The organism is Pasteurella dagmatis, assembly GCF_900186835.1.
Lineage (GTDB): Bacteria > Pseudomonadota > Gammaproteobacteria > Enterobacterales > Pasteurellaceae > Pasteurella > Pasteurella dagmatis.
Window position 1 is genome coordinate 402,643 of record NZ_LT906448.1, and the last position, 57,671, is coordinate 460,313.

Here is a 57,671-nt window from a genome sequence, read left to right on the forward strand (position 1 = left end):
TTCCTTTATGACACTAACGTAGGTGCGGGGTTACCAGTAATTGAAAACTTGCAGAACTTGTTAGCAGCAGGGGATGAAGTTGTAAAATTTAATGGTATTTTATCTGGCTCACTTTCCTTTATTTTCGGTGAGTTGGAGAATGGGTATTCTTTATCAGAAGCGACTGCACTTGCACGTGAAAAAGGCTTTACAGAGCCAGACCCTCGTGATGATTTATCTGGTCAAGATGTAGCCCGCAAATTATTAATTCTAGCACGTGAAACAGGCTTGCAATTAGAATTATCTGATGTTGATGTGGAAAGTGTCTTGCCCAAGGGGTTTTCAGAAGGTAAAAGCGTAGCAGAATTTATGGCAATGCTTCCAGAGTTAGACGCTACATTTGCAGAACGGGTGGCAAAAGCAAAAGCTGAAGGCAAAGTATTACGTTATGTTGGTCAACTTGAAAATGGTCAGTGCAAAGTTTCAATTGTAGAAGTGGACGAAGATAATCCGCTTTATAAAGTGAAAAATGGTGAAAATGCGTTAGCGTTCTATACTCGTTATTATCAGCCTGCACCATTACTTTTACGTGGATACGGTGCGGGTAATGCAGTCACAGCAGCCGGTATTTTTGCCGATATTTTAAGAACATTACAAAACTAATCGGTTATTAATCAAATGGAAAATAAGATACTTAGAATTTATGCACCTGCATCTAGTGCAAATTTAAGTGTGGGCTTTGATACATTGGGGGCAGCAGTGTCCCCAATTGATGGCTCATTGCTAGGTGATGTGGTGCAAGTTGAATCTATTCCAAGTGGATTCGAGCTAGAAAGTGCGGGTTATTTTGTGCGTAAATTGCCAAAAGAACCACAAAAAAACATTGTTTATCAGGCATATGTTTTATTTAGCGAGCGTTTAAAATTACGTGGTACGCAAGTGAGTCCATTGCGTTTAACCTTAGAAAAAAATATGCCGATTGGTTCTGGGTTAGGATCAAGTGCTTGCTCTATCGTGGCGGCATTGGTAGCGTTAAATCAATTCCATCAAGAACCATTTTCGAAAATGGAACTGTTAGAAATGATGGGCGAATTAGAAGGGCGTATTTCGGGGTCAATTCACTATGATAACGTAGCGCCTTGCTATTTAGGCGGTGTGCAATTAATGGTGCAATCTTTAGGTAATATTTGTCAAACGCTACCATTTTTTGATGAATGGTATTGGGTGTTGGCTTACCCGGGGATTGAGGTGTCAACTGCAGAAGCGCGTGCTATTTTACCGAAAAGCTATACTCGCCAAGATGTGATTGCGCAAGCGCGCCATTTAGGTAGTTTTGTCCATGCTTGCCATACTAAACAAGCTCAATTGACAGCGCTAATGATGAAAGATCTGATAGCAGAGCCTTATCGTGAGGCATTATTACCAAATTTTGCAGATGTTAAACAAGCTACTCGTGATTTGGGGGCACTTGCGACTGGTATTTCAGGCTCTGGTCCGACTATGTTTGCTATTGCGCCTGATTTAGCGATAGCAATGAAATTATCGACCTATTTAGAAAATCATTACTTGCAAAACAATGAAGGCTTTGTGCATATTTGTAAAGTGGATAACCAAGGTGCGAGAGCGCTTGATTAATTGAATAACGGAAAACAATATGAATTTATACAACATTAAACACCCTGAAGAACAAGTCAATTTTGCACAAGCAGTTCGCCAAGGTTTGGGTAAAAACCAAGGCTTATTTTTCCCTGAAAAAATACCGCACTTTGATGATATTGACAGCTTACTTGCATTGCCATTAGTTGAGCGTAGCCAAAAAATTCTTGGCGCATTAATTGGGGAAGAAATTGCTGAAAATCAATTAGCACAAATGGTGAAAAGTGCCTTTACGTTCCCAGCTCCAGTTGTAAAAGTAGAAGAGGGTGTTTATGCACTTGAGTTGTTCCACGGCCCAACGTTAGCCTTTAAAGATTTCGGTGGTCGTTTTATGGCGCAAGCATTAGCGACTGTACGTGGTGACGGTAAAATCACGATCCTAACCGCAACCTCTGGTGACACAGGTGCAGCGGTTGCACACGCATTTTATGGCTTAGAAAATATCGATGTGGTGATTTTATACCCACAAGGTAAAATCAGTCCATTACAAGAAAAATTATTCTGTACACTAGGTGGCAATATTCGCACTGTGGCAATTAAAGGGGATTTTGATGATTGCCAAGCTTTAGTAAAACAAGCTTTTGATGATGCAGAATTACGTCAAACCATTGGTTTGAACTCCGCAAATTCAATTAATATCAGCCGTCTGTTAGCACAAGTTTGTTATTACTTTGAAGCTGTTGCTCAGTTGCCGAAAGAAGTACGTGATAATGTTGTTGTCTCTGTGCCAAGTGGTAACTTTGGTAACTTAACTGCCGGTTTAATTGCAAAATCACTGGGTTTACCAATTAAGCGTTTTGTGGCTTCGACTAATGTCAATGATACTGTACCTCGCTATTTACTTAGTGGTGTTTGGCAACCAAATGACACTGTTGCGACTTTATCTAATGCAATGGATGTGAGCCGTCCAAATAACTGGCCACGTGTTGAAGAATTATTTAAGCGTAATGGTTGGATGTTATCAGACTTACATTCAGATGCAGTCAATGATAGTGATACAGAAGAAACTTTAAAACAAATGCACGAAAAAGGGTATTTATGTGAGCCACATGGTGCGGTTGCTTATCGTGTATTAAAACAAGATCTTCAAGCGGGCGAAACAGGTTTATTCCTGTGCACTGCACACCCTGCTAAATTTAAAGAAAGTGTGGAACGCATTTTGGATCTTGAATTAGATCTGCCTGAAGCGTTAGCAAAACACGCTGTATTGCCATTACTTTCTGATGTGATGGAAAATGATTTTGCGCAGTTACGTCAATATTTATTAGCAAAATAGACGTTTTAAAAGGTGGCTGAACGTATAAAAGCGCGGTCAATTTTCATAAAAAATCCTCATAAGCGAACTTATGAGGATTTTTATTTTGAACGAAATGAAAAAATCTAACTTATTTTTGTGAAAATTTTTTCACTTTAAATCAGTTGATTATTCAAGCTCACCGCAGAAGCGATAGCCTTCACCATGTATTGTGGTGATGATTTCAGGGCTGTCTGGATGGTCTTCAAAATGTTTGCGAATACGACGGATAGTCACGTCTACTGTACGATCTTGTGGTTTTAGCTCACGTCCAGTCATTTTTTTTAGCAATTCTTCACGAGTTTGAATTTTACCTGGATTTTCACAAAAATGTAACATCGCACGGAATTCACTACGAGGAAGTTTATATTCTTCACCTTCAGGGTTGATTAACGTACGGCTATTTAAGTCAAGTATCCAACCATTGAATCGGTATTCTTCCACATTTTCTTTAGTTTCTTTTGTATTTTCTTGCATTGTACGCTGCAGTAAGTTACGAGCGCGTATTGTCAATTCTCGTGGGTTAAATGGTTTAGTAATGTAATCATCCGCACCGATTTCTAAACCTAAAATTTTATCGACTTCGTTATCTCTTCCCGTTAAGAACATCAAGGCTGTATTAGTTGTTTCTCGTAATTCACGAGCTAGCATAAGGCCATTTTTACCTGGTAAGTTGATGTCCATAATCACTAAATTAATTACTTTGTTTGATAAGATGCGGTGCATTTGCGCGCCATCAGCAGCTTCAAATACTTCATACCCTTCTGCCTCAAAAATACTTTTTAGTGTATTTCTTGTAATAGCTTCATCCTCAACAATTAAAATCTGTGGCGTTACCATCTTATATATCCTATTACGTAGAAGTTTAAAAATCTGCTTTGTTGTAAAACAAAATTAACTGCAGTATTGTATAATTGCAACATAATTGTAACAATAGGAAATATGAATTTTGTTACATTAGATTTGCCTTTAATGATTTAGATCATAAAAAAATCCCCCAATGGAGTGAGTTCATTGAGGGAAAACTGAGCGAATGCTCATTTTACTTACATACAAAAAATCTGGGATATTAACGTTTCTTTTTTCCACCTTGACGGGCTTTGAAACGCGGGTTTTCTTTGCAAATCACGTAAACAACACCGTGGCGACGAACAACTTTGCATCCGGGGTGACGTGTTTTGGCACTTTTCAAGGAAGATAGCACCTGCATTATGGACCTCTTATTTTGATTTTAAAGCGCCAAATTTACCATAACGATTAACGAAATCACTTGCACGACCTTCGTTAGCGATTTGGCGAGTTTTGCCAGTATAGAATGGATGTGATGCAGATGAGGTATCACACATAAATACAGGATATTCTTTACCATCTTCCCATTTCATTGTGTTTGTGGTTCTTGCACAAGAGCGGATTAAGAAGCCTTGTTTTGCATTTGAGTCATAAAAAAGCACAGTACGGTAGTTCTCTGGATGAATACCTTTTTTCATATTTTGAAATCCTCTTATTTTTTAATGAAAAATAATTCAATGGCGCACATACTACACCAAATAAAAATAATTATCAAAACTTATTTTTATTTAAAAAATAAGTTTTGGAGGATCAAGTAAAGATTTTGCTTGCTTAAGAAGATGAGATAATGAAAAATCAGTATTTCAAATCAAAATGTTAGTTAATCGTTAAATGATATTTTTATGAAAAAAATAATTTTAGTTTTTCTACTTTTATTCACTACGTTGATAGTAAATGCAGGTATTTTTAGTAAAAAGCCCACCTTTTTAAAGGCAGATCAAGCTTTTCAATTTTCGGATGTCCAAAAAGCGGGGAGCGTTTCATTACATTGGGATATTGCGGATGGTTATTATCTTTATAAAAAGTCTTTTGAGGTAAAAAGTATTGACTCTGATGTTGGAGAGATTGTTTTTCCTCCTGCGGAAAAATATCACGATGAGTTTTTCGGTGAAGTTGATATTTATCGTCAACAACTTGTATTAGCGGTTCCTGTAAAGTCAGTGAAAGAAAATGCAATATTGGAAGTCACTTACCAAGGATGCACTGTCGGTTTTTGTTATCCACCAGAAACTAAAATAGTGAGTTTATTAGAACCTACATTATTATCTTCTGAACAAAGCTCGCAAGCAGACAGTAAACAAATTCTTTCAGAAAGCATTGAAACTTCGCAAAAAAAGACCGCACTTTCACTACCTGTAGCAGAACAAGATCGTTTGGCAGAAGAACTTTTTAAAAGTAAATATTCAGTATTTTGGTTTTTTTTATTGGGGTTAGGCTTGGCTTTTACACCTTGTGTATTACCAATGTTACCATTGCTTTCTGCAATTGTAATTGGTGGGCAAATAAGACCAAATAGCTTACGTGCACTAACGTTGAGTTTTGTTTACGTACAAGGGATGGCATTAACTTATACTTTGCTTGGTTTGATTGTAGCTGCAATTGGTTTACCCTTCCAAGTAGTGTTACAAAGTCCTTATGTATTGTTGACTCTGTCAATGATTTTTGTGCTATTAGCTTTATCAATGTTCGGTTTCTTTACCTTACAGCTACCAACTAGTCTACAAACTAAATTAATGCAATATAGTCAACAGCAAAAAAGCGGTGCATTTAGTGGCGTTTTTGTTATGGGAATGATTGCAGGGCTAGTCGCTTCGCCTTGTACTTCAGCACCACTTTCTGGCGCATTACTTTATGTTGCTCAAAGCGGTGATGTCTTGACAGGAGCTATCACATTATATTTATTGGCATTAGGTATGGGAGTACCATTAATTTTGATTACGGTATTTGGTAATAAGATTTTACCGAAATCAGGAAATTGGATGCTACACGTTAAGCATACTTTTGGTTTTGTTTTGCTCGCATTACCAGTCTTTTTAGTTTCTCGTGTTTTCCCAAATGTAGAAAATCACTTATGGTTTATACTAGCTATTGGTTTCTGTTTGTGGATCTTTTTCCACCTAAGAAATTATAAATGGGCATGGATAGCTGTTTTTATGATGTTAGTTTTTAGCACATTTTTTCCAAACGTTATTGGAATAGGATTTTTGAGTGGAAATGCTATCGAACAATTAGGGCATACTCAACGTATTGAATTTAAAAAAATAAAAACATATGAAGAATTACAACAAGTTTTACGAACTAATCATAAAAGCCTAGCTATGCTAGATTTATATGCCGATTGGTGCGTGGCTTGTAAAGAATTTGAAAAATATACATTTCATGCACCAGAAGTTGTACCTACGTTTAATGATGTGTTGTTATTGCAAATTGATATGACGAAAAATACATCAGAAAATAAAATGTTATTAGATAAACTTAATATATTAGGATTACCCACAATTTTATTTTTTAATAGTCAGGGCGGTGAGATACCTCATTCACGTATTACAGGTTTTATGGATGCAAGTATATTTAATGAACACTTGAAGCAGCTAAAGAAGATTATTAACTCTGAGTAGAATATTTTTTTCTTTCTTAATAGTTTTTTTCTTTTTTGTGTATTGTTATTATAGCGCCAGTTTTCGGCGAGAGCATATCGCTGAAAATTCTGATTATCTTAGATTTAATTATATTTATTAAGGAAAATACATGATTTCATTAGAAAAATATCGTCCACAAGTATTAGGTTTATTACGTATTATTGCTGCTTATATGTTCTTATTACATGGGACAGATAAAGTGTTTGGCGTACCAGCAGTTTTTGGCGCACAACCTTTATTTTCATTATTTGGTATTGGGGGAGTTATTGAAATTATTGGTGGTGTATTAATGATTTTAGGTCTGTTCACTCGCCCTGTTGCTTTTATTCTTTCAGGTCAAATGGCAGTAGCTTATTTTTATGTTCACGCTTCAGTTTCTAATGTTTTATTACCAATTTTAAACCAAGGTGAATTGGCGGCACTGTATTCATTAGTATTTTTATACTTTGTTGTTGCAGGTCCAGGTGCATTTGCATTAGATAATAAAATTAATAGAAAATAATTGTCTTACTTTTTGTTAGAAACCGCCTTTATAGGCGGTTTTTTTATAAATATTCTAACTCACCGAATAATAATCACTTCCTATTAATTTTTTTGACACAAGCGCAAACGTTTGCGTTATAATGCTAGCCTTTATTTTACTATTCATTTTAACTTTTAATTTTAAGGATTTTCCAATGCAAGTTAATCGTCCTATTCGTCAGGCATTACTGAGTGTTTCAGATAAAACTGGTATCGTTGAGTTTGCACAAGGTTTGGTACAGCGAGGTGTAAAGTTACTTTCAACAGGCGGCACAGCAAAATTATTAAATGATAATGGTTTATCTGTAACTGAAGTATCAGATTATACTGGTTTTCCAGAAATGATGGATGGACGTGTGAAAACATTACATCCAAAAGTGCATGGTGGTATTTTAGGGCGTCGTGGTACAGATGATGCAGTGATGAATCAACATGGTATCGATGGGATCGATATGGTTGTGGTGAATTTATATCCGTTTGCAGCGACAGTAGCAAAGCCAAATTGCACTTTAGAAGATGCAGTTGAGAATATTGATATTGGTGGACCAACAATGGTGCGTTCTGCTGCTAAGAACCATAAAGATGTGGCGATTGTGGTCAATAATAAGGATTTTGATGCTATTCTCACTGAAATGGATCAACACCAAAATAGCTTAACTTTAGAAACACGATTTAATCTAGCGATTAAGGCCTTCGAACATACGGCGCAATATGACGCTATGATTGCTAACTACTTCGGACAAAAAGTACCACCGTATCAAGGTGCTGCTGAAGAAGATTTAACCCAAGAATGTGGTCAATTCCCTCGTACTTTAAACCTGAATTTTACCCGTAAACAAATAATGCGCTATGGCGAAAATAGCCATCAGCAAGCTGCTTTCTATGTAGAAAATGAATTAAAAGAAGCTAGCGTTTCTACCGCTGTTCAACTGCAAGGTAAAGCTCTTTCTTATAATAACATTGCTGATACGGATGCAGCGTTGGAATGTGTGAAAGAATTCCTAGAGCCAGCTTGTGTGATTGTGAAACACGCAAACCCTTGCGGTGTAGCATTAGGTGAAAGCATTTTAGAAGCCTATGATCGTGCTTATCAAACTGATCCTACTTCTGCATTTGGTGGTATTATCGCCTTTAACCGAGAGCTTGATGCACAAACTGCTCAAGCAATTATTGAGCGTCAATTCGTGGAAGTGATTATTGCTCCAAAGGTTGCGGAAGATGCACAACAAATCCTTGCGACTAAGAAAAATGTGCGTGTGTTAGCTTGTGGTGAGTGGGAAGAAGAGCCTCTTGCTCGCTTAGATTTCAAACGAGTCAATGGTGGCTTATTAGTGCAAGAAGCGGATTTAGGCCACATTGATATTGAAGATTTAGAGTTTGTGACGGAACGTAAACCAACGGTAGAAGAGATGTTCGATTTATTGTTCTGTTGGAAAGTGGCGAAATATGTGAAGTCTAATGCGATTGTTTATGCGAAAAATAAACAGACTATCGGTATTGGTGCAGGGCAGATGAGTCGAGTTTATTCTGCGAAAATTGCAGCAATTAAAGCAGAAGATGAAGGCTTACAAGTGGCTGGTTGTGTGATGGCATCTGATGCTTTCTTCCCATTCCGAGATGGTATTGATGCAGCAGCGAAAGCTGGCATTACTTGCGTTATCCACCCAGGTGGCTCAATGCGTGATCAAGAAGTGATTGATGCTGCAAATGAACATGGTATGGCGATGGTGTTGACGGGAATGCGTCATTTTAGACATTAAGATTTAATGTATTTATCAAAATGTCCCATTTTAAATAAATGTATCAATTTCAAATAACACAGGAAAATCATTATGAACATTCTCATCATCGGAAATGGCGGTCGAGAACACGCATTGGCTTGGAAAGTTGCGCAATCTCCATTAGCAGATAAAGTATTTGTTGCTCCAGGTAATGCTGGAACTGCATTAGAAGATAAAGTTGAAAACGTAGCAATTTCTGCGACCGATGTCGAAAAATTAGTAGCGTTTGCACAAGAAAATCAAATTGGTTTAACTATTGTTGGACCTGAAGCACCATTAGTAATTGGTGTTGTAGATGCATTTCGCGCAGCAGGTTTGAAAATTTTTGGACCAACTCAAGCTGCTGCACAATTAGAAGGTTCAAAAGCCTTTACTAAAGATTTTTTAGCGCGTCATAAAATTCCAACTGCAGAATATCAAAACTTTACTGAAGTTGAGCCTGCTTTGGCGTATTTACGTGAAAAAGGCGCACCAATCGTAGTTAAAGCAGATGGTTTAGCAGCAGGCAAAGGCGTGATTGTTGCGATGACTTTAGAAGAAGCAGAAATAGCAGTAAAAGATATGCTTTCAGGTAATGCCTTTGGTGAAGCTGGGAGCCGTGTAGTTATTGAAGAATTTTTAGATGGTGAAGAGGCGAGTTTCATCGTGATGGTGGATGGTAAAAACGTTGAGCCAATGGCAACCAGTCAAGACCATAAGCGTGTAGGTGAAAATGATACAGGTTTAAATACGGGCGGTATGGGGGCATATTCACCTGCACCTGTTGTAACTGCTGAAATTCACGATCGTATTATGCAAGAAGTGATTTATCCGACAGTAAATGGAATGGCCGCAGAAGGCAACGTGTATACAGGTTTTCTTTATGCAGGCTTGATGATTATGCCTAATGGTCAGCCAAAAGTGATTGAATTTAACTGCCGTTTCGGTGATCCTGAAACACAACCAATTATGTTGCGTCTAGATTCAGATTTAGTTGAGCTTTGCCTTGCTGCTTGCGAAGGTAAATTGGATGAGAAAAAATCACAGTGGTGTGAAAAGGCTTCACTTGGAATTGTTCTTGCTGCGGAAGGTTATCCCGGTGATTATCGCAAAGGTGACGAGATTACAGGCATCGAAAGTGCGGTCGAAAATCAAAAAGTTTTTTTAGCTGGTGTGGAAAATAAAGACGGTAAATTAGTTACCAATGGTGGCCGTGTCGTTTGTGTAACGGCATTAGGCGATAGTGTTTATGATGCACAACAACAAGCACTGAGGTTAGCCGAAAAAGTGAAATGGGCTGGTCGTTTCTATCGTCGTGATATTGGTTATCGCGCAGTTGCAAGAGAACAACAATAAAGCGCGGTATCTTTTTCATCGATTTGATAAGATGAAATTTTTTCATTAAAAAATGAAAAATTAACAACCAAATTTTAATTAAAAAATCCTGTGGAAACAGGTACACTAACTGAATTCACAATCATCTTTACTTAAAGAGGAAATCATAATGTTAAAAAGAAGTATGAACATCGCTGATTACGATCCGGTTTTATGGCAAGCAATTCAAGACGAAAATCGTCGTCAAGAAGAACATATCGAATTAATCGCATCTGAAAACTATGCAAGCCCACGTGTAATGGAAGCGCAAGGTTCTCAATTCACTAATAAATATGCAGAAGGTTACCCGGGTAAACGTTATTATGGTGGTTGTGAGTATGCGGATATTGTTGAGCAGTTAGCAATTGATCGTGCGAAAGAATTATTTGATGCAGATTATGTGAACGTACAACCTCACTCCGGTTCACAAGCAAACGCAGCTGTTTATGGCGCATTGTTACAGCCACACGATACTATTCTAGGGATGAGTCTTGCACACGGTGGTCACTTAACGCACGGCGCATCAGTGAGCTTTTCTGGTAAAATCTATAACGCAGTTCAATATGGGATCACTGCAGATGGTTTAATTGATTATGAAGATGTTCGCCAAAAAGCATTAGAATGCAAACCTAAAATGATCGTAGCTGGTTTCTCTGCTTACTCTCAAGTGGTTGATTGGGCGAAAATGCGTGAAATCGCTGATGAAGTAGGTGCATACCTTTTCGTTGATATGGCACACGTTGCGGGTCTTATCGCAGCTGGTGTTTACCCAAGCCCGTTACCACACGCACATATCGTAACGACAACAACACACAAAACATTAGGTGGTCCACGTGGTGGTTTAATTCTTTCTTCAGCGAAAGATGAGGAGCTTTATAAAAAATTACAAAGCTCTGTATTCCCAGCAAACCAAGGGGGACCATTAGTTCACGTGATTGCTGCAAAAGCAGTTTGTTTTAAAGAAGCGCTTGAGCCTGAATACAAAGAATACCAAAAACAAGTACTTAAAAATGCAAAAGCGATGGTGGAAGTGTTTAAACAACGTGGTTACAACGTGGTATCAAACGGCACTGAAAACCACTTATTCTTAGTAGATTTAGTGAGTCATGGTTTAACAGGTAAAGCGGCTGATGCAGCATTAGGTAGCGCAAACATCACCGTAAATAAAAACGCAGTACCAAATGACCCACAGAAACCATTTGTGACTTCAGGTATCCGTGTTGGTACACCATCAATCACACGTCGTGGCTTCAAAGAAGCAGAATCTGCAGAATTAGCAGGTTGGATGTGTGATGTGTTAGATGCAATGGGTAAAGACAACGAAACACAAGTGATTGCAGATACAAAAGAGAAAGTATTAGCAATTTGTAAGCGTCTGCCTGTTTACGCATAATCTAAAAGTCTATTCTAATCATTATTACGGTGGCATTTGCCACCGTATTTTTCGTAAAATTTTTCTTATTTTGACCGCACTTTTTATTCTTTCCGATTTGATTGCTTTCTCAGCAAGGTAAGTTATATTAATTGATGAGAATGTTGGTTGTTTCTCACTTCATCTAATATTCTAAATTAATCATAAGGTTAAAAGGAGAGTAGTTATGAAAAAGATCATTGGCTTTTCGAGCTTAGTTTTAGGAGTATGTTATTCTACAGCCAGCTTTGCTTTTATTGAGAAAAACATTGAGGTTTATAGCCAAGGTATGAACAAAAATGTGCCTGTCACAGTAGTATTGCCGGAAGGCTATTCTATCGAGAAAAAATACAGCACGATTTATACATTGCATGGCTGGTCAGGTAATAATCGTAATTTTCCTGAAAAAACAAATTTAGGCGAGCTTGCGGATAAATACAATGTTGTGTATGTATCACCTGATGGTAACTATGATAGCTGGTATGTGGACAGTGAGTTGAAGAAAAACTCTAAATATCATGGATTCATTGTTAAAGAATTAGTGCCTTATATTGATCAACATTTTTCGACGCATAATGTCAAAGAGCAACGTGCGATTACTGGTTTGAGTATGGGCGGTTTTGGTGCTCTGTATATTGGGATAAAAAATCAAGATGTGTTTGGCAATATTGGTAGTATGAGCGGTGGGGTTGATCCTGAACAATTCCAACATAACTGGGGCATTAATTCTGTTATTGATAAACACTGGGCACAATATAATATTGCAGATTTAGCACCTCGTTTAATCTTTTCTAAAACTCAGCTGATCATTGATTGTGGTTTGGATGATTTCTTTATTGAGTCGAATCGTGCTTTACATAAAAAGCTACTAGATCTTCAAGTTAAACATACTTACATTGAAAGACCGGGATCACATTCGTGGGATTATTGGAAGGAGTCTATTCGTCAACATACATCCTTTTTCATGAATAATTTTGCAGAAGCGATGAAATAGTGTTTTTATAAAAAGAGCGGTCAAAATTTAAAAAATTCTGACCGCCCTTTTTATCTAATCTGACAGATTAAGGCAAATCGTCAATATCATCTTTATCAACTTTTGGTGGAAGCATATGTTCACGTTTTAAACCTAAATCATAAGCTAAAGCAATCGCAACGAAGATAGATGAATAAGTACCAAAACCGATACCAATCAGTAATGCGACAGAGAAACTATGGATACTAGGACCACCAAACACTAACAATGACACCACAACGATCACAGTTGTCGCAGAGGTCATTAAGGTTCTTGATAGGGTTTGTGAAAGTGAGATATCGATAATATCGATAACTTCAGTTCTTCTGATTTTACGCATATTCTCACGAACACGGTCAAATACAACGATACTATCGTTTAGTGAATAGCCCACAACGGTCAAGATCGCAGCTACGAATGTTAAATCAATCTCAATTTGGAATAATGAGAAAAGTCCAAGTGTGACGATAACGTCGTGTGCTAAAGAAGCAATCGCTCCTACCGCTAAACGCCATTCAAATCGTAAACCTATATAAGCTAATAGCATCAATAGTGTCGCTAATGTAGCATAGATAGCAGATTGAGTAAGTTCCTCTCCCACGTTTGGACCCACGAATTCAATACTGTGGACTGTCACATTAGGATCGATATTATTTGCCATCATTTGTTTTACATTATTACCCAAGTTTGCATCACTTACTGCTGCTGGCAAACGAATGATAATATCACGTACGCTACCAGAGTTTTGAACGATAGCACTTTGAATACCGTTATTTTCTAGGGTTGAACGAACCTTATCTAATTCTGCTGGTTGTGAAAAGCTCATATCAATCACCGTACCGCCAGTGAAGTCTAATCCCCAGTTAAAACCTTTGCTATACACAAAGAAAAGCGACAACAATATAGCGAATACAGAAACAGCATAACCCCAAACGCGGCCTTTCATAAATCGAATTAGGCGATATGGCAGTTTTACTTCAACATTTTCATTTGTCGCCGATTCATTTTTCTTTTCAAATAAACTCACAATACCCTCACTAAATCGATAGTTTGTTGATTCGCTTACCACCGTATAAGAAGTTCACGATAGCACGAGTACCGACAATTGCAGTAAACATAGAAATTGCAACCCCTAGTGCGAGGGTAATTGCAAAACCTTTAACAGGACCTGCACCAACAGCATAAAGAATAATTGCCGTGAGGATGGTGGTTAAGTTTGCATCAAAGATACTGGTGAATGCACCAGAATATCCTTCGTTAATCGCTTGTTGTACAGGACGACCATTGCGAATTTCTTCTTTTATCCGCTCAAATATCAGTACGTTAGCGTCAATGGACATCCCGACTGAAAGTACGATACCGGCAATACCTGGCATTGAAAGTGTTGCACCTGGTAAAAGTGACATTAAGCCAACAACTAAGATAATATTTGCGATTAGTGCCACATTTGCAATCATACCGAATTTGCGATAGTAGAATGCCACGAAAATGACTACTGCAACTAATCCCCAAAAACTTGCTTCAAGACCTTGTCGCACATTTTCCGCACCAAGAGAAGGACCGATCGTACGTTCTTCTACAATTTGGATTGGAGCAATCAATGCTCCAGAGCGTAATAATACTGCAAGGTTTAGTGCTTCAGCAGGGCTATCAATACCCGTGATTTGGAATTGACTACCAAAACGACCTTGAATTGTTGCGACGTTGATGACTTCTTCGTGTTTTTCTAAGATTGATTTCCCATTTTCGTCTTTTTTACCGCTGTCTTTATATTCTACATATAAAGTTGCCATTGGTTTTTTCAGATTTAAACGGGTGGTTTGTGACATAATCTCGCCGCCTTCACTGTCCAAGGTAACACTGACTTGTGGACGTGAGGTTTGTTGGTCAAGACCTGAACTTGCATTGGTAATATGTTCACCACCTAATACTGCTCGTTTGTAAAGCACAATTGGGCGACCGCTGCGATCAAGTTTCACTTCTGAATCTGCGGGGATAAATCCGCGAGAAGCGGAATCCAAGTTTACATTCTCATTCACTAGGCGAAACTCTAAAGTTGCTGTTGCACCAAGGATTTCTTTTGCACGTGCAGTGTCTTGCACACCGGGTAATTCAACAACAATACGCTCTGCACCTTGACGTTGAATAACAGCTTCAGAAACACCTAATTCAGATACACGTTTACGCAAAATTGTTAAGTTTTGCTCAATTGCACTTTCACGAGCTTCATTTAATGCATTGTCTGATAAAGTAAGTAAAAGCGTATTATTAGATAAAGTTGTGATATTCAAATCGTGATGTTGTTTGCGTAAGAAACGTTGTGCATCATCAAGTTGTTCTGGTTTAAGTAACGTGATTTGTGTACTGAAACCTTCAGCAGCTTTAATGGAAGTATATTGATATTTTTCTTTACGTAATTGAGTGCGTAGTGTGTCTTGTAACTGCTCTTGACGTTTGTTTAAGGCAGAGTTCATATCTATTTCCATTAGGAAACGGACACCACCACGTAAGTCTAAGCCCCATTTCATTGGATAAGCACCAATTGATGTCAGCCATTTGGGTGTCGCTGGAGCAAGGTTAAGTGCAACAGAATAACCATTTCCTAAATTTTCTGATAGTTTATCCTTTGCAAGGAGCTGATCGTCTGTGTTATTAAAACGGGCTAAGATTGAACCGTTTTCTAAAATAATAGACTTAGTTTCTAATTGATTTTGTTTCAACAAGGTTTGCACATTGCTAAAAACTTCCGCATTGGCTTCTTGGCCACGGGTTCCTGAGATTTGAACGGCTGGATCTTCACCGTAGAGATTTGGAAGTGAATATAAAACACCAACGATGATGGTGAGAATCACCAAAATATTCTTCCAAAGAGGGTAACGGTTTAGCATAGTTTTCCCTTTAGGTATATGGTTTGTTGACAATCCAAAAAATAGTTGCGTTGCTCTTCTAAACAGTTGAACAACGCAAAATTTGAGAGGTCCGAAGACAACTAAATATACTATTTGGTATGTTTCATTTGTTGATATAATCCATCATCCATAAGTAATGGAATTGTCATAGACCTTAAAAATTAAGATTTTAATGAGCCTTTTGGTAAAATCGCAACAACATAGTTACGGTTAATAGTAACTTCTGTTGAATCATTCAATGCGATAACGATGCTATCGTCTGTCACTTTTGTGATGCGACCAATTAAACCACCAGCAGTCAATACTTCAGTGCCTTTTGCTAATTCAGACATTAATTTTTTGTGTTCTTTATTACGTTTTGCTTGTGGACGATAAATCATAAAATAAAAGATCAATCCAAATAAGACGAAAATAAACAACATTGACATTGGGCTACCTTGTTGAGCTTCCATTTGCTATTTCCCTTTTTAAGTGTAGTAAGAGTTAAAATACGACGGCTTGTTGACTATCTATTTTCGGTAGGTAACTTTGAAAAAAGAAACCGCACTTAACAATCAACAAGCCTTGAAACTTGACGAAAAAATCGCTTGCTAAAAATACCATAAAATCCAATGAAGTGAAAGAAATTGGGACTATTTTTACTTGTATAAGTGCGGTTAATTTCTGTTTTATATTAAAATATCGACTTAGTATGATGACAGATTAGAATATCTTTTATCATCTCTCGATTAGCGCGATAATAGTGCTGACCATTTTGTTATTTCAAATAAAAAGGAATTATTATGCACGAGATGTCACTTTGCCAAAATATGATGCAAATTCTTGAAAAAGAATGTACTAAAAATAAGGTAAAACAAGTAACGGATTTATGGCTAGAATTAGGTGTATTATCTTGCGTTGAAAAATCCTCATTAGCATTTTGTTTTGAAATTATGTGTCGTGGGACAATGGCTGAAAATTGCCGTTTACACTTTATTGATGTGCCTGCAAGTGCATGGTGTTGGCAATGTCAGAAAATGGTCGAAGTAGAGATTGGGCAAGCAGCTTGCCCAACTTGTGGAAGTACACATTTACAAGTACAACAAGGAAATGAGTTACGTATCAAAGAGATTGCTGTGAAATAGCAGACATATTGAATACATCTGTTGCAATACGTTGTATAAATTGCATATCGTGAGATGCTATAATCATTGGTAAATCCAATTTTAATAACACGTCGATCAAACGATCCACATTTTTAGGATCTAAGCCGTTTGTTGGTTCATCTAACAATAGTACTTGTGGTTTCATTGCTAATACGCCGGCAAGTGCGGTGAAATTTTTCTCACCTCCAGATAGCAGGTTTACAGAACGTTCTGCTAAACGTGTAATACCTAATTGTTCCAGTTGTTGTTGTGCAATAGCGTAGGCTTCTTTCTTGCTAATGCCTTGATTTAATGGCCCAAATGCTACATCGTCTAAAACGGTTGGACCGAAAAGTTGATCATCTGGATTTTGAAAAAGTAAGCCAATTTTTCCACGTTTTTGAGCAAATTGTTTTTCACTTTTACATTCATCACCGAGCAAATAAATTTTCCCTTCAAAAGGTACAAATCCCATTAAGCTGTGAAGTAACGTCGTTTTGCCACAGCCAATCGAACCACATAAACATAAACGTTGTTGTGAATTAAGCGTTAAGTTGATGTCGCTCAGTAAGGTTTTTCCTTGGCGAGTAATAGTTAAATTTTCCGTTCTAATCATTGTATTTTCGGTTAAATTGTTCATATGAAAAACCACGTGCACGCAGTGCTTTATCTACATTTTTTGCTTTATGTAAGGCGTGAATTAATAATAAGGTGATACGTTGTGAGATCACATAAATTGTGCGTTTATTGCAACCTGCCTGAAAGCCACGAGCTTGCATTGCTTTTTCTAAAGAGCGGTGAGTTTCTGCGAAAATTTTAATATAACGTAACGTAAGAATCGCTAAGTGAGTAAATTTTGCTGGAATCCAACGATGTTGTAAAACTTGGATAAGTTGTAGTTCAGAGAAATTTTGTAGTGAGATTCGAACCATCAACGTAATTAAATTCATTTTAGCGATGATTAATAATGCTAAATACTCACCTTCTGCTGAATATTGCCAACCATTTTGCCATTTAAATCGCATTGTTAACCAAAGTAGTACACTAAATATATTAATAAATAAAAGAAATTTGGTTGCTAAACGTAATTCATTGGCTTGATATTTCTGATATAGAAAGACGACAAGAAATGGCACAAAAAGTGTCAATGCGATTGTTAAGTTGTGAATCCCACTAAATGCGAATGCTAGCAATAGTGTTAAGTAAAATCGTTGCTGTATGGTGAGCATTATTTTTTATTAGGAACTAAGTTGAGCATTTCGGGTTGCATTTTTTGTAGCAATAAAATAACGCCACAACTGATCAGTGCATCAACGACCATTACTGGTAAATGACTGATAAATAATAAGTAAATGACTTCGAGATATTGTTTGCCACCGTCTGCGTAAAGAATGGTTGCCGTAATCAATAATGCACCAATAATTCCGATTAAAGCCGATGAAATTCCAGCAAAAATCAGTTTATATTTTGATGCGGTTGGGGAAATGAAATGGCGCAATATGTAATGTGCAAGTAATGCTGCACCAGACATACTGCATAAATTTGCCCCAAGTACAGCAAAGCCACCGAATGAGAAAAAAAGCACTTGTAGCAATAATGCAATCAGAAAGGCAGGGAATACAGTCCAACCTAAAAATAACCCGGCCATTCCATTTAAAATCAGATGGACACTTCCTACACCAATAGGAATATGAATAGTACTTGCCACAAAAAAAGCTGCTGCAAATAGTGCACTCAGAGGTAACTTATCGTCTTGTAAACGACGTAATCCTATCCAAACTGCACCTAATGCTACTACATTTGTGACAAGTAATGTTGGTAAATGAAGGATCCCTTCAGAGAGATGCATACGTTTTCCTATTGTTTACGTTGACGAAACCATAAGGTAATGCCAACCAAGCCCAAAATATATCCAATACCGCCAAGGATATCACGCCAATAGATCTTTTGTTCTAATTGAGCAATATCTTTTCTTAATTGAACAAATTCATCATTCGATTGCATGGTTTGTGCATTATTACTAGGAATATGTGGCACATTTAAAGTCGCTTTATGTCCTTCTACACCTTCTACCACTAAAACATATTGCTTCTCATCAGGGACTAAGAGAGAAATACGTCCTTGTTTATCACTCATTCCTTCTAGGATTGGGTTTTCCAAATCATTAGGATTAAATATCCCAATGTAATGTTCAGCGGCGGGGGTCATATCAGAGTAATAAGTCTCCCCGCGTATTTGAGAGCCTTGCTGTTGTGCGACAACATACAACGCGTGCGCGAATAAAGTGTGGGGGAAAAATAATAGCAACAGCAAGTACGCTCTCATATTATTTTGCCTCGAAAGTTAGCATATATTCAACGCTGACCTCGTCATAATCTAGGCTGCCTTTTGCGCTTTCCCCAAACTCAGCCCAAACTTTGTTCATTCCTGCAGTTGGAGTATAGTGTGCGATACCCTTGTCATTGGTTTTTACTGATGGTAAATCTTCACCTAAACCTACTGGAATGCCTGCAGCAGGTTTACCGTTCACTAAAGCTAAAATTTCTAATGGTTTACCAACTTCAGGTTTAGCTTGAGGTACTAATTCATACGTTTGACCCTGAGCTTTAAATAAGTTTGCATCTTGTTTTAGGACAGCTTTACCTCCTTTTCTTGCAGCAACACAGCTTGTCGCATCTGGAGTTTGACGTTTAGTTTGTTCTACCCATTTACCATTTTGTTTTTTACACCAAATACCATTATCAAAGCTAAGTAAAACAAGTGAAGTATTTGTAGCAGGCATTAAATAAGCTTCACCACCTTTGAAAGTTGCTTTTAATGGCTCTTGTTGTGCATCTTCCAAAACTGCAACGGTTTTAGTTAATTTGTGCTCTGGATAAGTTTCAGTTGCTTCGTGACCAAATTTCACTACATATTCACCTGGTTGATTTGCATTTTCTAACCAGATGTTATGTGCCATCGTTGGTGCTGCAATAGCAAAAAGTGCGGTTGTTAAAAGTAATTTTTTCATTATAATCTCCTTGTATTTGATGAGCTTAGTTGAGCCGTAATACTAAAGTATGAAGTTACTTCAGGATCAAGTGTTATTACCTAAAATATGAGGTAAATCAGTATGAAAATAGGTCAGTTGGCAAAAGCGGTAGGCTGTACGGTAGAAACTGTGCGTTTTTATGAACAACAAGGTTTACTTCCACCAGTTGAAAGGACAACGAATAATTTTCGTTGTTATGGAACTGAACATCTCGAACGTTTAAGTTTTATTCGATATTGCCGCTCGTTAGATATTTCTTTAGATGAAATCAAACAATTACTCAACTTAGATCAAAATTCACCCTATCAACGTCAAGAAGTTATCAAATTACTCAATCATCATATTAAAGATATTACAAAGCGTATTCATGAACTAGATCATTTGCGTATGCGCTTAATTGAATTACGTGGCGAATGTACTCAACAATTACCTGATGAAGAAAATTTATTGGAAAGTTTATTGAAACATCAAGGAATGAAAATCACAGCGTTGCGCTAACTTTTTGTAATATCTTTTTTATTTATTATTGAGACCAAGAAAGTCACTGACTTCGTGTTCTAACTCACTCATGGCAAGTAGCGCATCGAGCGTTTTTTGTGCTTCTTCCTCATCAAGAATACTCATTGCAAATCCTACATGGACTAGAACCCATTTATTCATTAGCAGATTAGCATCACTTTGAGTAATCAATGAAATATTGACTTCACGTTGTACACCGCATACATCGACCATTGCCATACTGCGATTTTCATTAATTTTGACAATTTTCCCTGGAACGCCTAAACACATAATATTGCCTAATTTGGTTGAGATAAGATACAACTCACTGTAACAGAAAACAAAATAGCTGTAAAAAGTACCGCACTTGAGTTTGATTTATATCATTCAAATGCGGTACTCATTCATTTAATTATTGTTCAGAAAACTTAAGCAACGAGCGCTTCTGATTTTAAGTGATTTTTGAGTTTAGTGTACTCTTCAACCACATAACGTTCAGCCCACGCTTGATCCTCAATTTTCTCAATGCGAACAGCACTATATTTATATTCCGGTGTACGTGAACCTGGGTTTAAATGTTCTGCGGTTAAGGCATTACATTTTCCGATCCACCATTGATAAGTCATATAGCAAGCGCCTTTGTTCGTTCTTGTACTGACATCGGCTCGAGAAATTACTTTACCGCGAGAGTTGAGAATCCACACTAAATCACCGTGCTTAATGTCCAATTCTTTTGCATCAAGGTTGTTCATTTGCACAAATCCTGGCTCATCTGCTAAAGCAGCAAGTGATTTACAGTTACCCGTCATTGAACGGCAAGAGTAGTGACCTACTTCACGCACAGTTGACAGAACCAATGGATATTCTTCTGATACATCTTCCATTGGTGGTAGCCAGTCGCAAGCAAAGAATTCAGCTTTGCCACCTGCGCGGTCAAATATCTGACCTTTATATAAATATTGTGTACCTTGATCTTCAGGACCTTCGTCATAGCAAGGCCATTGGATATAACCCAAGCCTTCCATTTTTTCGTAAGTTGCGCCTTTGTAAATTGGGCAAAGTGAACGTAACTCGTCCCAAATTTCTTTGGTATTGTTGTAGTGCATTGGGTAGCCCATTGCCGTTGCGATTTCACTGATAATCTGCCAGTCATCTTTCACATCACCTACAGGTTCAACGGCTTTATAGAAACGTTGGAATCCTCGGTCTGCAGCAGAGTAAACTCCTTCGTGCTCAGCACAAGAGGTCGCTGGAAGAATCACATCTGCGGCAGCGGCAGTTTGAGTCATAAAAATATCTTGTACGATAATGAACTCTAGATCCTCAAAGGTTTTCTTCATTGCATTTACATCAGGTTCAGTTTGTAAGGTATCTTCACCCATAATATAGAATGCTTTGAGATGACCTTCTTTTACTGCGTGAGGAACTTCACTCAACGGTACACCGGGTTTTGTATTTAATGAGTCAACTCCCCATGCTTTGGCAAATTTTTCCATTGTAGCGGGATCATCTAAACGTTGATAACCTGGTAAGGTGTTGTAAAGTGCTCCCATATCACAAGCACCTTGTACATTATTTTGACCACGTACAGGGTTTACACCTACATTTGGTTTACCTAAGTTACCAGTGAGCATTGCGATACTTGCAAGAGAGCGAACAGCTTCAACACCTTGACGGAATTGGCAAACGCCCATACCCCAAAGGATAGTCGCTGTTTCTGCAGTTGCATAAGTGCGGGCAATTTCACGCAACATTGCAGGTTCAATACCTGTAATATGTTGGGTTGATTCAGGTGTGTAATCTTTGACAACTTCGTACATTTGCTCAAAGTTTTCAGTGTGCTCATCAATGAATGTTTGATCCACTAAATTTTCTTCAATAATTACGTTCATCATTGCATTTAAGAATGCAACGTTACTACCATTTTTCAGTGGCGCGTAAATATCGGCAACCCTTGCAGTTTCAATTTTACGTGGGTCACAAACAATGATTTTTGCACCTTTTTCTTTTGCTCTATTAATACGACGAGCCACGATAGGGTGTGAAGTCGATGCATTATAGCCAAAGATAAATAAGCATTTTGTATCTTCAATTTCAACGATGGAGTTTGACATTGCGCCATTTCCGACCGATTTGAGCAGACCTGCTACAGAAGGGCCGTGTCAGACACGTGCGCAACAGTCAACGTTGTTATTTTTGAGTACAGCTCGTGCAAATTTTTGCATGACATAGTTCACTTCGTTGCCTGGGCCACGAGAAGAACCAGTTACCATAATGGATTCATTGCCGTATTTATTACGAATTTCAGTTAAACGATCCGCACAATATCGAATGGCAGTTTCCCAACTTACAGGAGTAAATGCCTCGCCTCGTTTATAGCGAATCATTGGTTGAGTTAAGCGTGGTGTTAGGATTTTAGTATCGTGGACAAAATCCCAACCGTAGTATCCTTTTAAACAAAGTTCACCTTCATTGGTGACACCATGTGCCCCTTCGGCTCCTACAATCTTGTTGTTTTCAACCAACAAATTGATTTTGCAGCCTGAGGCGCAATATGGACATACAGTGATGACTTTTTTCATAATCATTGTCCTTTGTTGATGTTTTATTTATGTGAGCTGAAGCTCACACCCCCACATTTTTTACGACGACATTTTGTAAAAATCAGTAATTCGCTTGCTCATTTAAAGTGATGCAAAGTGCGGTCCATTTTCCCAATGTTTTAAAGCATCATAGATTTTTTCAACACCTTGTTTAACAGACTCCGTCATTGGGAACATAAATGACACGATATCGGGTTGAATACCAATAAAGTGAACATTGGGAATATCTTCTTCTAGTTGCTCAATTAAAAAATTGAGCGGTAAATTATGTGTACTCATGATGAACATATCAGCAATCAGCGCTTTATCAACGAAACGAATTTCACCGACTGGCAAATCCATTTCAGTAGCATCAACAATCACCAAACACTCAGGTTTGAGTTGGCGAATGGTATGCACTTGATTTTCTGGTGTTGATCCGCCATTGAGTGCCTGCCAATTTGGGAGCGGATTTTTATTCAGCATTTCATAGAGCATAATGCCTGCTGCATCATCGCCCATCATACTGTTTCCTACGCAAAGCACGATGTTCATTTTTTATTCTATCCTTTTCTTTTGACCATTAAATACATTGCAGGTTCTTTTTGAATCGCTGCAAAATTTGCCATTAAAATGTCAGTCCATTCACATTCTTGATCAGAAAAGTGCGGTCGATTTTTACTGAGAATTAACGCCAAACCGTTGATGTGTGTGACATCAATCATAATTTCACCAAATTTGATTAATCCGGCTAATTTTCGTTTTGACTCACTTTCTGGCAATTTATCAAGCCATTGTTTGTATTGTTCATATGTACATTGGAGAATAGGCTTGAAACAATCAATCACACCGACGTGATGTCCGATCGCAAGCGAGTAGTACATCACTTGTTGACTTTGTTCTGGCACATCTTCATCGCTATCAACAAACTTTTGATTTAAGGCATAGAACAAAACAACGGGTTGTGAATATTGACTGTAACGATCCATAATGCACCTCAATTAACCTGAAAATGGAAAACTAATTCTATGTAAGCGATGCATAATTTCACTTAATCTAGGATCGCCTTCACGTTCTAAATATTCGCCAAGGCGTACGCCAAATGGAATGTCTTCTTTTGCGGACATCATTTGTAAATAGCGATTTGCAATATCGCCACCTTGGCGATAACCGGCTAAACGTCTGGCTTCACGTTCTAATTCAATACGTAGATCCGCTGGCACAGTTGGGAAACGCACTTGCGCTTCAACATTTGGATTAGCAATTTCTTGTTTGCCTTTGAGTTTTTGATCAAGCAATCCGAGTGCCATTGCAAAACCATAAATGGTGGCTGCGGGTGTTGGTGGACAGCCTGGGATATACACATCAATTGGTACAATTTTGTCGCTACCGCCCCATACACAATATAAGTCGTGGAAGATCCCACCACTACAACCACAAGCGCCATAAGAGACACAGATTTTTGGATCGGGTGCAGCTTCATAAGCTCTTAATGCAGGTGCTAACATTGCACGAGTGACCGCTCCGGTAAACAGAAGAATATCTGCGTGGCGTGGTGAAGCGACGACTTTTATCCCGAAACGTTCTGCATCAAACACTGGTGTAATGGTACTGAAAATCTCAATTTCACAACCGTTACATCCACCACAGTCAACACGATAAACATAAGCCGAACGTTGGATATCTTTAAGTAATTTACCTTTGAGCTTGGCAATTTGTTCATCAACAGTTAAAGGTTGCACTTGGAAATTTTGGAATGAGGTCATTTGTTTTCCTCCTGTTGATAATGGGCAAATTTAGCCCCCATTACTTTGCCCATATGGCTGGTTTTATCTAGTGATAATTGACGGCGACATTCAGGACAGCAAGATAAAATGGCTTGTTGGCGTTGAATTTGCTCATCGTTTAAACCAGATTGTTTTAACAATGCAATCGTATAGTTAAGCTCTTTGTGGCTTGTGAACGGCTGGTGGCAGTTGGCACAACTTACGGTTGTAAATGTAGTTTCTTGTAATAAATCGTCTTTATTCGCAACGGCTAACTCAAAATCATTAGTTAAGCGAATGGCTTTGGTTGGGCAAACTTCTTCACAGCGACCACAGAAAATACAGCGAGCTAAAAAAAGTGACCAAGTGCGATCTCCAGTTACGGCATCAGTTCGCATTGTTAATGCATTAGCAGGGCAAGCCATCGTACAGGCAGAGCAGACTATGCATTGATCGGAATTAAATTCAGGTCTGCCACGCACATCAGGGTGAACGTCTAAGGGTTTAAACGGATATTTAACTGTGGCATCGCCAGTCTTAAAGACTGTTTTCAAAAGTTTAAACATTGTATCCCCCTATTTTAATGGCGAATTTTTACGTTCGATGCCATAGCGTTCCATTTCTTTGTAATCAATGACTTGTGCTTTACGTTTTCGAACATCGACAACGGTCACACGGTCAGTACAAGAATAGCAAGGATCGACACTACCAATAATCAATGGTGCATCAGAAACTGTATTGCCACGCAACATATAGCGAAGTACAGGCCAGTTTGCATAAGTTGCAGCACGACAACGCCAGCGGTAGAGCTTTTGGTTATCGCCTAACATTGACCAGTGAATATCTTCACCACGAGGCGCTTCAGTAATCCCTAATGCAAATTTATGTGGTTTATAAGTGAAACCTTCAGAAAGTAATGGACCTTCTGGTAAGTTATCTACCATATATTCCACCATATTCATACATTCAAAGGTTTCTTTAATACGCACACTTAAACGACCAAATACATCACAGCTGTCAGCGTGATAGGTATCAAATGGTATTTTGTCATAGCTTGAGAATGGGTGATATTTACGTACATCACGTTTAAAACCACTACCACGCACTAACGGGCCAACAGGGCTGTAATCACGTGCAATTTGGCTTTCTAAACGACCAATATTTACAGTGCGCTGTTTCATATTTGGAGTGTTTAAGAGAATATCAATCAGTTCCGTAAAACCTTGACGCATTTCGCGAATTAATTGAATACAGGTATTGCGTTGCTCTTTGAGAATGTCGCGACGAATACCTCCGATTAAGTTAATACCGTAAGTTTTACGTGCTCCAGTGAGAATTTCAGCTAAGGTCATTGATTTTTCACGTACACGGAAGAATTGCATAAAGCCAGTATCAAAACCAACGAAGTGGCTTGATAATCCAATATTTAACATATGGCTGTGTAAACGTTCGACTTCTAACAATAACGCACGAATCCATTGAGCACGTTCTGGTACTATAAGACCCAGTGCATTTTCAACGGAATTAGCATAAGCAACACTATGTGTAAAACCACAAATTCCACAAACGCGGTCAGCAAGGAAGGTGACTTGATCATAATCCATTCGTGTTTCCGCGAGTTTTTCCATTCCACGATGCACGTAGAACAATCGGTAATCAGCATCGACAATATCTTCCCCGTCCACGAATAAACGAAAATGTCCCGGTTCGTCAGACGTAATGTGTAATGGACCAACTGGAACAATGCGACCTTCGCCCTTTTCATTGATAAATTCGTATGTTTCTGTTTCAGTAGTCGGTTCAGGACGTAAACGGTAGTCCATCGAGTCTTTGCGTAAAGGGTAGAGACCATCAGGCCAGTCATCTGGTAATACTAAGCGGCGTTCGTCAGGTAATCCCACAGGAATAAGCCCATACATATCGCGAACTTCACGTTCTCCCCAAACTGCAGCTGGCACTCTTGGTGTGACAGATGGATATTCAAGCGTGTTGGCATCGACTAATGCTTTAATCACTACCCAACTTTTAATATCGCCTTCCATTGATAAAACATAATAGACCGCATAGTGACCATTAAGTGCTCTTTCATCGTTACCGAACAGCACAGAAAGCCAACCATTATTTTCGTAATAAAGCCATTCTACGACTTCAGGTAACATATTGGTTTTAATCGTTAAAGTGACTTGATCATCTGTTGACCATTCTTCCTCTAAAATCGTATTTGGAAATTTTTGTGCAAGTGCGGCAACATAGTTTTTTCCGATTTGTTGACCGACAACCGCATTTTGATTTAACTCCATTGTTTCCTCCTAATGCCGATCTATTGATTTAATGGTAACCAAGGTAATAATGCATCAGTTAATGTGGCATTGTTTTGTCCTAGAACAATATTTACTGCGGAAGTAAGTAATTGCAGTATCGGCTCACAAAGATACAAGCCAAACATTAACATTAAGCCAAGCAAGGCAGCCATTGGAACGATTGTAATAATAGAAAATTCACCAGTTTCAATATGCTCTGGTTTCTCACCAAGTACAGTATTTAATACCATTTTTGCAAGCGCTGCTAATACGATAGTGAGCAAGATTAAGCAGAAGATCATTAAGCCTATATGACCAGTTGTAATTCCTGCTGTCACTAGAGCCAATTCACTGATAAATAAGTTAAATGGTGGTACGCCACTCAATGCAAGCGCACCGCCGGCAAATAATACAGCAGTAATTGGCATTGTTTTCCACAAGCCTTTGATATCTTGCATATCACGACTGTGATATTTCACTAAAATGTTTCCTGATGCACAGAATAATAAGGTTTTCGCTAAACTGTGGTTTATGGTATGTAGTAGTCCAGCAAAGACACCGAGTGGACCACCAATACCAAAACCTACTGCAATTAAACCCATATTTTCAATACTTGAGTAAGCGAGTAAGCGTTTGATATCACGTTGTGCAATGATAAATAAGGCCGCTATAGCTACAGAAATAATACCGAAGATGAGCAATAGATTTTGTGCAAATTCAGGACCGACTGCTTTATTGGTGAGAATGTAGTAACGTAACACGACTAACATTGCACAATTTAGTAATATTCCTGAAAGAATCGCACTAACAGGGCTTGGGGCCTCACTGTGCGCATCGGGTAACCAAGTGTGCATTGGGAATAACCCGCATTTTGTACCAAACCCGATAAGAATAAATATAAAAGCAAGATGAATTAAATGTGGATCAAGTGCGGTCGCATTTTCATTAATTTTTGTCCAGAAAATTGCTTGTTCAGGATCTGCTAGAATGTTGCTTGCATCGGCGAAAACAAGCAAGGTACCGTATAAGCCGAATGCTACCCCAACAGAACAAATAATGATGTATTTCCAAGCGGCTTCTAGAGAGGTACGTTTACCATAAGCACCCACTAAGAAAGCGGAACTTAAGGTTGTCGCTTCAATGCCCACCCACATCACAACGATGTTGTTTGTCATTACAGAAAGTAGCATTGTGAAGAAGAAAAGATGGAAGAAACCGTAATAATTACCGTATTGTTGTTCGTTAAACTCACCTAATTCCAACTCTTTTTTCATATAACCAATGGAATAAAGACCTGCTAATAAACCGACAATACCAATGATTCCCACAAAAATAGCTGACAAGCTATCAACATAAAACCAGTGTCCTTCTGTGCTGAGAGCGCCCTGAGAAAGGACATCAGCGCCCAGTTTGAGTGAAAAAAGTGCGGTCAGAATTAAGCCAGTTATGTGTAAACTCGTACTGAGATTTTGACTATTAATCCGCGCAGCTACAAAGCAAGCTAGGGCAATTAGTAATGGTGCAAGTAATAAGATGTTAATCCACATAATCTTACCCCTTCAACTCTGAGAGATCGTTAGCATCCAAGCTATTGATCTTTTTATAAATTTTATTAACTAAGACTACCATAATCACAATGGCAAAAATCGCATCGGTTGAGATACCAATTTCAACTAATTCAGGTGCTTTATGTCCTAGCAAGGCTAAGCTGAGATGTGCGCCGTTCTCCATTAAGCAGTAGCCGAATACCTGTTTGAGTAAATGGCGTTGTGACACGATACAAAGCAAGCCTAAGAAGAAATGGGAGAATGAAACAGCAAATGCAGGTTTCACATTTTCAATAATGGCTAAGTTAATTGGCTCAACAATTAAGTAACTGACGATCATAATCACTGGGAAAATCGGAATCAGCCACGCTTTATTTACGCCGTCTGCAAAATCATTTTCAGGCAGTTTGCGTGCCATATAGAAAATCAATGCTGGCACTAAAACCACTTTGGTGAAGAACGCTGAAATCGACCACATATATAATTCGTGAGCATTCATTGCTTTTGCGAGGAAGTAGAAAAGTGCAACAAGCACGAGAGATTGAACTGCATAGCTAATCGCCGCACTTTTTACCGTTTTGGTATAAATCACGATGACCGAGGTAAAAATCAGCAAGCCGGCTAAACTATTGATCAGAGCTAAATTCATCATTATTCCCCCCTTAACTTAACCACCAAGCGGCAATTGCACTTGATAACACTGACATCACCATCAATACGATTAAGACTATCGCCATTGATTTTGGTAAGGTTTGTGCATCTAAAACGTCTTGTGACGGTTCGCCAATTACACATTGTCCGAATTTGTATAACAACCACACAAAGGTCGCGATTGATTCAATGAGTGCTAAAATAATCAACGGCATTACCCACGCATATTCTTGGCTGACTTCAAAACCTGCGGCAAATAACGGGAATTTACTGAAGAATCCGTTAAATGGTGGCACACCTGCAATAGCAAGCGTTGCGACACCAAAGCCTGTGCCGATGAGTGGCATTGTGCGCATAATTCCTTGTAAACGAGGCATTAGGCGAGTTCCTGTGCTATAACTCAACGCACCAGCCACAAGGAAGAATAAGCTTTTGGCGAAAGCGTGGTTGAAGATATAAACAATTGCTGCAATGAAGGCGAGTTTTGAATTAAATACCGCGAGAGATAAGCCGATAAAAATGTAAGCTAATTGTGTGATGGTGGAATAAGCCAATAAACGTTTTAAGTCGTGTTGTGGCAAATACATAAAGAAGCCGTAAATTAGCGTTATCATCGCCATAATTAAGCCAATGACACCGATAATTTCTGGAATTTCACCCGCAGAATAAACCGCCCTTGCAAAAATATACACCCCAACTTTGACCATTGATGCAGCGTGTAAATACGCACTGACAGGGGTTGGCGCTTCCATTGCGTTTGGTAACCAAATTTGTAACGGCATTTGCGCTGATTTACCCCAAGCAGCAAGCATAATGCCGAGTAACACACAGATTTTTGCATCTGGAGATAAAGTGGCGAGTGTTGCGATTGAGAATGTACCGCTTTGGCTAAATAAATAAGCGGCTGCAAAATAAAGCCCTAACGCACCAATATGGGTGAGAATTAACGCTTTCATTGCTGCGGCTTTGGCTTTTGGTGTTTGGTAGTAACTGATTAATCCCCAAGAACAAGCCCCTGTAATCTCGAAGAAAAAGAGTTGTCCAATTAAGGTAGAAGAAAAAACAAGTCCTGCCATTGCACCGATGAAAATCAGTAAGAAGGCATAAAAACGTGGTTTCCCTGCGTGTGGGTGTTCTTTATTTTGTTCAGTGAGATAACCGCAAGAATAGAGGCAAATTAAGAAACCAAGCACGACAACAGCAAAGCCAATCAATGTGCTGACTTCATCAAGGGTGATTCCCCAGATGACTATATGCCCAAAACTAATGATGTCGTAAGTCACTGGAATGCGACCATTAGCGTGCCAACTTAATGCAATGAGCAAGACACCGACTGAGCTGATTAAGGCAACGAGTGTGGCAAATTTTGCAAACTTATCGCGAACAACCGGCAAGCCAGTCACAAATGCACCAAGGAACGGTAAGATAATGGTTATCAGTGTTAAACTTTCCATATGTTCCCCCTATAAGCCTACCAAATAAAAGACGAAGGCTAAAACCGACACGCCAAATCCGATAACAGTAATTTTGCCTGTTAACATAAAGCGTAAGCGAGCAAGGCTGTTTTCAAACACGCAAGCAATCACATAAAGTGCGGTCAATTTTAAGAAGAAAAATAACATACCGAATAAAATCGCACTTGAAGTGAATTCTGCGGCTGCACCATAAGGTAGAACAACGCTTGCAAAGATCGCAGCAACAACCATTTGTTTTAAACTTAAACCGACTTTAATGATGGCAAAAGAGGGACCTGAATATTCTGTTAATGGACCTTCTTGTAGTTCTTGTTCTGCTTCGGCTAAGTCAAATGGGATTTTTCCCATTTCAATAAAGACTGAAAAAGCCAACGCAATTGCTGCGATTAAGGCTGAAAATGGTGTCGCAAGTTGATGTGATGCAATAGTATTGCTCATCACGCCAAAGTGAGTAGAGCCAACGCCTAAGGCGATCACTAACAAACTTAACATTAATGTTGGTTCAACCAAGACACCTAATGTTACTTCTCGGCTTGCCCCGATCCCTGCAAAAGAGCTGTTAGAATCAAGACCGGCAATAGAGAAGAAGAAACGGAATAACGCAAAGAGATAAATAACCGTGATTAAATCGCCTAAGCCACCAATGGGTGAATAGCGAGTGAATAACGGTAATCCCATTGCAATCACTAATACGCTACCTACAAGCACATAAGGCATCACTTGAGATACCATTCCGGCAGCTTCTGGTGCGATATTTTGTCGTTTCATTAATTTCACAATATCACGATAGTCTTGCAATAAACCCGGTCCACGACGAGACTGGATTCTTGCTCGGATCATTCGTGATAAACCTGAATAAAATGGTGCTAACAACAATAACAATACAGCTTGAAAAATGCCGAAGATCCACATCGTCATTGATGTCATTATTTCATTTGGAATCGTCATCATTTCCCCCTATTTCATTATTGTTAAGCTAAGTAGCAGCAGAGCTAATGCAACAACAAAATATAAGCAATACATGCGGAAGTCTCCACGTTGCAACCAACGGACTTTTTCCGCTAAACGTGGAATTTGATAGCCTAATGGCATAGTCACTTTTTCTTCCCAGACAGGTTCGACTTTTGTCGAAATAGTAATACTTTGATCAATCACTTTTTGACTAATCCCACCAAGTGATAAGCGTTCGCGTAGGGTATAAAGTGGTTTAAAGATAAAGCGTAGTGGTCGAGTAAAGTTGCCTGATGAAAGGCTCATATCGCTTTCATATTCATAGCCACAAGCCCAAGGGGTACCTTTGTTTTGATCAGGTAGGCGGCTTGGTTTCGTGTAAGCATAATAGACAAATGGAAGTGCGATACTTGCGATCAACATAATCGCAATCATTGGTGTTGATAAGACGGTTGAGGCATTTTCACTTGTCATCACAAAGCCTTTTTCTGCGATAGTGAAGCTGTCTGTTTGTGCAAGTGCGGTCGAAATATTAAGAATTATTGGTGCTACAACTGAGGCACCGATACCTAACAAGATACAAAGTGTAGCTAAGATTGCCATTGCTACCCACATTGTTTTTGGTACTTCTCGTGCTTCTGCTGCTTTTTCGCTACGAGGTGCGCCAGAAAAGCTAATACCATAGACTTTTACAAAACAAAGTGCAGCTAATGCGCCAGTTAATGCTAGCATAATAATTGCGACAGGGGCTAGGCAGCGGAGAATGAAGTAGTCGCTTTGGCTTAGGTTAAATAGCGCTTGATAAGTAAACCATTCACTCACAAATCCGTTGAATGGTGGCAGTGCCGAAATTGCCATTGTACCGATCAAGAAACAAAGTGCGGTATAAGGCATTAATTTTCCGAGCCCACCCATTAAGTCCATATCTTTAGTATGTAGGCGATACATAATTGAGCCAGCACCTAAGAAGAGTAAGCCTTTGAAAATCGCGTGGTTGAGTAAGTGGTAAAGTCCGCCTAAAAAACCAATTGCTGCGAGTACTGGTTCGTTGATTGCCATTCCAATCATACCAACGCCCACACCCATCATAATGATACCTACGTTTTCAACAGTGTGGTAAGCAAGTAGGCGTTTTATATCGTGTTCGGCAATTGCGTAAAGCACGCCAAGTACAGAAGAAATTGCACCGACACAAAGAACGATAACGCCAAACCAAGGGTTGCTTGCGTGTAATAAATCAACGCCAACTTTAATAATCCCGAAGATACCAATTTTTACCATTACTCCAGACATTAACGCAGAGGCATGTGATGGCGCAGCAGGGTGAGCTTGAGGTAACCAACCGTGTAATGGCACCATACCGGCTTTAGCACCAAAACCTAAAAATGCGAGGAGGAAAATTGTGAATGCGGTAGGGGAGGAGAAAGTGGTTTGACGGAAGGATTCAAATTCAAGACTGCCCGTTTCCCGATAACAGAGGAAGAACGCAATCATGATAAGCACCGAACCAGCGTGAGCAATAAAGAAGTAGAGTAAGCCCGCATTGATCGCTTTTTTATCTTGTTCAGTCAATACAAGGAAGTAAGAAGCTAAAGACATTAGCTCAAAGAACACTAAGAACCAAAATGCATTATCTGCGGTAACTACTGCAATCATAGAAGCAATAAAGAGATTCATAAAAAATCCCATGCTACCAGCACCTTTTCCTATATATTCTTTTACGTAGTCAAGGGAATAAATTGCGCTTACAATCACTAACAATGAGATGACAAACACCATAAATGCATTTAAACCATCTAATTGGATAACGTAGTTAGCGAAAACATAAGGTGTACTGATTGTATAGTTTTCGATGCCTCCTTTGAGCAAAATGCTAAGGCTCGATAGCAACCCTATTATTCCACCTGCAATACTCGAAAAGCCAGCAATGCGAATTGATTTTAATTCGTCAGCACGCCATTTCAGTGATACAAAAGCCCCTATCGTATAAGTTCCTAAGGAAAGGAGGAGCAACATAATTGAATAACTCATAATTCACTCCATTAACGAAGATGAAAATGATAAATGTCGTATTATCGAAGATGAAGGTGTTGAGCAGCTTCAAGTTCTGTTTCACGTTTTTTATAACTGACGTTTTCAATTCCTTTGTTGTCAATTAAAAATAACGTTTTGGTTGGACAAGATTGAATACAAGCAGGCCCTTCTTTGCGGAAATAGCATAAATCACATTTCACTGCGACAGCTTTGACACCCGGTTGCCACGCAAGCGTTTCATTTAATTGGCTGTTATCTGGTGAAACACGAGGATCGCGGTTAAAGGCTTCTTTAAAACTAAAGTGCTCATAATAACTCGGTGCATTAACCGCTTTGCTGCCGCAAGGTGTAATTGCACCAAATGGACAAGCAATTGCACAAAGTTTACAACCAATACAGAGGCTTTCGTTGAGTTGGATAGTACGATCGACTTGTTTGATAGCATTTACTGGACAAACAGTCGCACAAGGTGCATCATCACAATGATGGCAGACTAAAGGCGCGGTAACATCATCATTACGCATTAAAGTCAATCTTGGATGAGATTGTAATCCAAATGCTTCATGAACTTCACTACACGCAGCAAGACAAGTGTTACAACCGATGCAATCACTGGGATCTGCAATGACAAAACGGTTCATATTCTCCCCCTAATTTATTGCTAGTAAAATAACAAAAATAACCTTTGATTTTAAAAGGATACTCCTTTTATATATTCACCAATAGTTATAATTAAAATTTTTTTGATTCATATCAATAAAATAATTAGATTAAAAAACAAATGGTTATATTTAAAATATATTATATATTATGAAAATATTATTTGTATGTAATATTGATTATGTAAGGTATTGAATATAAACAATATTTTTTATTCTTTTTTATATTGTTTTCTATTTATCAATAGCTTATATATAAATATGAAGTAACTTTAGGAAATATGGAAAAATAATATTTTCTTAATGAGATAAATAGAGAAAAATATAAAGTAACTTTAGGAAAATAATATAAAGTTACTTTAGGATTTTGGGGGCGAGATGGAAAATATTCTGTTTTATGGCGTAGAAATTCGTGTAAAAGGTAAAGTTCAAGGGGTTGGTTTTCGTCCTTTTGTGTGGTTGTTAGCACAAAAATACCAATTTATTGGCGATGTGAATAATGATGGTGAAGGGGTGCTAATTCGATTATTGATGGAAGAAACGGCTCAGAATCATACTGCACTTTTGGATTTTTTACAGGATTTATATCAACAATGTCCGCCTTTAGCGCATATTAATGAAGCTATTTATACTTGGAAAAATTGGGACGATTTATCTTCTACTACTGAATTTGTGATTCGAGAAAGCGAAAATAGTCAAATGGATACGCAAATTGTGCCTGATGCCGCAACTTGTGCTGCTTGTCTTGATGATCTTTTTAATCCTCACAATCGCCGTTTTCATTATCCTTTTACTAACTGTACTCACTGTGGTCCTCGTTTTACCATCATTCGTAAAATCCCTTATGATCGCCCGAATACCTCAATGAGCCATTTCTCGTTTTGTCCAACTTGCGAAAAGGAATATAAAAATCCTGCGGATCGCCGTTTTCACGCTCAACCGAACGCTTGTGATCATTGCGGACCATACACTTGGTTAACTGATGGCACACAAATTCTAGCAGAAAAAGAGACCGCACTTAGTTTGGCTGTGAGCTACTTACAACAAGGTAAAATTGTTGCAGTAAAAGGCATTGGTGGTTTTCATTTATCTTGTGATGCTACTAACTCACGAGCCATTCAACTGCTACGGCAACGCAAGCAACGAGCAACAAAGCCATTAGCCATTATGGTGCCGAGCATTGATTGGCTAAAAAATCTAAGTACAGAAGAAAAGGATTTATTACAGAGTAGTGCAGCACCTATTGTGTTATTAGCTAAAGAGAAAGTGTCTCAAGTTTGTGGTGAAATTGCACCACACTTAAACGAAATTGGTGTGATGTTGCCAAGTAACCCACTACAACATTTATTGTTGAGACAAATTCAAACTCCATTGGTAATGACATCAGCAAATCAGCGGGGATTGCCTCCCGTATTAGATAATCAAAGAGCATTCAAAGAATTGGCGAGTTTAGCGGATTATTGGTTATTACATAATCGAGATATTTTACAACGAGCAGATGATTCTTTAGCACGAGTGGCTTTTGATGGTGTAGAAATTTTACGACGTGCACGAGGTTATGTGCCGGATGAACTAGCGTTAAATATAAAAAATAATCAGAATATTCTGGCGTTAGGTGCAGATTTGAAAAATACTTTTTGTTTATTGAAAGGGGATAAAGTCGTAGTAACACAACATTTGGGCGATGCGGATAATGAACAAATTCAACAACAAATTAGCACCAACATTGCGTTATTCCAACAGCTCTATCAGTTTGCTCCGAAAAAAATTATAGTCGATGCGCACCCAGATTATTTTACTCACACTTTAGGGCAATACTTAGCACAAAAAGCCAACGTGACTTGTCATGCTGTATTACATCATCACGCACATATAATGGCAGTACTCGCAGAGCATCAAAGAGCAGAAGAAAAAGTGATTGGATTAGCATTAGACGGCATTGGTATGGGTGAAGAGCAATTATGGGGTGGTGAATGTTTGCTAGTAGAAAAAGTTGATTGCAAGCATTTAGGTGGCTTGCCAGCAGTGGCTTGGCTAGGTGGTAACTTAGCCGCGAAACAGCCTTGGCGTAATTTATTGGCGCATTTTGAGCAATTTGTACCAAACTGGCAGAGTTATCCTGAATCCGAATTTATTTTAGTTCAACCTTGGCAAGCTTTATTACAAGCTAAAGCAAAAGGGATTAATGCACCATTAGTTTCTTCTGCTGGGCGTTTATTTGATGCAATGTCCTGTGCTTTGGGACTACATCAAACTCAAATCAGTTGGGAGGGGGAGGCCGCTTGTCATTTAGAAGCCTTAGCTTGGCAATATCAGCGTGCTCATTCTGAAAACGTAAAAAGAGCGGTGGATTTTAACGAAATTTCTTCTTTGTTGACTGAAAATAACCAAATTGATTTAAGCCAATTATGGAAAATTTGGTTAACTCATCAAGGAGATACAGCACAAAAAGCTTGGTTATTTCATCGTTTATTAGCCAAAGCTTTTGCCGAGTTAGCCTTAAAACAAGCGAATCAACATCAAGTGCAAACTGTTGTACTCTCGGGAGGCGTTTGCCATAACCAATTATTACGTTATTGGTTACGCCAAGATCTTGCTCAACTGGAAGTATTAAGTGCCCATCAATATCCAATGGGCGATGGTGGAGTTGCTTTAGGGCAAGCGGTTATTGGGGCAATGTTGGCGGATTAACAAATGCGAGGAAGTGGTTCGTTAGTCGGTAAATCTAATAAACGACTTTGCCCAAAAGAGCCAATAAGTCGTACTTTTTGAACAGAAATCACTTCGCCAATACAAGCCGCTTGTGCGCCTAAAGGATGAGAACGAAGTGCGGTCAAAATTTCAGGTGTTTGTTCAGCGGAAGCCACGATGACTAATTTCCCTTCATTGGCAAAATTCAAGGCATCTAAACCTAATAATTCACAAATCCCACGCACCTCTTGTCGAATTGGCAGTTTGTCTTGGTAGATTTGCATTCCTTTTTGACTGGCTTGGGCAAACTCGTGTAATACAGCATTCACCCCACCACGAGTGGCATCACGTAAGGTTTTGACCCCAGAAATAGAACGAATACAATCAATCAGTGGAGTTAAAACGGTACAATCACTGCATAAATCAGTTTGAATCCCTAAGTTTTCCCGTAAGTTGAGAATAGTCGCACCATGATCGCCCAAAGTCCCCGTCACAATAATTTGATCGCCTACTTCAATTTGGTTCATTCCCCAATGAATTGTTGAAGGAATGACACCGATACCGCTGGTATTAATGAAGATTTTATCCACTGCACCTTTTGGAACAACTTTAGTATCACCGGTTACAATTTGAATACCTGCCTGTGCTGCGGTTTTTGCCATTGAATGGATAATTTGTTCTAAATCAGAGAGGTCAAGCCCTTCTTCTAAAATAAAACCACAGGATAAGAATTGAGGAATAGCACCACTCACAGCCACATCATTAACCGTTCCACACACTGCTAATTTACCGATATTGCCACCTGGAAAAAAAATCGGATCGATGACAAAGCTGTCAGTGCTAAACGCCAATTTTTCACCTTGAGCAAAAGCAGTTAAAGGCAAGCGTGCTTGATCCTCATTTTCCGCTAAGAAGGTATTATAAAAAGCCTTCATAAAATAAGTTTGGATCAGCTGTTGCATTAATGCACCACCATTGCCATGTGCCATACGAATTCGATTTTCTTGCATTTTTTATTCCCTTAATTACTACTCTCGACAATATTGATAATAAGCGGAACAAGCGCCTTCTGATGACACCATTAATGCCCCATAAGCACTGTCTGGATTGCAGCGTTTAGCAAATAACGGGCAATCTTTGGGTTTGCATTGTCCTGTTAACACCTCGCCACAACGAGCTTGCGGATCATCAGCTACTTGTTGCGGTTTGACTGAGAATGCCTTTTCTGCATCAAAACATTGATAAGCGAGTGTGAGTTCTACACCAGATTCAGGGATTTCGCCTAGCCCACGCCACTCGCTAGCTTGGCGTAGTTGAAACACCTCTTGCATTGCTTTTTGTGCAATCTGATTGCCTTCCGTTTGTACAATCCGTTTATATTGGTTTTCAATTTCACAACGTCCGTCAACGAATTGCTCTACCAACATTACAATGGCTTGCAAAATATCCAATGGTTCAAAACCTGTAATCACAAAGGGTTTATGAAAACGATCTACTAGTTCTTGGTAAGGTGTTGCACCAATAATCATACTGACGTGACCGGGCGCAATAAAGCCGTCAATAAGCACATGTTCTTGAGTCAACAACTGGCGAAGTGTCGGAATAATGGTAATGTTTTGGCAAACAATAAAGAAGTTATGAATTTGTTGGTGTTTAGCTTCTTGCAAAGTAATTGCAGTACTTGGCATTGTTGTTTCAAAACCCAAAGAAAAGAAAACAACTTTTTTATCTGGATTTTGTTTAGCAAGATTAAGGGCATCAAGAGGGGAATAAACAATTCGCACATCAGCTCCTTCACTTTTCGCATCAAGCAAAGAACCTAATCGCCCTTTCACACGCATAGCATCACCAAAAGTACAAAAAATTACATTTGGTTGGTGAGCTATTTCTAAGCATACATCAATGCGTCCCATTGGTAATACACAAACAGGGCAACCGGGACCGTGAATAAATTCAATATTTTCAGGGAGTAATTTATCTAAGCCAAATTTAAAAATAGTATGAGTATGCCCGCCACAAACTTCCATTAAATACAAAGGTCTTGATTTGCTAAAGTGCGGTAGTTTTTGTATTAATTTTTGTAAGCGATCCAACAATTGGCGGGCAATAACAGGATCTCGGAACTCATCGACGAACTGCATAACAACGCCTATTTATGTTGTTTTAACCACGCTAACCAGCGATCCATTCCTTCGCCACTTGTGGCTGAAAGGCAAAATATTTCAATATTCGGATTTACTTGTTTTGCATAAGCAATGCATTTATCTAAATCAAAGTTGAGATAAGGTAACAAATCAATTTTATTAATAATCATCAGTTGAGCTGCTGCAAACATATGCGGATATTTAAGCGGTTTATCTTCCCCTTCGGTTACTGATAAAATAGCCACTTTAGTAAATTCACCCAAATCAAATTCAGCTGGACAAACTAAATTGCCGACGTTTTCAATAAATACAAAGCTATTTTGTTGCGGTTGTAATTTTTCTAAGGCTTGCGTAATCATTTTAGCATCTAAATGGCAGCCTTTACCCGTATTAATTTGTAGTGCTTGTACACCTGTTTCACGAATGCGTTGAGCATCATTTTCGGTTTGTTGATCTCCCTCAATAACATAACAAAGTTCAGTGTGTTTTAACTGTGAAAGCGTTGTAGTTAATAAGGTGGTTTTTCCAGAACCGGGGCTTGATACTAAATTAAGTGCAAGAATTTGATTTTTTTTGAAGAATTGACGGTTAATTTCCGCAAATTGGTTATTTTCACCGAGCACATCTTGTTCAATTTTTAATAAGCGGGTTTCAGTATCATTATTTGTTGCCATTGGGCTAAAGGTGGATAGAGTCAAGTGCGGTTGATTTTGAGAAAGTTTTGGCTCGTTATGGTGATGAGGCAATGCACCGATACGTACTTCGCCAGTACCACAACCACAGGTTGTACACATAAGCTATCTCCTCTGAATGAGCGTCTTTATGATTGATGTATTATTAAACAACAATTTATCACTAGAGGATGTGATCTTGATCAGAATTTTAGGGAAAAGTGAAATTTATTGATTTTATTCTTTTTTTATTACTAAGCTGTAATCAAGTGATGTCTGTTGAATAGGATTGAGAATTTTATAACCTTCTTTTTCACATAACAGAGCTACATCTTGATAGGAGGTTTGCGAGGCTAATTTCAGGGTAAGTTGGCTATTTTGAGGTAAGTTAGCGAGCGCTTTTTTGGCCATTAATAGTGGAATTGGGCAAGTAAAATGCGTCAGATCTAACTCGTAATTCATTTTATTTGCCCTGTTTTTTTATTTCACACAACGGCGTGCAAACATAATTTTACCCATTGCATTTAATTGCTCTGGAGATAAATATTGTTTACCTAGCTCAAAAAGTGGCTCTTCAATCGCAATATGTGCATCATAACCCGCAATAAACTGGCGAATTAATTCGGCATCAATATGAGTGCGTTTTTCTTGAACCAATTCTTCCAGTTGACGTGAAAGATTATCCCAATTTTGATGCAGCAAAATATGTTGCGCTTCTAATTTTTCAATTTCTGACCGCACTTGTGGTGCCTTTGCTAACAAGGCAGGGAAGAAATCATCTTCTTCATCTTGATGATGCAAAGGTGCAGATTGATTGAAGTAAGTGATGATTTGTTTTACATCATTTTTAACTGCTTGGTTGACACCGTGTTCTGCCAAATAATTTGGCAGAATACTCAGTTGGTGGCAGAAACGCTTTACTTTGCTGTGGCAAGCGTAAAGCATTTCGATAGGTTCATCCCAAGTTACAACATCTTGTGGTGAAAGATTAATCATTTTTTGTGCCTAGTTGCAATGGTGGTACCAGTTTACCAATTTTAGCATAAAATTCGTTCACAAAATCATCAAAACGATCTTGTTCAATCGCTTGGCGAATTTCAGCCATTAAGCGTTGATAATAACGTAAATTATGAATGGTATTTAATCTCGCACCTAAAATCTCATTACATTTATCTAAATGATATAAGTATGCTTTGGTGTAGTTTTTGCAGGTGTAGCAATCACATTCAGCATCGAGTGGAGTAGTGTCATCACGGTATTTTGCATTACGAATTTTGACAATACCGTGAGTCACAAATAAATGACCGTTACGTGCGTTACGGGTTGGCATTACGCAGTCGAACATATCAATACCGCGGCGAACGCCTTCCACGAGATCTTCCGGTTTGCCTACACCCATTAAATAGCGAGGTTTGTCAGCTGGAATTTGTGGGCAAACATATTCTAAAATACGGTGCATATCTTCTTTTGGTTCGCCAACGGCTAAGCCACCCACCGCATAACCGTCAAAGCCGATATTCACTAAAGCTTCTACAGAAATTTTACGCAGTTCTTCGTAAACACCACCTTGAATAATACCAAATAATGCATTTTTATTGCCTAATTCATCAAAACGATCACGACTGCGTTTAGCCCAACGTAATGACATTTCCATCGATTTTTTTGCATAGTCAAATGTCGCTGGATAAGGTGTACATTCATCGAAAATCATCACGATGTCAGAACCTAAATCGTATTGAATTTCCATCGATTTTTCTGGAGATAAGAAAATGCGTTCACCATTAATTGGGTTTTGGAATTTCACACCTTCTTCTGTAATTTTGCGTAATTTGCCTAAGCTGAATACTTGGAAACCGCCAGAGTCCGTTAAAATTGGGCGATGCCATTGCATAAAATCGTGCAAATCACCGTGTTTACGCATCACTTCTTGACCAGGACGAAGCCATAAATGGAATGTGTTGCCGAGTAAGATTTCTGCACCTGTTGCGCGTACTTCTTCTGGTGTCATGCCTTTTACCGTACCGTAAGTACCAACTGGCATAAATGCAGGTGTTTCAACAGTAAATGTGCCTTGTGGGCGTTCAAAAACGAGGCGACCACGTCTTGCGTTACCGTCGGTTTTATCAAGTTCGTATTTCATTTAATTTCCTTTCAACGAATAAACAGTTCGAAGAGTTTTTTGAATAAAAAAGCCTGTGTAAATAAACAGGCTTTTGCTATAATTCTTATCAATGTTCTGTATTTTAGAACAGAGGCGGATCTGCTAAAAATCAGTCCGCCAGTAGCACCTGACGGGCTGTTTAGTAGATCCAAACGTTATATTTGTAACGTGAGGATAAAAATATGAAACGCATAATTATGTTTTTCATCATTATTCTACTTTGCCTATCCCTTAAAGGAAGTGTCGCTGGCTAGGTAGATTCACCCAAGGAACAGCGCCAACTGTTCCTTGTTTTTTATTGTAGAACTTGACCCCTTATAAGTCAAACTTTGCTTGGTTTTCACTGCTTAATTGCCGTATTTTCTCGGCAATTAATTGTGGATTTGGGGTAAGTTGTGCCGCTGAAATTGTTTGTAGCGGTTCGAAATCACCAACACAAACAGAATAAGCAGCGTGTTTAAGTAGCTCAATATCATTCATATCATTGCCGAAAGCGATATACAGTTGTTTGCCAATGAGATTAAGTAATGTACTGTATTTATTGATATTTTTTGCCGTAATATCGATGTTATATAAACCATTGGGTTCTGAATGTTCAATCAAATTCACATTTAGCTCAACTAACTTTGATTTGAGCTGAATATAATGTTCCTCTGTGAGATTGAGCAAAATGGTTTTAATCGGGTGAGAGATCTCAAAGAGCGGTCGATTTTCAGCAAGTTTTGCGCTGTCAATTTTATGCTCAATGGAATGTGGTTGGCGAATACGCTTGCTGTAATGCCAAATATCATCAGCTAAATAATCCAAATTAAATTCGTTAATCCATTGTTTTATCTGATGAAAATCATCTTGTGCAATGGGACAGTTGGCTTGAATTTGTTGATTTACTTGTGTAATTGAACCATTGCCACCAATCAAAAATGCATTTTTTAACGTATCTGTTAACAGAGGCAATAAATCTCGAATTGGACGAGCAGAAGCAAAAATGGGCTGATGACCTTGTGCCATCAACTCATTCAGTGCGGTTTGAATTTCAGACGGAATTTGTTTGCCATCGAAACAAATTGTGCCGTCTAAATCAAACACAAAAAGCATTATTCTAAGCCTTTCACATTCGGATTTTTGGTAATGAACATTGCATCGCCATAACTAAAGAAACGATAGCGATTTTCTACCGCACTTTGATAGGCTTGCATTGTGTGTTTATAGCCCGCAAAGGCAGAAACTAACATAATTAAGGTACTTTCTGGCAAGTGGAAGTTTGTGATTAAGCAATCTACCACGCGGAATGTTTTGCCTGGGTAAATAAAAATCGAGGTATCAGAAAAATAAGGTTCGATTAATCGTGCACTGTGTTTTTCTTCTGTCGCTAATGCCGCACTTTCAACAGAACGCACAGAAGTGGTACCAACTGCAATCACACGCTTGCCAGCTTGTTTAGTGGCAATAATTGCATCGCATACCTCTTGTGGCACTTCCACATATTCTGCGTGCATTTTGTGATCTTCAATATGTTCAACACGTACAGGTTGGAATGTGCCAGCACCCACGTGCAAAGTCACAAAAGCAAAATTTACCCCTTTAGCTTTTAATTGTGCTAACAATTCATCATCAAAGTGCAAGCCTGCTGTTGGTGCCGCCACTGCACCAGGGACTTTGTTATAAACCGTTTGATAACGTTCTTGGTCAGCATCTTCATCTGGGCGATCGATATAAGGTGGCAATGGCATATGCCCGATTTGTTGTAATACCTCTAAAAGTGCGGTCTGTTTTTCCGCAATTTCAAGTTCAAACAGGGTATCGTGGCGAGCCACCATTGTCATTTTCACGCCATTATTTTCGCCAAGTTTGTCTTCACCTAACCAAAGTTCAGCCCCTTCTTTTGGTGCTTTAGAAGAGCGAACGTGTGCTAAAAAACGGGTATCCGTTAAAATACGTTCAACTAAAACTTCAACTTTGCCGCCACTGGCTTTGCGACCAAACATTCGAGCGGGGATCACTCGAGTATTGTTAAAAATTAATAAATCACCTTCATTAATTTGGTCGATCACGTCCGCAAAAGTGCGGTGTGAAATTTCTCCGTTTTCGCCATTTAATTGTAATAGTCGGCTCGATTTACGCTCGGTTTTAGGGTAGCGAGCAATCAGCTCATCAGGTAAGTCAAAATGAAAATCTGCAACACGCATAAAAATAAATATCAGGTTATGTAAAAAAATGTGGGCGTAAGTCTAGTGCGAATTAGGCGATTGTACAAGGAAAAATCGAGATTTTAGCGAATAAGCGCTATTTTCTAAATTCAGGTGAAAAAAAAGCCCTTTCAAAGTGAAAGGGCAAAAAATATATTTGGAGTCATACTTTTTAGGGTATGCCCTACATTATATGTGTATTTTTAACAAATGCAACAATTTTTTAACAATTTATTCATTCTTTTTTAGCAATCGTTCATATCGTTCGTCTGTGAGAAGCTTTAAAAAGGCTTCTAATGCAGCAATATCTTCATCTGAAAGCGGTTTAGCCGCTAATTTTTGATGTGCAATTGTCGGTGCATATTCAGGCTTATCCCACGCTTGCTTGGTTTCTGGATTGATTGTGCGAGTCGGGTTATTGTAAGAATCCAAGTAGAGCAGTACCGTTCTCAATTCATTAAACACGCCATTATGCATATAAGGGGCTGTTACAGACACGTTGCGTAAGGTGGGCGTTTTAAATTTTCCTTTCTGCAACAGATCACTATTAACTGCAGGATTATCCAATAAGCCGTTATCAATATAGTTTTCATCTAACTGATTATGGGCAATTAAACGAGGGTTTTTCGGCACGCCAATATTGTAATAATGATAGTTACTGAATGTTTCTTCAGTATGATTTTCAGTGCTTTGTAGCTGGTGGCAACTTGAACAATTGGTTTGGTTTTTATCAAAAAACAATTTGCGTCCTTTTTCTTCAAGAGCGGTTAAATGATATTTACCTTGCAAATATTTATCGTATTTTGAATCAAAGGGCTGTAATAATCGTTTTTCTTGCTGGAAGGTGGCGATCGCATCCTCCATTGCCGCATAAACTTTATCCACGGTTTGCCATACTTCGTGACCATAGTGTTTGGAAAACGTTTGAATGTACATTGGGTTATTGATTAAACGTTTGGCGACAGATAATTTGTCCGGCATTCCCATTTCGAGTGGATCCAGTGGTGGTCCGCCCGCTTGTTCGGCGAGATTTTTTGCACGCCCGTCCCAAAATTGCCCTCCGATGTATTCTTGTGTTTTAGGATCAAAATGAAAATCGGGTGAATATTTCGCATACAGCATTGTTGGGGAATTTCGCTTACCAAATTTTGTTGGATCGTCGCCTTGCGAAACCATTTTTTGTGCGCTGTTTTCACGTAAATCAACGAAAGCTGCATCGGGATTATGGCACGAGGAGCAGTTTTGATTGCCGTGAAAGGAAAGTGCGGTATCAAAAAAAAGAATTTGCCCAAGTAACGCTTTATCAATGCCATTTTTCGGCATTTCCCTCGGTTCTTTTTCTAAAGCGTGGGCTGATATTGAGGTAAGTGTTGCAATAAGTGCGATCGCAATTTTTTTCATTTTATATTCTGAATTTAAAAATATTTTATACAGCATAACGCTATTTAAGCGAAAAAACTTACACCCTTTAAGGTATCTATTTTGACTTAAATCATAGGAAAATTATTTTTTTGATTAAATTGTTTTGCTTGTGGTTTTTTATACCCTAGTATTTTAGTCGGATAAATAATAAATAGGAGTTAAAATAATGACATCAACACAAAATAACGCATTTACTTATTGGCAAACAGCAAGTTATGAAGAAACTATCGCGCATATTTTGACGCGTTATCATCAACGCCATAAAGAACAGCTCGAAGAATTACTTGCACTCGCACAGAAAGTGGAAGATCGACACGCTGATCACCCTGAATGTCCAAAAGGATTGGCTGCCGCGTTAGAGGTGGTTTATGCAGATTTAGTCAATCATATGATGAAAGAAGAACAAATTTTGTTTCCAATGATTAAATCGGGCAATTATGCAATGGCACAAATGCCAATTCGTGTGATGGAATTTGAACACGATGAGCATCAAAAAAGCATCGCAATGCTTAAATCGCTCACTAATGAAATGACACCGCCAGAAGGTGCTTGTCAAAGTTGGCAAACGTTATATGCGGGAATTCAAGAATTTATCGAAGATTTGAATAATCATATTCATACTGAAAATGAGATCTTATTTACGCGTGTATTGGCAGAATGATATTTAATAGACAATAAAAAAGTGCGGTCATTTTAACCGCACTTTTGTTTATTTAGGCAAATTATGCATTGCAAGTTTGGCAAGCTGCTGATGCAGTAAACATCCAAATTAATTTTTCTTGCTCTTTAATATAATCACTCATTTGTGAAGCGGTACCTTCATCATTTGCTTCACCAGCAACTTCTAAAATTGCACGTTGTTGTTTTAAAAGCTCTTTAAAACCGTTTAATGTTCCTGTTAAACATTCTTGAGCGTTACTTACACCAATGTGTTCTTGAATAGTTGATACTTTTAAATATTGGCTATATGCGTTATTTGGCATATAACCTAAGGTTAAAATACGCTCTGCGATCTCATCTACTTTCACCACTAAATCATTGTAGATTTCTTCAAATTTTGCGTGTAATTCAAAGAAATTTACGCCTTTGATATTCCAGTGGTAACCACGTACATTCGTATAAAATACTTGATAGTTTGCTAATAATACGTTTAATTCTTGTGCCAATTTTTTAGATGATGCTTCGCATAAACCAATTGCTGTTGTCATAAATTTATCTCCAATATTAATTAATAATTAAGTTTGCTTTATAGAGCATAAACTCATTATGAGTTGTATGGTTATATCATACGCTTTATGAACAAGAAAGGAAATTGTTAGGAATGATAAATTTGATAGGTAATATGCATTAATCACCTTATTTTTGAAAGGATATTTTAAATTAAAAGTGCGGTAAAATGTTTAGATTTTTTACCGCACTTTCGCACTTTGTTGAGAGATTAATGTTCTCTTGTTTTGAAGAATTGAACGTCAGGATAACGTTCTTGGGCAAGGTTTAAATTTACCATGGTTGGAGCAATATAAGTTAAGTTATCGCCGCCATCAAGAGCTAAATTTTGTTCATTTTTGCGTTTGAATTCTTCAAATTTTTTCGCATCAGCACATTCAACCCAACGAGCTGTTGCAACGTTGATGTTTTCATAAATTGCTTCTACGTTATATTCCGATTTTAAACGTGAAACCACCACGTCAAACTGTAATACACCAACTGCACCCACGATCAAGTCATTGTTCATCAATGGTCGGAATACTTGCACTGCTCCTTCTTCAGAAAGCTGTACTAAGCCTTTTAACAATTGTTTTTGTTTGAGAGGATCTTTCAAACGAATGCGACGGAATAATTCTGGCGCAAAGTTTGGAATCCCTGTAAATTTCAAATCTTCACCTTGAGTGAAGGTATCACCGATTTGAATTGTACCGTGGTTATGTAAACCAATAATGTCGCCTGCATAAGCTTCTTCTGCGTGAGTACGATCTCCTGCCATAAAGGTTAACGCATCAGAAATAATTACATCTTTACCAATACGTACGTGACGGAGTTTCATTCCTTTTTCGTATTTACCAGATACAACACGCATAAATGCAACGCGGTCACGGTGTTTTGGATCCATGTTTGCTTGAATTTTAAACACAAATCCCGTGAGTTTTTGTTCGCTACTTTCTACGGTACGACTATCAGCTTGACGTGCTTGTGGGGCAGGTGCCCATTGTGTTAAACCATCGAGGAAGTGATCAACTCCGAAGTTACCTAACGCAGTACCAAAAAATACTGGTGTTAATTCGCCACTTAAAAAGGCATCAAGATCAAATTCATTTGATGCCCCTTGAACAAGTTCTAATTCATCGCGTAGTTGCTGTGCTAAGTCATCGCCTACCGCAACATCAAGCTCAGGGTTGTTTAAACCTTTAACTACACGCACCTCTTGAATCGTATGACCTTGTCCTGTTTGATATAAATAGGTTTCATCTTTATATAAATGATAAACCCCTTTGAATAATTTACCGCAGCCAATTGGCCAAGTGATTGGTGCACAATGGATGTTTAACACATTTTCGACTTCGTCTAATAATTCCATTGGATCACGAATATCACGGTCTAATTTATTCATAAAGGTTAAGATTGGGGTATCTCGTAAACGAGTGACTTCCATTAATTTAATAGTACGTTCCTCAACCCCTTTTGCACTGTCTATCACCATTAAGCAACTATCAACAGCTGTTAATGTGCGGTAAGTATCCTCTGAGAAGTCTTCGTGTCCCGGTGTATCTAATAAGTTGACTAAACAGTCATTGTAAGGGAATTGCATTACAGAGGTTGTAATTGAAATACCGCGTTGCTTTTCCATTTCCATCCAGTCAGATTTGGCATGTGTGCTTGATCCTTTTCCTTTGACAGAGCCTGCTGTTTGGATTGCTTGTCCGTAAAGTAAAACTTTTTCTGTGATGGTTGTTTTACCAGCATCGGGATGTGAGATAATCGCAAAGGTACGACGTTTATTAACTTGTTGTGGATAATCGTTCAATGACATTGTTCTATTTGTAGGTTAATCGAGTTAAAGAGAGTTGTGTATTGTCGCTTATTTTAACGTTCTTCTCAAATTTATTTATAAATTCAAGAAAAAATGCAAACGTTTGCTTATCTTTAGGAGTAAAGTGCGGTACAATGTGCGCCGATTTTTATTATATAAAAAATAAGGTGCAAACAGATGACTCAGCTTAGCCTAAAAAAAATCTATTCAGGTAAAGTGCGTGATCTTTATGAGATTGATGATAAACGTATGTTGATGGTTGCAACAGATCGTTTGTCCGCATTTGATGTGATTTTAGACGATCCGATCCCTCGTAAAGGAGAAATTTTAACGCAGATATCGAACTTTTGGTTTAACAAATTAGCACATATTATGCCGAATCATTTCACGGGAGATAGCGTTTATGATGTGTTACCAAGAGAAGAGGCTGATCTGGTGAAAGAGCGTTCCGTAGTGTGTAAACGTTTAAATCCAATTAAAATCGAGTCAATTGTACGTGGATATTTAACTGGCAGTGGTTTAAAAGACTATCAAAAAACAGGCACAATTTGTGGCTTATCCTTACCTGAAGGCTTAGTAGAAGCGAGTAAGTTGCCAGAGCCTATTTTTACTCCATCAAGCAAGGCTGAAGTTGGTGATCACGACATTAATATCAGCTATGAAGAGTGTGAAAAACTAATTGGTGCGGAACTTGCTGCACAAGTGAAAGAAAAAGCGATTACACTTTATAAAGTGGCAGCTGAATACGCACTAACAAAAGGTATCATTATCTGTGATACCAAATTTGAATTTGGTTTAGATGAAAATGGGACTTTAACATTAATGGATGAAGTTCTCACTCCAGACTCAAGTCGTTTTTGGTCGGTAGATACTTACCAAGAAGGCATTAATCCTCCATCTTTTGATAAACAATTTATCCGTGATTGGTTACAAAATAGTGGTTGGAATAAAGAACCTCCAGCACCAAAAGTGCCTGCTGAGGTGATTCAAAAAACTGTTGATAAATACCAAGAAGCATTGGATTTATTGACAAAATAAGCGGAAAATTGGCTTTCTTTCTCTTTGGAAAGAAAGCTTTTTTCAATACAAAAATTCAAAGGAGAATTATGAAGTCGGTTTCAATAGTGGGATTAGGTTGGCTTGGCTTACCTTTAGCTCGCCATTTGAAGAATTTAGGTTGGGAAGTCAAAGGCAGTAAACGTACTCACGAAGGTGCAGAGCAAATGCGTTTGGTTCGTTTAGAGGCTTATCCATTAGAACTTACTCCTGAAATAAATGCCGATCCTGATGACTTAACTATTTTGTTATCAGTAGATTCATTAGTGATCAATATTCCACCTAGTCAATATTTTTTTAATCCTCAGCATTATGTATTAGGTATTCAAAATTTAGTGAATGAAGCGTTATTACATAGTGTTAATCATATTATTTTTATCAGCTCCACCTCTGTTTTTCCTGAAGTTTCAGGACAATTTGATGAGTCTTGCCAACCTCAGCCACAATCAGACATTGCAAAAGCGATTGTTGAGATCGAGCAGTGGCTATTCCAGTTACAAAATATTGACTGCGATATTGTTCGCTTTGGTGGATTGGTAGGTGATGATCGCCATCCAGTGTATTCATTGTCTGGCAAAGAAGTTAAGTCAGGTAATTCGCCTGTGAATTTAGTGCATTTTGATGATTGTGCGAGAGCAATTCAATTATTACTTGAGACACCAAGTTATCAACGCTTATATCATGTGGTGGCTCCAGAGCATCCAACTAAAGTGGAATATTATTCTGCGATGGCGGAAAAACTCTGTTTAGAAGCACCGCACTTCATTTGCTCGGAGCAAGATCCTGTACGAATTATTCGTGCGGATAAAATTTGTGAAGAGCTTGATTTTGTTTACCAACACCCTGATCCCTATTTAATGTTATCAAATAAGGAAGAGTTTGGTGGACTTTCCGATGAGTTTTTGAAATAATAAAGTGATTATTTAATCACTTTTTTTGCGTAATTATTTAAAATAAAGGTTTAATATGTCAAACACAATTTTACAACAACTCCCAAAAGGTCAAAAAGTCGGTATTGCGTTCTCAGGTGGTTTAGACACTAGTGCTGCATTACTTTGGATGCGCCAAAATGGAGCGATTCCTTACGCATACACCGCTAATTTAGGTCAGCCAGATGAGGATGACTACAATGCTATTCCGCGCAAAGCGATGGAATATGGTGCAGAAAATGCACGTTTAATTGATTGTCGTGCACAACTAGCTCATGAAGGTATTGCAGCAATTCAAAGTGGCGCATTTCATATCTCAACAGGCGGTATTGCCTATTTTAATACTACGCCATTAGGGCGAGCGGTAACAGGGACAATGCTTGTTTCTGCAATGCGTGAAGATGATGTGAACATTTGGGGGGATGGTAGTACTTTTAAAGGTAATGACATTGAGCGTTTCTACCGTTACGGTTTATTAACTAACCCAAATCTTAAAATTTATAAACCTTGGTTAGATAACCAATTTATCGAAGAGTTGGGTGGTCGTCATGAGATGTCTGAATTCCTGATTGCGAATGGCTTTGAATACAAGATGTCAGTCGAAAAAGCGTATTCAACAGATTCAAACATGCTTGGAGCAACGCACGAAGCAAAAGATTTAGAACTTTTAAGCCGAGGTATGAGAATTGTTCAACCAATTATGGGGGTTGCATTTTGGCGTGATGATGTTGAAGTGAAAGCAGAAGAAGTGACAGTCCGTTTTGAAGAGGGGATTCCAGTTGCATTAAATGGTAAAACATTTAGTGATCACGTTGAATTATTTCTTGAAGCGAACCGCATTGGTGGTCGCCACGGTTTAGGTATGTCTGATCAAATTGAAAACCGTATTATTGAGGCAAAATCTCGTGGTATTTACGAAGCACCAGGAATGGCATTATTACATATCGCTTACGAGCGTTTAGTAAGTGCAATTCATAACGAAGATACTATTGAGCAATACCGTATTAATGGCTTACGTTTAGGGCGTTTGTTATATCAAGGTCGTTGGTTTGACCCACAAGCATTAATGTTACGTGAAACCGCACAGCGTTGGGTTGCTCGTGCAGTGACTGGCGAGGTGACATTAGAATTACGTCGTGGTAATGACTATACTATTTTAAATACTTCATCTGCGAATAGTACTTATCATCCAGAGCGTTTAAGTATGGAAAAAGTAGAAAATGCACCATTTAGCCCAGAAGATCGTATCGGTCAATTAACAATGCGTAATTTAGACATCGTAGATACACGTGATAAATTAGGTATCTATACTCAAACTGGTTTATTAAGTATTTCAAAAGAATCCTTTTTACCACAACTAAATAATAAGAAAGATTAAATTTAATTTAGTTTAGTTTGAAATTGACCGCACTTTTAGTGTAATTCAACATTGAAAGTGCGGTTATTTTTTACTAAAATTCCGCATCATTTTCTCATCTTAAATAGAATGATTGGTATTTCTATGTCTTTCATATTTTCGTTCCCTACATTTTCACAAATGTATCCCGATGAAAAAAGGCTATTAAAGCGTTTGCGTGAATTTTTACGTTATATGGGAAGAACTCAGATTTATCATAGACAATGTGATGAATTAGAGAGTTTTTTAAACAGCCATCCTCTTTTTGCAGATGTATTTCATCAGCACCTTTATCGTGTAAATGCATTATTGTATGTGTATTGTGATAAACGCTTTAATGCTGAACAACGGTTAAATGCAATCACTCAAAATTTTATTTTGATGCAAGAAAAATTGAACGTGAAATTTTGTGAACAATTAATTAAACAGAAGTCGATTGTTCTGTCTAATTTAACGGAAACGTTATCTCTAAATTTAAAGATTAATGATATTGACCCTTTAGAGGGTTTCTTTTCATTAAATATTTACGATAAAAAAGAAAATCTCAGTCTATATAATGCATCATTCACATTTTTATCTCCAAATCAATTGTTAATTGCCTCAATGCAAGGGCCTAAAGGTGAAAGGGCGCAAAGCCTTGTCCGTAATATAACTAAACAATTATATGGTTTACGGCCTATGTTTATGTTGGTTAATGTATTTAAATTGTTAGCACAAGAGTTAAATTGTGAATTAAATGGGATCCCACATAAACATCAAGCTAAATATCGTTGGAATGACTCGGTTCGTTTATTGTTTAATTATGATAAATTTTGGCAAGAAAATGAGGGGGAGTTAATCGCACAATATTGGCATATTCCAACCACAATCCAGCGTAAAGCATTAGAGGATATACAAAGTAAAAAGCGCTCAATGTACAGAAAGCGCTATGAAATGCTTGATGCATTAAAAATCGATATTGCGACTTTAAAATAGTAGAAGCTATACTAGGCGGCTATAAAGGTAACTCGGTCGAATTTTTTACTGTTTTTAGTGCTATTTCAGATTTAATATTTTTTATGCCGATTTCTTTTGTTAAGTAGCGCATTTTTAAAGAATGAAATTCGTCTAAGTCGGAAACAAAGAGTTTTAAAATGAAATCGTAATCTCCAGCCATTAAATGACATTCTGCGATTTGTGGCAGTGACTTCATTTCAAATATAAAGCGTTCTCGTAATTTTAGATCTTCTTCAAAAAAAGAGCCTAAAACATAAATAACTAGACTACAATTTAATTTTTGTGGGTTTAATAGCGCAACATAATTATCAATAACACCACTGTCTTCAAGTTGGTTGACTCTACGTAAGCACGCAGAATTAGATAATCCAATTTCTTTTGCTAACTCATTGTTATGTAAGCGACCATTCCGTTGTAATGCTTTTAAGATCCTAGTATCAATATTATCGAAAATTTTATCTTTAGGCATATCCCAACCTTATTGTGCATCCACGTTTTCATTTTTTATTATAGCAAGGCTGCCATTTAAAATCTGTGATCAATGACAGCCTTTGAAAAATAACATCATTTAGACGCTGTACAGCGAAACTTGAATAACTAGTAATATGGATGCAATAACCAGTAGACATCCTATCATTGGCATCACAAATCGAACCCACTTGTTGAAAGGAATATTTAACATTTGTAATGTTACTAAGACTAATCCTGTTGGTGCCAAGAATAGCATTGCATATTGCCCCCAGTTATAGGCAGAAACTACGATATGTCTAGGAATACCCACGGTATCTGCAAGTGGTGCCATAATTGGCATTGCAAGTACAGCTAAACCAGATGAAGATGGTACAATTAAGCCCAAGAAAATGAAGATGACTAATTGTGCAAGGATGAATACACTGCCGGGTACACCTGATGCAAGATCTGAGGCATAGGCTAGGATTGTATCTGAAATCATACCTTGCTCTAACACGAGGTTTACACCACGGGCCAAACCAATAATCAATGATACACCAACTAATTCAGAAGCCCCTTCAGTAAATGAGTTGACAATGTCTTTTTCTGAAAGTTTAGAGATGAACATAATGAAGATAGTAATTGCGAGGAAAGAAGCAGCCATTTCTGGGAACCACCATCCACCAAACATTACTCCCCATACCATTAAGAAGAATGATATACAGAATAAAACTAAGATAATTTTTCTTCTTGTTGTGAATTCTTGAATCGCATTTGTATCAATATTTTTCATATATTTATTGAGAAATTCTTCTCTATCATCATAAACATATGATGCTTTTGGATCCGCTTTGATTTTTTTACAGTACCAGTAGAGGTAAACTACAACGCAGATGAAACCAGCAATTAACCCTCCAAAACGCCAAGCGATACCTTCCGTGAACGGTATACCTGCAGCATTTGAGGCAATAACAACAGAGAATGGGTTTATTGTTGAGAATGCGGTCCCCATAGATGCAGCGAGGAATATTGCACCAACACAAACGATAGCATCATATCCAAGTGCAACGAATACAGGAACGAGGATAGGGTAGAAAGCGACAGCTTCTTCTTCTATACCACAAGTAGTGCCACCAACCATCATTAAAAATGAAACTGCAAATACAATAAAAAATTCATTTCCTTTTGTTCGATTAGCTAATGCACCTAAACCTGCGTTAAAAGAACCTGTTTTATTAATCACACCAATCATACCACCAAGTACGAAGATAAAAACCATTACATCGGCAGCTTCAATTGTACCGTGGACCATACTTTTCGTGATGTCTTGTAAACTTTTTGGATTCTGTTCTACGCGTTGATAAGTCCCAGGAATAGCGATAGGTTTTTTAATTGTGCCTTCAAGGAAGTTATTTAATTCAATTTTGACATTTAAGTTATCTAACGATGCTTTTGTGGCGGGGAGAATTTTGTCTGGTTGTTGATAAGTTTTAACGACGAATACATTATCAGCTGAATTATATGTTAATTTGGAATATGAACCTGCTGGAACTAGCCAAGTCAGACCGACAGCAATAATCAATATAATAAATAAAATTGAAAATGCTGAGGGAAAGTTAAATGTTTTCTTTTTTGAGTTTCCCATAATATACTCCTTTATTTACAGCTACTTAGTCTGGAATACGCATTGTATGTTGAGCTACAAAGCGTATTCCATTTGATTACCTTAATAGTAGGTAATGTCTTTTGCTTTAGTTGTAATGCGAGTACCAGCTTTGCCTTTGACAATATCTACAATATCGGAAAGAGAACCAATTACAGCATCTTTTCCTGTATTTTTCACAAAATTTACTGCCGCTTGAACTTTTGGTCCCATAGAGCCTGAGGCGAAGCCAATACTTTCAATCGCTTCAGGAGGTGCTGTAGCAATCGCTTTTTGCGTTTCTTTACCCCAGTCTAAGAAGACGGCAGACACATCAGTAGCAATAATGAATAGATCTGATTCAAGATTTTCTGCTAATAATGCAGAGCAAAGATCTTTATCAATTACAGCTTCTACACCACAAAGATTATTTTTCTCATCATAATAAGTTGGAATACCTCCACCGCCAGCACAGATAACAATACTGCCTTTTTCAAGTAACCATTTTACGGGACGGATTTCAAAAATACGTTTTGGTAATGGGCTTGGCACTACACGACGATATTTATCGCCATCCTGTGCAATTGACCATCCTTTTTCTGCGGCTAATTTCTCAGCTTCTTCCTTGGTGTATACTGGGCCAATTGGTTTGGTTGGATTTTTAAATGCGGGGTCATTTTTATCTACTTCAACTTGTGAGAGTAGCGTTGCGAATGGTACTTCAAAGGGAACAAGGTTACCTAATTCTTGTTGAATCATATAACCAATCATTCCAACTGATTCCGCACCTAATACATCTAAAGGATAGGTAGGCACGTCTTTGTAAGCTGCACCTTGTAATGCTAATAAGCCGACTTGTGGCCCATTACCGTGAGCAATAACTAATTCATTATTTGACCAAATTTTTGCGATTTGCTCACAAGCAATACGCACATTTTGGCGTTGATTTTCTGCTGTAAGTGGTTCACCACGACGAAGAAGTGCGTTACCACCTAGTGCAATAACAATTCTCATCATAGCCTCCTAAACATTAAATTAAGCTAGAATAAAGCACAGCTTTGATAGTGTGCATACGATTTTCTGCCTGTTCGAAAGCAACGTTCATTGGTGACTCAAATACATCTTCAGTCACTTCAATACCATTAGCGAGTTCTGGATATTTTTCAGCGATTTGACGACCTACTTTCGTTTCGCTATTGTGGAATGCTGGTAAGCAGTGCATAAATTTCACTTTTGGATTGCCAGTGCGTTTCATCAATTCAGGTGTCACTTGATAAGGTAATAATAATTTGATCCGTTCTCCCCAGCTTTCTAGCGGCTCACCCATTGACACCCATACGTCAGTATGAACGAAATCTACGTCTTTCACCGCTTTATCAATGTCTTCTGTCACAGTGATTCTTGCACCGCTTTCTTTCGCAAATTTTTCGCACATATCAACAAGCTCTGCATCTGGTAATAATGCTTTAGGGCCACAGATACGCACATCCATACCTAATTTTGCACCGATGAGTAAAAGTGAATTACCCATATTGTTGCGAGCATCACCAATATAAACGTATTTGATTTCACTTAATGGTTTGTCACAGTTTTCAATCATTGTTAATACATCTGCTAACATTTGAGTTGGGTGGAATTCGTCTGTTAAACCATTAAATACTGGAACACCAGCATATTCTGCTAATTCATCTACAACAGATTGTTTGAAACCACGATATTCAATAGCATCATACATACGACCCAGAACACGAGCAGTGTCTTTCATACTTTCTTTATGGCCGATTTGTGACGATGTTGGATCGATATAAGTGACGTTTGCGCCTTGATCATAAGCGGCGACTTCGAAAGCACAACGAGTACGAGTAGAGGTTTTTTCAAAGATAAGAGCGATGTTTTTTCCTTTTAGTTTTTGTTGTTCTGTACCTGCATATTTAGCACGTTTTAAATCGCGGGATAAGTCTAGTAAATATTTGATTTCTCGTTCAGTATGATTTACTAAACTCAACAAATGTCTGTTTTTAAGATTAAAAGCCATAATACTTCTCCTTGTTTGAACCTAATGAGTTTTTAAAAGGGGCATAAGGATAAACTTATGCTTGATATACAACAGCTTACGTACGCTTGCCATTATAAAGATTGAAGTTTAGCATATGGTGCCTAATTTTGCCCTTGAATGTAAATTTTTCGAATAAAATTCGAAAAAATAACTTATTTTTGCAATACCAATGTTCAGCAATAAAACTTTTCAAAATTTGACCGCACTTATCGTATAAAGATTTTAATCCTTTGCTAAGGAAAATATTTCTTGATAATTTATCGATTATGCTATTCTTTAGAGCACATTTTAAAATTAAAAAGAGTTATGACAATGCAAAAAATGATCATCACAGTTGATGGACCAAGTGGTGCTGGAAAAGGCACATTATGCTATGCCCTAGCTGAAAAATTAGGCTTCGATTTATTGGATAGTGGGGCAATTTATCGTGTAACGGCACTTGCTGCACTTAAAAAATCGGTAAAATTAGATGATGAATTAACACTTGCTGAACTAGCTAGAAATTTAGATGTACAATTTTTGCCACAAGATGGCGAAGTGAATATTGTGCTTGACGGTGAAAATGTTAGTTCACAAATTCGTACACAAGAAGTAGCTAATGCAGCATCAAAAATTGCAGTATTCCCCAAAGTAAGAGAGGCTCTTTTGCAATTACAACAAGAATTTGCCTCCGAGAAAGGACTTATTGCTGATGGGCGGGATATGGGAACGGTGGTATTTCCAGACGCACCTGTAAAATTGTTTTTAGATGCAAGTGCTGAAGAACGTGCAAAAAGGCGCTATAAACAGTTGCAAAATAAGGGAATTAGTGGTAACTTTG

General features: G+C 38.1%; 57 protein-coding genes (2 of these 57 only partly in view). 18 read left to right on the top strand and 39 right to left on the bottom strand.

Translation table 11 applies throughout. From position 1 onward, the window contains the following. The 3 genes in view from thrA to thrC are tightly spaced (at most 27 nt apart) and all read left to right on the top strand, a layout consistent with a single transcriptional unit that may run on beyond the window. Positions 1-642 carry the final stretch of a bifunctional aspartate kinase/homoserine dehydrogenase I gene (thrA, locus tag CKV78_RS01945; RefSeq protein WP_005764599.1) on the top strand. The gene continues 1,806 nt to the left of window position 1, outside the view, so 642 of the gene's 2,448 nt are visible here — the last part of the coding sequence; the start codon falls outside the window, past its left edge; its stop codon occupies positions 640-642. Positions 643-669: 27 nt separating this feature from the next. Next, a complete protein-coding gene (gene thrB / locus CKV78_RS01950) occupies positions 670-1,614 on the top strand; it encodes a homoserine kinase (protein ID WP_032855642.1) in 945 nt (314 codons plus the stop codon). Between the two features lie 19 nt (positions 1,615-1,633). Beyond that, a complete protein-coding gene (thrC, locus tag CKV78_RS01955; protein ID WP_005764595.1) occupies positions 1,634-2,911 on the top strand; it encodes a threonine synthase in 1,278 nt (425 codons plus the stop codon). A 147-nt stretch (positions 2,912-3,058) separates the two neighbouring features. Here thrC and arcA read toward each other — a convergent pair whose 3' ends face one another. The 3 genes from arcA to CKV78_RS01970 all read right to left on the bottom strand — a co-directional run bounded on the left by arcA (position 3,059) and on the right by CKV78_RS01970 (position 4,416). Beyond that, positions 3,059-3,769 carry a two-component system response regulator ArcA gene (arcA, locus tag CKV78_RS01960; protein ID WP_005764594.1) on the bottom strand — a complete coding sequence of 237 codons (711 nt, stop codon included), beginning with the start codon at positions 3,767-3,769 and terminating at the stop codon, positions 3,059-3,061. A gap of 229 nt (positions 3,770-3,998) precedes the next feature. Further along, complete coding sequence (gene ykgO, locus CKV78_RS01965; RefSeq protein ID WP_005550410.1) at positions 3,999-4,139, bottom strand: type B 50S ribosomal protein L36; 141 nt, start codon at positions 4,137-4,139, stop codon at positions 3,999-4,001. Between the two features lie 10 nt (positions 4,140-4,149). Beyond that, a complete protein-coding gene (locus CKV78_RS01970; protein WP_005764592.1) occupies positions 4,150-4,416 on the bottom strand; it encodes a type B 50S ribosomal protein L31 in 267 nt (88 codons plus the stop codon). A gap of 204 nt (positions 4,417-4,620) precedes the next feature. On the opposite strand from CKV78_RS01970, the gene CKV78_RS01975 reads away from it, so the two are divergent. From CKV78_RS01975 to CKV78_RS02000, 6 genes are all read left to right on the top strand, one after another. Continuing rightward, entirely contained in the window at positions 4,621-6,396 is a 1,776-nt protein-coding gene (locus CKV78_RS01975; protein ID WP_005764590.1) for a protein-disulfide reductase DsbD, read from the top strand. A 130-nt stretch (positions 6,397-6,526) separates the two neighbouring features. Beyond that, entirely contained in the window at positions 6,527-6,919 is a 393-nt protein-coding gene (locus CKV78_RS01980) for a DoxX family protein (protein ID WP_005764588.1), read from the top strand. A 175-nt stretch (positions 6,920-7,094) separates the two neighbouring features. Further along, positions 7,095-8,699 carry a bifunctional phosphoribosylaminoimidazolecarboxamide formyltransferase/IMP cyclohydrolase gene (gene purH, locus CKV78_RS01985; protein WP_032855623.1) on the top strand — a complete coding sequence of 535 codons (1,605 nt, stop codon included), beginning with the start codon at positions 7,095-7,097 and terminating at the stop codon, positions 8,697-8,699. A gap of 72 nt (positions 8,700-8,771) precedes the next feature. After that, on the top strand, positions 8,772-10,055 hold the full coding sequence (gene purD, locus CKV78_RS01990; protein ID WP_005764585.1) for a phosphoribosylamine--glycine ligase: 1,284 nt from the start codon (positions 8,772-8,774) through the stop codon (positions 10,053-10,055). Between the two features lie 148 nt (positions 10,056-10,203). Continuing rightward, positions 10,204-11,466, top strand: a complete 1,263-nt coding sequence (glyA, locus tag CKV78_RS01995; RefSeq protein ID WP_005764583.1) for a serine hydroxymethyltransferase — start codon at positions 10,204-10,206, stop codon at positions 11,464-11,466. A gap of 205 nt (positions 11,467-11,671) precedes the next feature. Further along, the gene (locus CKV78_RS02000) at positions 11,672-12,478 is read left to right on the top strand and encodes an alpha/beta hydrolase (protein WP_005764581.1); all 807 of its coding nucleotides are present in this window, start codon (positions 11,672-11,674) and stop codon (positions 12,476-12,478) included. A gap of 67 nt (positions 12,479-12,545) precedes the next feature. On the opposite strand, the gene secF is transcribed toward CKV78_RS02000, so the two are convergent. The 3 genes from secF to yajC form a co-directional block, all read right to left on the bottom strand. Continuing rightward, positions 12,546-13,526 carry a protein translocase subunit SecF gene (gene secF, locus CKV78_RS02005; RefSeq protein WP_155811619.1) on the bottom strand — a complete coding sequence of 327 codons (981 nt, stop codon included), beginning with the start codon at positions 13,524-13,526 and terminating at the stop codon, positions 12,546-12,548. A 7-nt stretch (positions 13,527-13,533) separates the two neighbouring features. After that, positions 13,534-15,384 carry a protein translocase subunit SecD gene (gene secD / locus CKV78_RS02010; RefSeq protein WP_005764577.1) on the bottom strand — a complete coding sequence of 617 codons (1,851 nt, stop codon included), beginning with the start codon at positions 15,382-15,384 and terminating at the stop codon, positions 13,534-13,536. 182 nt (positions 15,385-15,566) lie between these two features. After that, complete coding sequence (gene yajC / locus CKV78_RS02015; protein WP_005764575.1) at positions 15,567-15,857, bottom strand: preprotein translocase subunit YajC; 291 nt, start codon at positions 15,855-15,857, stop codon at positions 15,567-15,569. A 330-nt stretch (positions 15,858-16,187) separates the two neighbouring features. On the opposite strand from yajC, the gene hypA reads away from it, so the two are divergent. Continuing rightward, positions 16,188-16,529: a hydrogenase maturation nickel metallochaperone HypA gene (hypA, locus tag CKV78_RS02020; RefSeq protein WP_005764571.1), complete on the top strand. Its 342-nt coding sequence runs from the start codon at positions 16,188-16,190 to the stop codon at positions 16,527-16,529. Here the strand turns inward: hypA and CKV78_RS02025 are convergent. The 5 genes from CKV78_RS02025 to CKV78_RS02045 form a co-directional block, all read right to left on the bottom strand. Next, positions 16,507-17,145, bottom strand: coding sequence for an energy-coupling factor ABC transporter ATP-binding protein (locus tag CKV78_RS02025; RefSeq protein ID WP_155811618.1), 639 nt, complete (start codon positions 17,143-17,145; stop codon positions 16,507-16,509). The two genes, hypA and CKV78_RS02025, sit on opposite strands and share 23 nt — an antisense overlap. Beyond that, a complete protein-coding gene (locus tag CKV78_RS02030; RefSeq protein WP_005764567.1) occupies positions 17,138-17,758 on the bottom strand; it encodes an energy-coupling factor transporter transmembrane component T family protein in 621 nt (206 codons plus the stop codon). Before CKV78_RS02030 ends, CKV78_RS02025 begins: the two co-directional genes overlap by 8 nt. Then, positions 17,758-18,378 (bottom strand): cobalt transporter CbiM, encoded by a 621-nt coding sequence (cbiM, locus tag CKV78_RS02035; protein WP_005764565.1) that lies wholly within the window; start codon positions 18,376-18,378, stop codon positions 17,758-17,760. The genes CKV78_RS02030 and cbiM overlap by 1 nt, the downstream gene beginning before the upstream one ends. Positions 18,379-18,386: 8 nt before the next feature. Then, positions 18,387-18,665: a hypothetical protein gene (locus CKV78_RS10595; RefSeq protein ID WP_231964007.1), complete on the bottom strand. Its 279-nt coding sequence runs from the start codon at positions 18,663-18,665 to the stop codon at positions 18,387-18,389. 190 nt (positions 18,666-18,855) lie between these two features. Continuing rightward, a complete protein-coding gene (locus tag CKV78_RS02045) occupies positions 18,856-19,539 on the bottom strand; it encodes a DUF4198 domain-containing protein (protein WP_005764562.1) in 684 nt (227 codons plus the stop codon). A 102-nt stretch (positions 19,540-19,641) separates the two neighbouring features. Here CKV78_RS02045 and CKV78_RS02050 point away from each other — a divergent pair, with 102 nt between their 5' ends. Then, the gene (locus CKV78_RS02050) at positions 19,642-20,058 is read left to right on the top strand and encodes a MerR family transcriptional regulator (protein ID WP_005764561.1); all 417 of its coding nucleotides are present in this window, start codon (positions 19,642-19,644) and stop codon (positions 20,056-20,058) included. 18 nt (positions 20,059-20,076) lie between these two features. Here the strand turns inward: CKV78_RS02050 and hybG are convergent, their stop codons facing one another. The 13 genes from hybG to CKV78_RS02115 all read right to left on the bottom strand — a co-directional run bounded on the left by hybG (position 20,077) and on the right by CKV78_RS02115 (position 34,005). Further along, positions 20,077-20,349 carry a hydrogenase maturation factor HybG gene (gene hybG / locus CKV78_RS02055; protein WP_005764559.1) on the bottom strand — a complete coding sequence of 91 codons (273 nt, stop codon included), beginning with the start codon at positions 20,347-20,349 and terminating at the stop codon, positions 20,077-20,079. A gap of 137 nt (positions 20,350-20,486) precedes the next feature. Continuing rightward, positions 20,487-22,640, bottom strand: coding sequence for a formate dehydrogenase subunit alpha (fdhF, locus tag CKV78_RS02060; RefSeq protein ID WP_081442240.1), 2,154 nt, complete (start codon positions 22,638-22,640; stop codon positions 20,487-20,489). Between the two features lie 102 nt (positions 22,641-22,742). Then, entirely contained in the window at positions 22,743-23,195 is a 453-nt protein-coding gene (hycI, locus tag CKV78_RS02065) for a hydrogenase maturation peptidase HycI (RefSeq protein WP_032855619.1), read from the bottom strand. Between the two features lie 8 nt (positions 23,196-23,203). Then, on the bottom strand, positions 23,204-23,629 hold the full coding sequence (locus CKV78_RS02070; protein WP_005764552.1) for a formate hydrogenlyase maturation HycH family protein: 426 nt from the start codon (positions 23,627-23,629) through the stop codon (positions 23,204-23,206). A 12-nt stretch (positions 23,630-23,641) separates the two neighbouring features. After that, entirely contained in the window at positions 23,642-24,406 is a 765-nt protein-coding gene (locus CKV78_RS02075) for an NADH-quinone oxidoreductase subunit B family protein (RefSeq protein ID WP_005764550.1), read from the bottom strand. Beyond that, the gene (locus CKV78_RS02080) at positions 24,403-24,972 is read right to left on the bottom strand and encodes a formate hydrogenlyase complex iron-sulfur subunit (protein ID WP_005764548.1); all 570 of its coding nucleotides are present in this window, start codon (positions 24,970-24,972) and stop codon (positions 24,403-24,405) included. Before CKV78_RS02080 ends, CKV78_RS02075 begins: the two co-directional genes overlap by 4 nt. 9 nt (positions 24,973-24,981) lie before the next feature. Beyond that, a complete protein-coding gene (locus CKV78_RS02085; protein WP_005764546.1) occupies positions 24,982-26,706 on the bottom strand; it encodes a hydrogenase large subunit in 1,725 nt (574 codons plus the stop codon). A 20-nt stretch (positions 26,707-26,726) separates the two neighbouring features. Further along, positions 26,727-28,253 carry a hydrogenase 4 subunit F gene (locus tag CKV78_RS02090; RefSeq protein WP_005764544.1) on the bottom strand — a complete coding sequence of 509 codons (1,527 nt, stop codon included), beginning with the start codon at positions 28,251-28,253 and terminating at the stop codon, positions 26,727-26,729. A 4-nt stretch (positions 28,254-28,257) separates the two neighbouring features. After that, positions 28,258-28,905 (bottom strand): hydrogenase 4 membrane subunit, encoded by a 648-nt coding sequence (gene hyfE / locus CKV78_RS02095; protein ID WP_005764542.1) that lies wholly within the window; start codon positions 28,903-28,905, stop codon positions 28,258-28,260. Positions 28,906-28,915: 10 nt separating this feature from the next. Then, entirely contained in the window at positions 28,916-30,358 is a 1,443-nt protein-coding gene (locus tag CKV78_RS02100) for a hydrogenase 4 subunit D (protein ID WP_005764540.1), read from the bottom strand. Positions 30,359-30,367: 9 nt separating this feature from the next. Then, the gene (locus CKV78_RS02105; protein ID WP_032855618.1) at positions 30,368-31,330 is read right to left on the bottom strand and encodes a respiratory chain complex I subunit 1 family protein; all 963 of its coding nucleotides are present in this window, start codon (positions 31,328-31,330) and stop codon (positions 30,368-30,370) included. Positions 31,331-31,336: 6 nt separating this feature from the next. After that, positions 31,337-33,361, bottom strand: a complete 2,025-nt coding sequence (gene hyfB, locus CKV78_RS02110; RefSeq protein WP_032855617.1) for a hydrogenase 4 subunit B — start codon at positions 33,359-33,361, stop codon at positions 31,337-31,339. A gap of 41 nt (positions 33,362-33,402) precedes the next feature. Continuing rightward, on the bottom strand, positions 33,403-34,005 hold the full coding sequence (locus CKV78_RS02115) for a 4Fe-4S dicluster domain-containing protein (RefSeq protein WP_005764535.1): 603 nt from the start codon (positions 34,003-34,005) through the stop codon (positions 33,403-33,405). Positions 34,006-34,401: 396 nt separating this feature from the next. On the opposite strand from CKV78_RS02115, the gene hypF reads away from it, so the two are divergent. Continuing rightward, positions 34,402-36,714 (top strand): carbamoyltransferase HypF, encoded by a 2,313-nt coding sequence (gene hypF / locus CKV78_RS02120; RefSeq protein ID WP_005764533.1) that lies wholly within the window; start codon positions 34,402-34,404, stop codon positions 36,712-36,714. On the opposite strand, the gene hypE is transcribed toward hypF, so the two are convergent. The 9 genes from hypE to CKV78_RS02165 all read right to left on the bottom strand — a co-directional run bounded on the left by hypE (position 36,711) and on the right by CKV78_RS02165 (position 45,277). Then, on the bottom strand, positions 36,711-37,724 hold the full coding sequence (gene hypE, locus CKV78_RS02125; RefSeq protein ID WP_005764531.1) for a hydrogenase expression/formation protein HypE: 1,014 nt from the start codon (positions 37,722-37,724) through the stop codon (positions 36,711-36,713). The genes hypF and hypE overlap by 4 nt on opposite strands. Before the next feature lie 18 nt (positions 37,725-37,742). Then, complete coding sequence (gene hypD, locus CKV78_RS02130) at positions 37,743-38,855, bottom strand: hydrogenase formation protein HypD (protein WP_005764529.1); 1,113 nt, start codon at positions 38,853-38,855, stop codon at positions 37,743-37,745. An 8-nt stretch (positions 38,856-38,863) separates the two neighbouring features. Continuing rightward, entirely contained in the window at positions 38,864-39,652 is a 789-nt protein-coding gene (gene hypB / locus CKV78_RS02135; protein ID WP_005764528.1) for a hydrogenase nickel incorporation protein HypB, read from the bottom strand. A 114-nt stretch (positions 39,653-39,766) separates the two neighbouring features. Then, on the bottom strand, positions 39,767-39,991 hold the full coding sequence (locus CKV78_RS02140; RefSeq protein ID WP_005764526.1) for a sulfurtransferase TusA family protein: 225 nt from the start codon (positions 39,989-39,991) through the stop codon (positions 39,767-39,769). 18 nt (positions 39,992-40,009) lie between these two features. Continuing rightward, positions 40,010-40,525: a hemerythrin domain-containing protein gene (locus CKV78_RS02145; protein WP_005764524.1), complete on the bottom strand. Its 516-nt coding sequence runs from the start codon at positions 40,523-40,525 to the stop codon at positions 40,010-40,012. Continuing rightward, positions 40,518-41,669, bottom strand: a complete 1,152-nt coding sequence (gene tgt / locus CKV78_RS02150) for a tRNA guanosine(34) transglycosylase Tgt (RefSeq protein ID WP_005764522.1) — start codon at positions 41,667-41,669, stop codon at positions 40,518-40,520. The genes CKV78_RS02145 and tgt overlap by 8 nt, the downstream gene beginning before the upstream one ends. Positions 41,670-42,005: 336 nt before the next feature. Further along, entirely contained in the window at positions 42,006-42,785 is a 780-nt protein-coding gene (locus CKV78_RS02155; RefSeq protein WP_005764520.1) for an HAD-IIB family hydrolase, read from the bottom strand. Further along, positions 42,785-43,876 carry a tRNA preQ1(34) S-adenosylmethionine ribosyltransferase-isomerase QueA gene (gene queA, locus CKV78_RS02160; protein ID WP_005764518.1) on the bottom strand — a complete coding sequence of 364 codons (1,092 nt, stop codon included), beginning with the start codon at positions 43,874-43,876 and terminating at the stop codon, positions 42,785-42,787. The genes CKV78_RS02155 and queA overlap by 1 nt, the downstream gene beginning before the upstream one ends. A gap of 231 nt (positions 43,877-44,107) precedes the next feature. Further along, positions 44,108-45,277: a cytochrome-c peroxidase gene (locus CKV78_RS02165; RefSeq protein WP_032855614.1), complete on the bottom strand. Its 1,170-nt coding sequence runs from the start codon at positions 45,275-45,277 to the stop codon at positions 44,108-44,110. Positions 45,278-45,464: 187 nt separating this feature from the next. On the opposite strand from CKV78_RS02165, the gene CKV78_RS02170 reads away from it, so the two are divergent. Beyond that, entirely contained in the window at positions 45,465-45,959 is a 495-nt protein-coding gene (locus tag CKV78_RS02170) for a hemerythrin domain-containing protein (protein ID WP_005764514.1), read from the top strand. A 61-nt stretch (positions 45,960-46,020) separates the two neighbouring features. On the opposite strand, the gene CKV78_RS02175 is transcribed toward CKV78_RS02170, so the two are convergent. Together CKV78_RS02175 and prfC are read right to left on the bottom strand one after the other, a co-directional pair. Next, positions 46,021-46,506, bottom strand: a complete 486-nt coding sequence (locus CKV78_RS02175; protein WP_005764512.1) for a Dps family protein — start codon at positions 46,504-46,506, stop codon at positions 46,021-46,023. 230 nt (positions 46,507-46,736) lie between these two features. Further along, a complete protein-coding gene (gene prfC / locus CKV78_RS02180) occupies positions 46,737-48,326 on the bottom strand; it encodes a peptide chain release factor 3 (RefSeq protein WP_005764510.1) in 1,590 nt (529 codons plus the stop codon). Between the two features lie 177 nt (positions 48,327-48,503). On the opposite strand from prfC, the gene CKV78_RS02185 reads away from it, so the two are divergent. The 4 genes from CKV78_RS02185 (at position 48,504) to CKV78_RS02200 (ending at position 52,682) form a co-directional block, all read left to right on the top strand. Further along, positions 48,504-49,364, top strand: coding sequence for a phosphoribosylaminoimidazolesuccinocarboxamide synthase (locus CKV78_RS02185; RefSeq protein ID WP_005764508.1), 861 nt, complete (start codon positions 48,504-48,506; stop codon positions 49,362-49,364). 68 nt (positions 49,365-49,432) lie between these two features. After that, positions 49,433-50,293, top strand: a complete 861-nt coding sequence (locus tag CKV78_RS02190) for an SDR family oxidoreductase (RefSeq protein WP_032855612.1) — start codon at positions 49,433-49,435, stop codon at positions 50,291-50,293. A gap of 55 nt (positions 50,294-50,348) precedes the next feature. Next, positions 50,349-51,689, top strand: coding sequence for an argininosuccinate synthase (gene argG, locus CKV78_RS02195; protein WP_005764504.1), 1,341 nt, complete (start codon positions 50,349-50,351; stop codon positions 51,687-51,689). Positions 51,690-51,812: 123 nt separating this feature from the next. Further along, on the top strand, positions 51,813-52,682 hold the full coding sequence (locus CKV78_RS02200) for a VirK/YbjX family protein (RefSeq protein ID WP_032855610.1): 870 nt from the start codon (positions 51,813-51,815) through the stop codon (positions 52,680-52,682). 19 nt (positions 52,683-52,701) lie between these two features. Here the strand turns inward: CKV78_RS02200 and CKV78_RS02205 are convergent, their stop codons facing one another. The 4 genes from CKV78_RS02205 to CKV78_RS02220 form a co-directional block, all read right to left on the bottom strand. Next, positions 52,702-53,172 carry an Lrp/AsnC family transcriptional regulator gene (locus CKV78_RS02205; RefSeq protein ID WP_005764500.1) on the bottom strand — a complete coding sequence of 157 codons (471 nt, stop codon included), beginning with the start codon at positions 53,170-53,172 and terminating at the stop codon, positions 52,702-52,704. Between the two features lie 99 nt (positions 53,173-53,271). Further along, the gene (locus tag CKV78_RS02210; protein WP_005764498.1) at positions 53,272-54,798 is read right to left on the bottom strand and encodes a YfcC family protein; all 1,527 of its coding nucleotides are present in this window, start codon (positions 54,796-54,798) and stop codon (positions 53,272-53,274) included. 81 nt (positions 54,799-54,879) lie between these two features. Beyond that, positions 54,880-55,809 carry a carbamate kinase gene (gene arcC, locus CKV78_RS02215; protein WP_005764496.1) on the bottom strand — a complete coding sequence of 310 codons (930 nt, stop codon included), beginning with the start codon at positions 55,807-55,809 and terminating at the stop codon, positions 54,880-54,882. A 16-nt stretch (positions 55,810-55,825) separates the two neighbouring features. Continuing rightward, on the bottom strand, positions 55,826-56,830 hold the full coding sequence (locus CKV78_RS02220) for an ornithine carbamoyltransferase (RefSeq protein WP_005764494.1): 1,005 nt from the start codon (positions 56,828-56,830) through the stop codon (positions 55,826-55,828). Positions 56,831-57,163: 333 nt separating this feature from the next. Here CKV78_RS02220 and cmk point away from each other — a divergent pair, with 333 nt between their 5' ends. Further along, a protein-coding gene (cmk, locus tag CKV78_RS02225) for a (d)CMP kinase (protein ID WP_032855608.1) crosses the window boundary here: on the top strand, positions 57,164-57,671 show its 5' portion. The gene runs 173 nt beyond the window's last position; the window shows 508 of its 681 coding nt (coding positions 1-508); the start codon lies at positions 57,164-57,166; its stop codon lies off the right edge, out of view.

Excerpts from the sequence above, each read along its gene's own strand:
- CKV78_RS02140 (WP_005764526.1), bottom strand. The coding sequence starts at position 39,991 with ATGAATTACGAGTTAGATCTGACGCATTTTACTTGCCCAATTCCACTA.
- CKV78_RS02155 (WP_005764520.1), bottom strand. The coding sequence starts at position 42,785 with ATGCTTTTTGTGTTTGATTTAGACGGCACAATTTGTTTCGATGGCAAA.
- cbiM (WP_005764565.1), bottom strand. The coding sequence starts at position 18,378 with ATGCATCTCTCTGAAGGGATCCTTCATTTACCAACATTACTTGTCACA.
- hypD (WP_005764529.1), bottom strand. The coding sequence starts at position 38,855 with ATGCAGTTCGTCGATGAGTTCCGAGATCCTGTTATTGCCCGCCAATTG.
- hyfE (WP_005764542.1), bottom strand. The coding sequence starts at position 28,905 with ATGATGAATTTAGCTCTGATCAATAGTTTAGCCGGCTTGCTGATTTTT.
- queA (WP_005764518.1), bottom strand. The coding sequence starts at position 43,876 with ATGCGTGTTGCAGATTTTCATTTTGACTTACCTGATGAGCTGATTGCT.
- hypF (WP_005764533.1), top strand. The coding sequence starts at position 34,402 with ATGGAAAATATTCTGTTTTATGGCGTAGAAATTCGTGTAAAAGGTAAA.
- hypE (WP_005764531.1), bottom strand. The coding sequence starts at position 37,724 with ATGCAAGAAAATCGAATTCGTATGGCACATGGCAATGGTGGTGCATTA.
- CKV78_RS02000 (WP_005764581.1), top strand. The coding sequence starts at position 11,672 with ATGAAAAAGATCATTGGCTTTTCGAGCTTAGTTTTAGGAGTATGTTAT.
- CKV78_RS02085 (WP_005764546.1), bottom strand. The coding sequence starts at position 26,706 with ATGGAGTTAAATCAAAATGCGGTTGTCGGTCAACAAATCGGAAAAAAC.
- CKV78_RS02185 (WP_005764508.1), top strand. The coding sequence starts at position 48,504 with ATGACTCAGCTTAGCCTAAAAAAAATCTATTCAGGTAAAGTGCGTGAT.
- CKV78_RS02025 (WP_155811618.1), bottom strand. The coding sequence starts at position 17,145 with ATGATTAGAACGGAAAATTTAACTATTACTCGCCAAGGAAAAACCTTA.
- CKV78_RS01980 (WP_005764588.1), top strand. The coding sequence starts at position 6,527 with ATGATTTCATTAGAAAAATATCGTCCACAAGTATTAGGTTTATTACGT.
- CKV78_RS02070 (WP_005764552.1), bottom strand. The coding sequence starts at position 23,629 with ATGGATCGTTACAGTCAATATTCACAACCCGTTGTTTTGTTCTATGCC.
- CKV78_RS02170 (WP_005764514.1), top strand. The coding sequence starts at position 45,465 with ATGACATCAACACAAAATAACGCATTTACTTATTGGCAAACAGCAAGT.
- hypB (WP_005764528.1), bottom strand. The coding sequence starts at position 39,652 with ATGTGTACAACCTGTGGTTGTGGTACTGGCGAAGTACGTATCGGTGCA.
- CKV78_RS02205 (WP_005764500.1), bottom strand. The coding sequence starts at position 53,172 with ATGCCTAAAGATAAAATTTTCGATAATATTGATACTAGGATCTTAAAA.
- CKV78_RS02030 (WP_005764567.1), bottom strand. The coding sequence starts at position 17,758 with ATGCTCACCATACAGCAACGATTTTACTTAACACTATTGCTAGCATTC.
- CKV78_RS02220 (WP_005764494.1), bottom strand. The coding sequence starts at position 56,830 with ATGGCTTTTAATCTTAAAAACAGACATTTGTTGAGTTTAGTAAATCAT.
- CKV78_RS02145 (WP_005764524.1), bottom strand. The coding sequence starts at position 40,525 with ATGATTAATCTTTCACCACAAGATGTTGTAACTTGGGATGAACCTATC.
- arcA (WP_005764594.1), bottom strand. The coding sequence starts at position 3,769 with ATGGTAACGCCACAGATTTTAATTGTTGAGGATGAAGCTATTACAAGA.
- arcC (WP_005764496.1), bottom strand. The coding sequence starts at position 55,809 with ATGAGAATTGTTATTGCACTAGGTGGTAACGCACTTCTTCGTCGTGGT.
- CKV78_RS02200 (WP_032855610.1), top strand. The coding sequence starts at position 51,813 with ATGTCTTTCATATTTTCGTTCCCTACATTTTCACAAATGTATCCCGAT.
- CKV78_RS02080 (WP_005764548.1), bottom strand. The coding sequence starts at position 24,972 with ATGTTTAAACTTTTGAAAACAGTCTTTAAGACTGGCGATGCCACAGTT.
- argG (WP_005764504.1), top strand. The coding sequence starts at position 50,349 with ATGTCAAACACAATTTTACAACAACTCCCAAAAGGTCAAAAAGTCGGT.
- CKV78_RS02175 (WP_005764512.1), bottom strand. The coding sequence starts at position 46,506 with ATGACAACAGCAATTGGTTTATGCGAAGCATCATCTAAAAAATTGGCA.
- CKV78_RS01975 (WP_005764590.1), top strand. The coding sequence starts at position 4,621 with ATGAAAAAAATAATTTTAGTTTTTCTACTTTTATTCACTACGTTGATA.
- prfC (WP_005764510.1), bottom strand. The coding sequence starts at position 48,326 with ATGTCATTGAACGATTATCCACAACAAGTTAATAAACGTCGTACCTTT.
- thrC (WP_005764595.1), top strand. The coding sequence starts at position 1,634 with ATGAATTTATACAACATTAAACACCCTGAAGAACAAGTCAATTTTGCA.
- CKV78_RS01970 (WP_005764592.1), bottom strand. The coding sequence starts at position 4,416 with ATGAAAAAAGGTATTCATCCAGAGAACTACCGTACTGTGCTTTTTTAT.
- purH (WP_032855623.1), top strand. The coding sequence starts at position 7,095 with ATGCAAGTTAATCGTCCTATTCGTCAGGCATTACTGAGTGTTTCAGAT.
- CKV78_RS02210 (WP_005764498.1), bottom strand. The coding sequence starts at position 54,798 with ATGGGAAACTCAAAAAAGAAAACATTTAACTTTCCCTCAGCATTTTCA.
- CKV78_RS02090 (WP_005764544.1), bottom strand. The coding sequence starts at position 28,253 with ATGTGGATTAACATCTTATTACTTGCACCATTACTAATTGCCCTAGCT.
- CKV78_RS02050 (WP_005764561.1), top strand. The coding sequence starts at position 19,642 with ATGAAAATAGGTCAGTTGGCAAAAGCGGTAGGCTGTACGGTAGAAACT.
- CKV78_RS02165 (WP_032855614.1), bottom strand. The coding sequence starts at position 45,277 with ATGAAAAAAATTGCGATCGCACTTATTGCAACACTTACCTCAATATCA.
- glyA (WP_005764583.1), top strand. The coding sequence starts at position 10,204 with ATGTTAAAAAGAAGTATGAACATCGCTGATTACGATCCGGTTTTATGG.
- purD (WP_005764585.1), top strand. The coding sequence starts at position 8,772 with ATGAACATTCTCATCATCGGAAATGGCGGTCGAGAACACGCATTGGCT.
- tgt (WP_005764522.1), bottom strand. The coding sequence starts at position 41,669 with ATGAAATACGAACTTGATAAAACCGACGGTAACGCAAGACGTGGTCGC.
- CKV78_RS02045 (WP_005764562.1), bottom strand. The coding sequence starts at position 19,539 with ATGAAAAAATTACTTTTAACAACCGCACTTTTTGCTATTGCAGCACCA.
- hycI (WP_032855619.1), bottom strand. The coding sequence starts at position 23,195 with ATGAACATCGTGCTTTGCGTAGGAAACAGTATGATGGGCGATGATGCA.
- CKV78_RS02075 (WP_005764550.1), bottom strand. The coding sequence starts at position 24,406 with ATGACCTCATTCCAAAATTTCCAAGTGCAACCTTTAACTGTTGATGAA.
- ykgO (WP_005550410.1), bottom strand. The coding sequence starts at position 4,139 with ATGCAGGTGCTATCTTCCTTGAAAAGTGCCAAAACACGTCACCCCGGA.
- hyfB (WP_032855617.1), bottom strand. The coding sequence starts at position 33,361 with ATGAGTTATTCAATTATGTTGCTCCTCCTTTCCTTAGGAACTTATACG.
- CKV78_RS10595 (WP_231964007.1), bottom strand. The coding sequence starts at position 18,665 with ATGAGTGATAAACAAGGACGTATTTCTCTCTTAGTCCCTGATGAGAAG.
- CKV78_RS02100 (WP_005764540.1), bottom strand. The coding sequence starts at position 30,358 with ATGGAAAGTTTAACACTGATAACCATTATCTTACCGTTCCTTGGTGCA.
- CKV78_RS02105 (WP_032855618.1), bottom strand. The coding sequence starts at position 31,330 with ATGATGACGATTCCAAATGAAATAATGACATCAATGACGATGTGGATC.
- CKV78_RS02190 (WP_032855612.1), top strand. The coding sequence starts at position 49,433 with ATGAAGTCGGTTTCAATAGTGGGATTAGGTTGGCTTGGCTTACCTTTA.
- yajC (WP_005764575.1), bottom strand. The coding sequence starts at position 15,857 with ATGGAAGCTCAACAAGGTAGCCCAATGTCAATGTTGTTTATTTTCGTC.
- secD (WP_005764577.1), bottom strand. The coding sequence starts at position 15,384 with ATGCTAAACCGTTACCCTCTTTGGAAGAATATTTTGGTGATTCTCACC.
- CKV78_RS02115 (WP_005764535.1), bottom strand. The coding sequence starts at position 34,005 with ATGAACCGTTTTGTCATTGCAGATCCCAGTGATTGCATCGGTTGTAAC.
- hybG (WP_005764559.1), bottom strand. The coding sequence starts at position 20,349 with ATGTGTTTAGGCGTTCCAGGGAAAATTGTCAAAATTAATGAAAATCGC.
- hypA (WP_005764571.1), top strand. The coding sequence starts at position 16,188 with ATGCACGAGATGTCACTTTGCCAAAATATGATGCAAATTCTTGAAAAA.